General features: G+C 57.0%; 52 protein-coding genes, 2 tRNA genes and 1 pseudogene (1 of these 55 running past the window's edge). 21 read left to right on the plus strand and 34 right to left on the minus strand.

Annotated elements, in window-relative coordinates:
* The 4 genes and pseudogenes from cutC to djlA form a co-directional block, all read right to left on the minus strand.
* Positions 1–1,134: pseudogene (gene cutC, locus AB6T85_RS10875) on the minus strand (choline trimethylamine-lyase) (its annotated part extends 1,233 nt beyond the left edge of the window); the annotation flags it as partial.
* A 20-nt stretch (positions 1,135–1,154) separates the two neighbouring features.
* The gene (locus AB6T85_RS10880) at positions 1,155–1,481 is read right to left on the minus strand and encodes a DMT family transporter (protein ID WP_253455311.1); all 327 of its coding nucleotides are present in this window, start codon (positions 1,479–1,481) and stop codon (positions 1,155–1,157) included.
* A gap of 2 nt (positions 1,482–1,483) precedes the next feature.
* The gene (locus tag AB6T85_RS10885; RefSeq protein ID WP_369895553.1) at positions 1,484–1,846 is read right to left on the minus strand and encodes a DMT family transporter; all 363 of its coding nucleotides are present in this window, start codon (positions 1,844–1,846) and stop codon (positions 1,484–1,486) included.
* A 305-nt stretch (positions 1,847–2,151) separates the two neighbouring features.
* Positions 2,152–2,973, minus strand: a complete 822-nt coding sequence (gene djlA, locus AB6T85_RS10890; RefSeq protein WP_253455313.1) for a co-chaperone DjlA — start codon at positions 2,971–2,973, stop codon at positions 2,152–2,154.
* 147 nt (positions 2,974–3,120) lie between these two features.
* Here djlA and lptD point away from each other — a divergent pair, with 147 nt between their 5' ends.
* Genes lptD through apaH form a run of 6 tightly spaced genes read left to right on the plus strand, consistent with a single transcriptional unit; the run spans position 3,121 to position 9,956 of the window.
* Positions 3,121–5,517 (plus strand): LPS assembly protein LptD, encoded by a 2,397-nt coding sequence (gene lptD, locus AB6T85_RS10895; RefSeq protein ID WP_253455314.1) that lies wholly within the window; start codon positions 3,121–3,123, stop codon positions 5,515–5,517.
* A 54-nt stretch (positions 5,518–5,571) separates the two neighbouring features.
* Positions 5,572–6,867: a peptidylprolyl isomerase SurA gene (surA, locus tag AB6T85_RS10900; RefSeq protein WP_253455315.1), complete on the plus strand. Its 1,296-nt coding sequence runs from the start codon at positions 5,572–5,574 to the stop codon at positions 6,865–6,867.
* Positions 6,857–7,849: a 4-hydroxythreonine-4-phosphate dehydrogenase PdxA gene (gene pdxA, locus AB6T85_RS10905; RefSeq protein WP_253455316.1), complete on the plus strand. Its 993-nt coding sequence runs from the start codon at positions 6,857–6,859 to the stop codon at positions 7,847–7,849. The genes surA and pdxA overlap by 11 nt, the downstream gene beginning before the upstream one ends.
* The gene (gene rsmA, locus AB6T85_RS10910; RefSeq protein ID WP_369895555.1) at positions 7,842–8,669 is read left to right on the plus strand and encodes a 16S rRNA (adenine(1518)-N(6)/adenine(1519)-N(6))-dimethyltransferase RsmA; all 828 of its coding nucleotides are present in this window, start codon (positions 7,842–7,844) and stop codon (positions 8,667–8,669) included. The genes pdxA and rsmA overlap by 8 nt, the downstream gene beginning before the upstream one ends.
* A 2-nt stretch (positions 8,670–8,671) precedes the next feature.
* Positions 8,672–9,046, plus strand: coding sequence for a Co2+/Mg2+ efflux facilitator ApaG/CorD (gene apaG, locus AB6T85_RS10915; protein ID WP_369895557.1), 375 nt, complete (start codon positions 8,672–8,674; stop codon positions 9,044–9,046).
* Positions 9,047–9,095: 49 nt separating this feature from the next.
* Positions 9,096–9,956 carry a bis(5'-nucleosyl)-tetraphosphatase (symmetrical) ApaH gene (gene apaH / locus AB6T85_RS10920; RefSeq protein ID WP_369895558.1) on the plus strand — a complete coding sequence of 287 codons (861 nt, stop codon included), beginning with the start codon at positions 9,096–9,098 and terminating at the stop codon, positions 9,954–9,956.
* Between the two features lie 104 nt (positions 9,957–10,060).
* On the opposite strand, the gene AB6T85_RS10925 is transcribed toward apaH, so the two are convergent.
* The gene (locus tag AB6T85_RS10925) at positions 10,061–11,950 is read right to left on the minus strand and encodes a PhoX family protein (protein ID WP_369895560.1); all 1,890 of its coding nucleotides are present in this window, start codon (positions 11,948–11,950) and stop codon (positions 10,061–10,063) included.
* A gap of 97 nt (positions 11,951–12,047) precedes the next feature.
* Positions 12,048–12,530 carry a type 3 dihydrofolate reductase gene (gene folA, locus AB6T85_RS10930; RefSeq protein WP_253455320.1) on the minus strand — a complete coding sequence of 161 codons (483 nt, stop codon included), beginning with the start codon at positions 12,528–12,530 and terminating at the stop codon, positions 12,048–12,050.
* A gap of 185 nt (positions 12,531–12,715) precedes the next feature.
* Between folA and AB6T85_RS10935 the strand changes: the two genes are divergently transcribed.
* Positions 12,716–13,330, plus strand: a complete 615-nt coding sequence (locus tag AB6T85_RS10935) for a LysE family transporter (RefSeq protein ID WP_253455321.1) — start codon at positions 12,716–12,718, stop codon at positions 13,328–13,330.
* Positions 13,331–13,474: 144 nt separating this feature from the next.
* On the opposite strand, the gene AB6T85_RS10940 is transcribed toward AB6T85_RS10935, so the two are convergent.
* From AB6T85_RS10940 to AB6T85_RS10975, 8 genes are all read right to left on the minus strand, one after another.
* Positions 13,475–14,227 carry an acid phosphatase gene (locus AB6T85_RS10940; protein WP_369895561.1) on the minus strand — a complete coding sequence of 251 codons (753 nt, stop codon included), beginning with the start codon at positions 14,225–14,227 and terminating at the stop codon, positions 13,475–13,477.
* Positions 14,228–14,397: 170 nt separating this feature from the next.
* Positions 14,398–17,625: a carbamoyl-phosphate synthase large subunit gene (gene carB / locus AB6T85_RS10945; protein ID WP_253455323.1), complete on the minus strand. Its 3,228-nt coding sequence runs from the start codon at positions 17,623–17,625 to the stop codon at positions 14,398–14,400.
* A 14-nt stretch (positions 17,626–17,639) separates the two neighbouring features.
* Entirely contained in the window at positions 17,640–18,782 is a 1,143-nt protein-coding gene (carA, locus tag AB6T85_RS10950) for a glutamine-hydrolyzing carbamoyl-phosphate synthase small subunit (protein ID WP_301251485.1), read from the minus strand.
* A gap of 452 nt (positions 18,783–19,234) precedes the next feature.
* A complete protein-coding gene (gene dapB / locus AB6T85_RS10955) occupies positions 19,235–20,053 on the minus strand; it encodes a 4-hydroxy-tetrahydrodipicolinate reductase (RefSeq protein ID WP_369895563.1) in 819 nt (272 codons plus the stop codon).
* Positions 20,054–20,286: 233 nt separating this feature from the next.
* A complete protein-coding gene (locus AB6T85_RS10960; protein ID WP_253455326.1) occupies positions 20,287–20,511 on the minus strand; it encodes a hypothetical protein in 225 nt (74 codons plus the stop codon).
* 865 nt (positions 20,512–21,376) lie between these two features.
* On the minus strand, positions 21,377–21,919 hold the full coding sequence (locus AB6T85_RS10965; protein ID WP_253455327.1) for a 1,2-dihydroxy-3-keto-5-methylthiopentene dioxygenase: 543 nt from the start codon (positions 21,917–21,919) through the stop codon (positions 21,377–21,379).
* Positions 21,916–22,602, minus strand: a complete 687-nt coding sequence (gene mtnC, locus AB6T85_RS10970; RefSeq protein ID WP_253455328.1) for an acireductone synthase — start codon at positions 22,600–22,602, stop codon at positions 21,916–21,918. The genes AB6T85_RS10965 and mtnC overlap by 4 nt, the downstream gene beginning before the upstream one ends.
* A complete protein-coding gene (locus tag AB6T85_RS10975; protein ID WP_369895565.1) occupies positions 22,599–23,210 on the minus strand; it encodes a methylthioribulose 1-phosphate dehydratase in 612 nt (203 codons plus the stop codon). Before AB6T85_RS10975 ends, mtnC begins: the two co-directional genes overlap by 4 nt.
* 143 nt (positions 23,211–23,353) lie before the next feature.
* Here AB6T85_RS10975 and AB6T85_RS10980 point away from each other — a divergent pair, with 143 nt between their 5' ends.
* Together AB6T85_RS10980 and AB6T85_RS10985 are read left to right on the plus strand one after the other, a co-directional pair.
* A complete protein-coding gene (locus tag AB6T85_RS10980) occupies positions 23,354–24,514 on the plus strand; it encodes a pyridoxal phosphate-dependent aminotransferase (RefSeq protein WP_369895567.1) in 1,161 nt (386 codons plus the stop codon).
* Positions 24,502–25,269 carry an amidohydrolase gene (locus AB6T85_RS10985; RefSeq protein WP_369895569.1) on the plus strand — a complete coding sequence of 256 codons (768 nt, stop codon included), beginning with the start codon at positions 24,502–24,504 and terminating at the stop codon, positions 25,267–25,269. The genes AB6T85_RS10980 and AB6T85_RS10985 overlap by 13 nt, the downstream gene beginning before the upstream one ends.
* 42 nt (positions 25,270–25,311) lie before the next feature.
* On the opposite strand, the gene AB6T85_RS10990 is transcribed toward AB6T85_RS10985, so the two are convergent.
* From AB6T85_RS10990 to hpxU, 10 genes are all read right to left on the minus strand, one after another.
* On the minus strand, positions 25,312–26,634 hold the full coding sequence (locus tag AB6T85_RS10990) for a nucleobase:cation symporter-2 family protein (protein WP_369895571.1): 1,323 nt from the start codon (positions 26,632–26,634) through the stop codon (positions 25,312–25,314).
* A gap of 94 nt (positions 26,635–26,728) precedes the next feature.
* Positions 26,729–27,064, minus strand: coding sequence for a hydroxyisourate hydrolase (gene uraH, locus AB6T85_RS10995; RefSeq protein ID WP_253455333.1), 336 nt, complete (start codon positions 27,062–27,064; stop codon positions 26,729–26,731).
* Between the two features lie 28 nt (positions 27,065–27,092).
* Positions 27,093–27,587 carry a 2-oxo-4-hydroxy-4-carboxy-5-ureidoimidazoline decarboxylase gene (gene uraD, locus AB6T85_RS11000; RefSeq protein ID WP_369895572.1) on the minus strand — a complete coding sequence of 165 codons (495 nt, stop codon included), beginning with the start codon at positions 27,585–27,587 and terminating at the stop codon, positions 27,093–27,095.
* A complete protein-coding gene (gene hpxK / locus AB6T85_RS11005) occupies positions 27,577–28,860 on the minus strand; it encodes an allantoate amidohydrolase (RefSeq protein WP_369895574.1) in 1,284 nt (427 codons plus the stop codon). Before hpxK ends, uraD begins: the two co-directional genes overlap by 11 nt.
* Positions 28,860–30,098: a pyridoxal-phosphate-dependent aminotransferase family protein gene (locus AB6T85_RS11010; RefSeq protein WP_369895576.1), complete on the minus strand. Its 1,239-nt coding sequence runs from the start codon at positions 30,096–30,098 to the stop codon at positions 28,860–28,862. Before AB6T85_RS11010 ends, hpxK begins: the two co-directional genes overlap by 1 nt.
* Before the next feature lie 29 nt (positions 30,099–30,127).
* Positions 30,128–30,865, minus strand: a complete 738-nt coding sequence (locus AB6T85_RS11015; protein ID WP_369895577.1) for an amino acid ABC transporter ATP-binding protein — start codon at positions 30,863–30,865, stop codon at positions 30,128–30,130.
* Positions 30,846–31,502, minus strand: coding sequence for an amino acid ABC transporter permease (locus AB6T85_RS11020; protein WP_369895578.1), 657 nt, complete (start codon positions 31,500–31,502; stop codon positions 30,846–30,848). The genes AB6T85_RS11015 and AB6T85_RS11020 overlap by 20 nt, the downstream gene beginning before the upstream one ends.
* Positions 31,502–32,167, minus strand: a complete 666-nt coding sequence (locus AB6T85_RS11025; RefSeq protein ID WP_253455339.1) for an amino acid ABC transporter permease — start codon at positions 32,165–32,167, stop codon at positions 31,502–31,504. The genes AB6T85_RS11020 and AB6T85_RS11025 overlap by 1 nt, the downstream gene beginning before the upstream one ends.
* A 10-nt stretch (positions 32,168–32,177) precedes the next feature.
* Positions 32,178–32,957, minus strand: coding sequence for a transporter substrate-binding domain-containing protein (locus tag AB6T85_RS11030; RefSeq protein WP_253455340.1), 780 nt, complete (start codon positions 32,955–32,957; stop codon positions 32,178–32,180).
* A gap of 252 nt (positions 32,958–33,209) precedes the next feature.
* On the minus strand, positions 33,210–34,049 hold the full coding sequence (hpxU, locus tag AB6T85_RS11035; protein WP_253455341.1) for a MurR/RpiR family transcriptional regulator HpxU: 840 nt from the start codon (positions 34,047–34,049) through the stop codon (positions 33,210–33,212).
* A 182-nt stretch (positions 34,050–34,231) separates the two neighbouring features.
* On the opposite strand from hpxU, the gene AB6T85_RS11040 reads away from it, so the two are divergent.
* The 5 genes from AB6T85_RS11040 (at position 34,232) to AB6T85_RS11060 (ending at position 38,824) form a co-directional block, all read left to right on the plus strand.
* Complete coding sequence (locus AB6T85_RS11040) at positions 34,232–35,818, plus strand: gamma-glutamyltransferase family protein (RefSeq protein ID WP_369895579.1); 1,587 nt, start codon at positions 34,232–34,234, stop codon at positions 35,816–35,818.
* Between the two features lie 12 nt (positions 35,819–35,830).
* On the plus strand, positions 35,831–36,016 hold the full coding sequence (hpxX, locus tag AB6T85_RS11045; protein WP_301730743.1) for an oxalurate catabolism protein HpxX: 186 nt from the start codon (positions 35,831–35,833) through the stop codon (positions 36,014–36,016).
* Entirely contained in the window at positions 36,013–37,413 is a 1,401-nt protein-coding gene (locus AB6T85_RS11050) for an AtzE family amidohydrolase (protein WP_369895581.1), read from the plus strand. Before hpxX ends, AB6T85_RS11050 begins: the two co-directional genes overlap by 4 nt.
* Positions 37,410–37,799, plus strand: a complete 390-nt coding sequence (hpxZ, locus tag AB6T85_RS11055; RefSeq protein WP_301253361.1) for an oxalurate catabolism protein HpxZ — start codon at positions 37,410–37,412, stop codon at positions 37,797–37,799. The genes AB6T85_RS11050 and hpxZ overlap by 4 nt, the downstream gene beginning before the upstream one ends.
* 317 nt (positions 37,800–38,116) lie before the next feature.
* The gene (locus tag AB6T85_RS11060) at positions 38,117–38,824 is read left to right on the plus strand and encodes an aspartate/glutamate racemase family protein (RefSeq protein ID WP_369895582.1); all 708 of its coding nucleotides are present in this window, start codon (positions 38,117–38,119) and stop codon (positions 38,822–38,824) included.
* Positions 38,825–38,887: 63 nt separating this feature from the next.
* Here the strand turns inward: AB6T85_RS11060 and puuE are convergent, their stop codons facing one another.
* The 3 genes from puuE to AB6T85_RS11075 are packed head-to-tail and all read right to left on the minus strand — an operon-like array spanning position 38,888 to position 41,333.
* Positions 38,888–39,847 (minus strand): allantoinase PuuE, encoded by a 960-nt coding sequence (puuE, locus tag AB6T85_RS11065; RefSeq protein ID WP_301253367.1) that lies wholly within the window; start codon positions 39,845–39,847, stop codon positions 38,888–38,890.
* A gap of 30 nt (positions 39,848–39,877) precedes the next feature.
* On the minus strand, positions 39,878–40,618 hold the full coding sequence (gene hpxA / locus AB6T85_RS11070; RefSeq protein ID WP_253455348.1) for an allantoin racemase: 741 nt from the start codon (positions 40,616–40,618) through the stop codon (positions 39,878–39,880).
* Positions 40,608–41,333, minus strand: coding sequence for a GntR family transcriptional regulator (locus AB6T85_RS11075; RefSeq protein WP_253455349.1), 726 nt, complete (start codon positions 41,331–41,333; stop codon positions 40,608–40,610). Before AB6T85_RS11075 ends, hpxA begins: the two co-directional genes overlap by 11 nt.
* A gap of 145 nt (positions 41,334–41,478) precedes the next feature.
* Between AB6T85_RS11075 and AB6T85_RS11080 the strand changes: the two genes are divergently transcribed.
* Positions 41,479–42,978: an NCS1 family nucleobase:cation symporter-1 gene (locus tag AB6T85_RS11080; protein ID WP_369895585.1), complete on the plus strand. Its 1,500-nt coding sequence runs from the start codon at positions 41,479–41,481 to the stop codon at positions 42,976–42,978.
* A 210-nt stretch (positions 42,979–43,188) separates the two neighbouring features.
* Here AB6T85_RS11080 and AB6T85_RS11085 read toward each other — a convergent pair whose 3' ends face one another.
* Together AB6T85_RS11085 and AB6T85_RS11090 are read right to left on the minus strand one after the other, a co-directional pair.
* Positions 43,189–45,621, minus strand: a complete 2,433-nt coding sequence (locus AB6T85_RS11085) for a formate C-acetyltransferase/glycerol dehydratase family glycyl radical enzyme (protein ID WP_369895596.1) — start codon at positions 45,619–45,621, stop codon at positions 43,189–43,191.
* A gap of 4 nt (positions 45,622–45,625) precedes the next feature.
* A complete protein-coding gene (locus tag AB6T85_RS11090; RefSeq protein ID WP_253455352.1) occupies positions 45,626–46,525 on the minus strand; it encodes a glycyl-radical enzyme activating protein in 900 nt (299 codons plus the stop codon).
* A 135-nt stretch (positions 46,526–46,660) separates the two neighbouring features.
* Between AB6T85_RS11090 and fsa the strand changes: the two genes are divergently transcribed.
* Positions 46,661–47,350 (plus strand): fructose-6-phosphate aldolase, encoded by a 690-nt coding sequence (gene fsa / locus AB6T85_RS11095; protein ID WP_253455353.1) that lies wholly within the window; start codon positions 46,661–46,663, stop codon positions 47,348–47,350.
* A gap of 67 nt (positions 47,351–47,417) precedes the next feature.
* Here fsa and AB6T85_RS11100 read toward each other — a convergent pair.
* Both AB6T85_RS11100 and dnaQ read right to left on the minus strand, forming a co-directional pair.
* Positions 47,418–47,494: transfer RNA gene (locus AB6T85_RS11100), tRNA-Asp, on the minus strand.
* A 123-nt stretch (positions 47,495–47,617) separates the two neighbouring features.
* On the minus strand, positions 47,618–48,352 hold the full coding sequence (gene dnaQ, locus AB6T85_RS11105; RefSeq protein WP_369895586.1) for a DNA polymerase III subunit epsilon: 735 nt from the start codon (positions 48,350–48,352) through the stop codon (positions 47,618–47,620).
* Between the two features lie 52 nt (positions 48,353–48,404).
* Here dnaQ and rnhA point away from each other — a divergent pair, with 52 nt between their 5' ends.
* Entirely contained in the window at positions 48,405–48,872 is a 468-nt protein-coding gene (rnhA, locus tag AB6T85_RS11110; protein WP_253455354.1) for a ribonuclease HI, read from the plus strand.
* Here the strand turns inward: rnhA and AB6T85_RS11115 are convergent.
* The gene (locus AB6T85_RS11115; protein WP_253455355.1) at positions 48,857–49,588 is read right to left on the minus strand and encodes a class I SAM-dependent methyltransferase; all 732 of its coding nucleotides are present in this window, start codon (positions 49,586–49,588) and stop codon (positions 48,857–48,859) included. The genes rnhA and AB6T85_RS11115 overlap by 16 nt on opposite strands.
* A gap of 44 nt (positions 49,589–49,632) precedes the next feature.
* On the opposite strand from AB6T85_RS11115, the gene gloB reads away from it, so the two are divergent.
* The 3 genes from gloB (at position 49,633) to AB6T85_RS11130 (ending at position 52,623) form a co-directional block, all read left to right on the plus strand.
* On the plus strand, positions 49,633–50,388 hold the full coding sequence (gloB, locus tag AB6T85_RS11120) for a hydroxyacylglutathione hydrolase (RefSeq protein WP_369895588.1): 756 nt from the start codon (positions 49,633–49,635) through the stop codon (positions 50,386–50,388).
* Between the two features lie 70 nt (positions 50,389–50,458).
* Complete coding sequence (mltD, locus tag AB6T85_RS11125) at positions 50,459–51,817, plus strand: murein transglycosylase D (protein WP_125288908.1); 1,359 nt, start codon at positions 50,459–50,461, stop codon at positions 51,815–51,817.
* A gap of 107 nt (positions 51,818–51,924) precedes the next feature.
* Positions 51,925–52,623, plus strand: a complete 699-nt coding sequence (locus tag AB6T85_RS11130) for a cyclase family protein (protein ID WP_253455357.1) — start codon at positions 51,925–51,927, stop codon at positions 52,621–52,623.
* Here the strand turns inward: AB6T85_RS11130 and AB6T85_RS11135 are convergent.
* Positions 52,620–53,405, minus strand: coding sequence for an endonuclease/exonuclease/phosphatase family protein (locus tag AB6T85_RS11135; RefSeq protein WP_253455358.1), 786 nt, complete (start codon positions 53,403–53,405; stop codon positions 52,620–52,622). The two genes, AB6T85_RS11130 and AB6T85_RS11135, sit on opposite strands and share 4 nt — an antisense overlap.
* Before the next feature lie 390 nt (positions 53,406–53,795).
* On the opposite strand from AB6T85_RS11135, the gene yafC reads away from it, so the two are divergent.
* Entirely contained in the window at positions 53,796–54,692 is an 897-nt protein-coding gene (gene yafC, locus AB6T85_RS11140; protein WP_369895590.1) for a DNA-binding transcriptional regulator YafC, read from the plus strand.
* Positions 54,693–54,817: 125 nt separating this feature from the next.
* On the opposite strand, the gene AB6T85_RS11145 is transcribed toward yafC, so the two are convergent.
* A tRNA-Asp gene (locus AB6T85_RS11145) sits at positions 54,818–54,894 on the minus strand.
* Positions 54,895–55,005: the final 111 nt, after the last annotated feature.

Below are 55,005 nucleotides of genomic sequence, written 5' to 3' on the forward strand. Positions count from 1 at the left end.
CCGCACTGCCAGGCTTGGCTGATAAATTTTCAGCTTGCGCGAGCAGTCCATAATCAGCATGGAAAGCGGATTGGTGGCATCGCCGCCCTCGCGCTTCTGGCCGCCGACCACCAGATTGACAAAGGGCTGGTAGCCCGCGAAATACATGGCGGAGCTGGCGCTGCAAATCCACATGCACTCGGACATTTTGATCATCCAGCAGCAAAGCAGCTCTTCCGCCTGTTCCTCCGTCAGCTCGCCGCTGGCAAGATCGGCCTGCAGCAGCGGCCACAGGTACTGATCGACACGGCCAAGCGAAATGCCGGTCTGGTTTTCTTCCAGAATAAACAGCGACTGCGCAAACCAGATGGCCTGTAGCGCTTCGTAAAAGGTGGCGGGCGGCTGTTCCGGCACGCGACGGCAAATAGCGGCCAGCTTTTCCAGCTCCGCTTTGCGCTGCGCGTCCGGCGTCTGCTCAGCCAGCGCCTGGGCGTAGTCGGCGTAGCGGTTGGCGTAATCCACCACGCCCTGACAGGTTTCCACGACCGCCTCATAGAAGTAGCGCTTGTCCTGATCCTCGGGACAGGTTGGCGAAAGCTTATCCAGCGCCGCCTGTGCTTCCCGCTGCACGCCGCCCATGCCTTTTTTCAGCAGGATAATGTCGTAGCCCGGACAGGTGTCGCCGCCGCCGTTCTGCGTTTTAATACTTAAATCACAAATTCCTTCAACGGTGCTCCATTCCCACAGCCCCGCGTGGCGCAGCCGGGTTTCCGCCACCTCATCCAGCGACCGCCCCTGCCAGAAAGGGAAAATCTCTTCACGCAGCTCGCGCTTTACCTCTTCGCTGATTTCATAGGGATCCTGCGCGCGCGTGGACATGGTATCCAGCTCGTCCGCCACCCAGCGCCAGGCGATTTCCGGCGACACTTCGCCACCGCGCGCCGCGCCTGCCGGATGACTGACAATCAGTTCATCTTCTGCAATCACCAGCGGCGCCGTGCGGCAGGCATGACGAAAGGCCATCGCGCGTAATAAAATTGCCGGCATCCCCGGATAGCGACGGTAAATTTCCGTGACCGCTCTGGCTCGCGCGGCCGAAATAAATGGCTTAGCCTGTAAATAACGCTCGCGCAGACGCTCAGCACGAGGTAAAAGCCGTGTGTTTATATCCTGCATTAAAATATCCCCATGGTAATACAGCCAATGCCGATAAGACCAATTCCCAGAACGGAATACTTATCGATCTTATTTCGATAAAAAATCACGCCAACCAGACTGATAATAACCACGCCCAACCCGGCCCACAGGGCATAAGAAAGGCCAACGGAAAGCACGACAATCGCTTTTGATAATGCGTAAAAACAGGTGCCGTAAATTGCCATGACGCCCAGGGTCAGTCCCCAGCGTTTAAAATTATCGGTTTTAGGCAGCAGGCTGGTTGCCAGCACCTCCAGCAGGATGGCGATAAAAAGCCATAACAATCCCATCAGCGTACTGTGCATAATTAGTTTTCCTCCACGGTATCGTTACCGCGATCGCTTTTGGCCAGCAGATTAATCACCAGCACCCCGGCTATGATCATTAACAGGCCGACAATCGCGCCGCCGCTCAGGGAAACATGGAACAGGAAGCGGTTGATCAGCGAAGTGGCGATAATCCCCAGCCCGGCCCACAGGGCATAGGCCAGGCCCAGCGGAATTTTTTTAAGGGACAGCGATAAGAAATAATAGGAGAAACCATAAGCGGCCAGCGCCGTAAATGCCGGTAGCAGCACGGACATGCCTTTAGACAGCGCCAGCATCGTGGTAGCCGTTATTTCAGACGCGATAGCAACACAGAGAAAAAGAAAATATTTATCTTTATTCATATCTCATTAAGCCATTTTAATATTGTCAGGATTTTATTTCTCTATCATAGCGGCCCGCTGATAAACCCAGCATAAACATTTGCCGTTCGCTCAGACAGGACCTGTCTGTATATCATTCTGATTATTTATATTAGCAATATAGGGCGCAGACGGGCTGCGGCGTGATTACAGCCAGGCGAGATTAACAAGAAAGGGGAATTAAAAGACAAGGCGTTAATAAAAAATCAGCGTGGTGTTAAAAAGAATATTAATAATAAGCCCGGCATTAAAAAGGCCGACGAAAGCGCTCGTCGGCCGCTAACAAATTATTTAAACCCTTTTTCACGCTTGATCAGATCGTAAGCCGCCTGGATCTCCTGCGCTTTTTGCTTCGCCATCTCCATCATCTGCGGCGGTAGCCCTTTGGCCACCAGCTTATCGGGATGGTGTTCGCTCATCAGCTTGCGATAGGCGCGCTTGATGGTCGCCGCATCGTCGCTGCTTTTTACGCCCAGCACGCTACAGGCATCTTCCAGCGTTGGCCCGCGCTGCGCCTGCGCATAGCCTTGCGAACCGGCACCGTGCTGATAGCCCCCGCCGCCGAACTGCTGACCGCCCTGCATCATCCGTAAAAACTGATCGAATTGCGCATGCGAAATCCCCAGCTCTTCCGCGATGACATACAGCACCTGACGTTCGTTAGGATGGAGCGAGCCGTCGGCAAACGCGGCCTGGATCTGGATTTCCAGAAACATCCTAATCAGATCGAAGCGGCCGAAGCAGGCGCTGCGCAGCTCCCGCAGCTTGTCGCGCAGCGGGTAGTTGCCCTCTTTCCCCTGGCGAAAAGCCTGCTGCGCGGCCGTTCTCGCCTCGCCGTGCAGCTGCATACGATCCATCAACAATGACGCCATCTGGATGTCCGCATCGGTCACGCGGCCTTTTGACTTGGTCAGATGGCCCATAACCTGAAAGGTGGTGCTGAAAAAGAGCGCCTGACGGGTCTGCTGATTAGCAAAATAGCCCTGCCCCTGAACCGCTCGCGCTTTATCAACCAAATGCCCGAAGAGCAGGCCAATCGCCAGTCCCCAAAAGCCGGTGCCGCTTAACAAACCCAGCACAAGCCCGATTACTTTTCCCCAATAGCGCATATACTCCTCAATTCGCCATGCTGAAGGCTAAAAATTGCATTATCATACCCGTCATTTATCTCTGAGCCTAACGGCAACGCGGTCAAACAGCCTGGATAACACTAGCGCAACGCAGTTGAGTGCGTTAGTCTCTGACCGTTTGTCGGCATGATGCCAGCTATCACGGAATTTTCGATACCGCGTATGAAAAAACGACTACCTACTTTGCTGGCCACGCTTATCGGCTCAGCGCTCTACAGCCAGCAGGGTCTGGCAGATGACCTCGCCTCGCAGTGTATGCTGGGTGTACCGAGCTATAACCGGCCTCTGATTCAGGGTAAAAATACCAATGAACTGCCGGTTACTATCAACGCGGATCAAGCGAAAGGCAACTACCCTGACGACGCGGTGTTCAACGGCAACGTCGATATTCGCCAGGGCAACAGCCGTCTGCTTTCCGACGAGGTGCAGCTGCATCAGCGACAGCAGCCGGGCCAGACGACGCCGGTACGCACCGTTGACGCGCTGGGTAATGTGCAATACGACGACAATCAGGTCATCCTGAAAGGGCCGAAAGCCTGGTCGAATCTGAATACCAAAGACACCAACGTCTGGAACGGCACCTATCAAATGGTGGGCCGCCAGGGACGGGGTACCGGCGATCAGATGAAGCAGCGCGGTGAAAACCGCTATACCATCCTTGAAAACGGTACCTTCACCTCCTGTCTGCCCGGCGACAACAGCTGGAGCGTTGCAGGTACGCAGGTGATCCAGGATCGTGAAGAGCAGGTCGCGGAAATCTGGAACGCCCGCTTTAAGATCGGCGCGGTGCCGGTGCTGTACAGCCCTTATCTACAGCTACCGATTGGCGACCGCCGCCGTTCGGGCTTTTTGATCCCCAACGCGAAATTCGGCAGCTCCAACGGCTTTGAATTTATTCTGCCTTACTACTGGAACATTGCGCCGCAGGCTGATGCCACCATCACGCCGCACTATATGAGCAAGCGCGGCCTGCAGTGGCAGAACGAATTCCGCTACCTGACCAAGGCGGGCGCGGGCCTGGTTGAGTTTGATTATCTGCCGAGCGACGACCAGTACAATAAAGATGCCGCCACGCGCGGGATGACCGACGACAAAGATTCTAACCGCTGGCTCTTCTTCTGGCGGCACTCCGGCGTCTACGATCAGAACTGGCGCTTTAACGTTGATTACACCAAGGTCAGCGATCTTTACTACTTTACCGATCTGGATTCCACCTACGGCGACTCGACCGACGGCTACGTTACGCAGAAATTCAGCGTAGGCTACGCAGAGAAAAACTGGGATGCGACGCTGTCGACCAAGCAGTTCCAGATCTTCTCCACCCAGACCAATAACGACGTTTACCGCGCCGAGCCGCAGTTCGATTATAACTACTATCAGAACAACGTCGGCCCGTTCGATACGCATCTCTATGCGCAGGCGGTGAAGTTTACCAACGTTAACGATAATTACCCGGATGCAACGCGTTTGCACCTGGAACCGACTATCAACCTGCCGCTTTCCAACGGCTGGGGCAGCCTTAATACCGAAGCGAAACTGCTGGCGACGCACTATCAGCAGGATGACGTCGAGTATTACAACAACAACGTTGATACCAGCAAAGTCAACCAGCTGAAAAGCAGCGTAAACCGCGTTATGCCGCAGTTTAAGGTCGACGGCAAGATGGTATTTGACCGCGATATGGACTGGTCGGAAGGCTACACGCAGACGCTGGAACCGCGTATGCAGTACCTCTACCTTCCCTATCGCGATCAGAGCACCGTGCGCGCTTACGACTCAACGCTGCTGCAAAGCGACTATACCGGCCTGTTCCGCGACCGCACCTATAGCGGCCTGGATCGCATCGCTTCCGCTAATCAGCTGACCAGCGGCGTGACTACGCGAATATTTGATAACGATTTGGTTGAACGTTTTAACGCTTCCATTGGTCAAATCTACTCGTTTACCCCGGCCCGTACCGGACTGGAGAACGCAGACAGCGACGATCGCGGCAGCCTGGTCTGGGCTGGCGACACCTACTGGAAGATTAGCGATCGCTGGGGCGCGCGCGGCGGTGTGCAGTACGACACCCGCATCGATAACGTTTCCCAGGGCAACGCCGTTCTGGAATATCGTCGGGATGCCGATCGTCTGGTGCAGCTGAACTACCGCTACACCAGTCCCGAATATATTCAGCAGACGCTGAGCCAGATTAAGAACCCTGGCTACCAGCAGGGGATTTCGCAGGTAGGCGCCACGGCCAGCTGGCCAATCGCCGATGCCTGGTCGGTGGTCGGTGCCTGGTATTACGATACCAAGGCCAAACAGCCTGCCGATCAGCTGCTGGGCGTCCAGTACAGCTCTTGCTGCTACGCTATTCGTCTGGGTTATGAACGTAAAATCACCAATTGGGAAAACGACAGCAGCACGTACGACAACAAAATCTCGTTCAACATTGAGCTGCGCGGCCTGAGCTCATCCTATGGTCTGGGCACCGGGCAAATGCTGCGACAGGGCATCCTGCCTTATCAGCGCTCTTTCTGATGTTGTGATAATTAGTATGCCAACCCGCAGTGCGGATAGAAAAATGGAAAAAGTATGAAGAACTGGAGAATGCTGATCCTGGGGGCTGCGCTCACTGCCAGCACCGCGTTTGCAGCACCGCAAGTTGTTGATAAAGTAGCCGCCGTGGTCAATAACGGCGTTGTGTTAGAAAGCGATGTCGACGGCATGATGCGGTCGGTGAAAAGTCAGGCGCAGCAGGCTGGTCAGCAGCTGCCGGATGATAAAACGCTGCGTCACCAGATTGTCGAACGCCTGGTGATGGACAATATTCTGCTGCAAATGGCGAAACAGGCGGGGATCCAGATCCAGGACGATCAGCTCGATCAGGCGATTGCCAATATCGCCGCTCAGAACAAGATGAGCGTGGATCAGCTGCGTAGCCGTCTGGCCTATGACGGTATGAACTACGCCACCTATCGCGAGCAGATCCGTAAAGAGATGACCATTGCCGAAGTCCGCAACAACGAAGTACGTCGTCGCGTGACTATTCTGCCGCAGGAAGTGGATTCGCTGGCGACGCAGGTTTCCTCGCAGAACAACGCGTCTACCGAGCTGAACCTCAGCCACATTCTGCTGCCGCTGCCGGAAAACCCGACGCAGCAGCAGGTGGACGAGCAGGAAGATCTGGCGAAACAGCTGGTCAGCCAGGCTAAAGGCGGCGCGGACTTCGGCAAGCTGGCGATCACCTACTCCGCCGATCCGCAGGCGCTGAAAGGCGGCAATATGGGCTGGGGCCGCATCCAGGAACTGCCTTCGCTGTTCGCGCAGTCGCTGGTTACGGCGAAGAAAGGCGATATCATCGGCCCAATCCGTTCCGGCGTAGGCTTCCATATCCTGAAAGTGAACGACGTTCGCGGCGACAAACAGAGCATCTCCGTGACGGAAGTGCACGCTCGTCATATTCTGCTCAAGCCGTCGCCGGTGATGACGGACGATCAGGCGCGCCAGAAGCTGACGCAGGTTGCGGCTGAAATCAACAGCGGCAAAACCACCTTCGCGCAGGCCGCTAAACAGCTTTCTCAGGATCCCGGCTCCGCCAACCAGGGCGGCGATCTTGGCTGGAGCTCGCCAGAGGTGTACGATCCCGCCTTCCGCGACGCGCTGCTGAAACTGAAAAAAGGCCAGATGAGCGCGCCGGTGCACTCCTCTTTCGGCTGGCACCTGATCCAGCTGATGGATACGCGCCAGGTTGATAAAACCGACGCGGCGCAGAAAGAGCGTGCTTACCGCCTGCTGTTTAACCGTAAATTTGCGGAAGAAGCGCAAACCTGGATGCAGGAGCAGCGCGCCTCTGCCTATGTGAAAATTCTGGATGCCAATGCTCAGTAATATGCGCGTGGCGATCACTCCCGGCGAACCCGCCGGGATTGGTCCCGATGTCACACTACAACTGGCCCAGCGCGACTGGCCAGTTGAACTGGTCGTCGTCGCCGATCCAGCTTTGCTGCGCGAGCGCGCGGCAAAGCTGGGCCTCCCTCTGACGCTGCGTGACTATCAGCCGGGCGTTGCTGCCCGGCCGCAGGCTGCCGGCACCCTGACCGTGCTGCCCGTTAGCGCGCCGCAGCCGGTAAAAGCTGGCGAGCTTTGCGTCGCCAACGGCCACTACGTGCTGGATACGCTGGCTCGCGCCTGCGACGGCTGCCTTAACGGCGAATTTGCGGCGCTGGTTACCGGGCCGGTACACAAGGGCGTGATCAACGACGCCGGTATCCCGTTCAGCGGCCATACCGAGTTTTTCGCCGAGCGCGCAGGCTGTGCCCGCGTGGTGATGATGCTGGCGACGGAAGCGCTGCGGGTTGCGCTGGCGACCACGCATCTGCCGTTAAAAGACGTCTCCGCCGCCATTACCCGCGACAGCCTGCATGAAGTGATCAACATCCTGCATGCCGATCTGCAAAGCAAGTTCGGTCTGGCTCAGCCGCATATTTTTGTCTGCGGCCTGAATCCGCACGCGGGCGAAGGCGGCCATATGGGACGTGAAGAAATTGACGTTATCATTCCGGCGCTCGACGAGCTGCGGCGCAGCGGCATCCAGCTGACCGGCCCGCTGCCGGCGGACACGCTGTTTCAGCCTAAATATCTTCAACATGCCGACGCGGTTCTGGCGATGTATCATGACCAGGGCCTGCCGGTACTGAAATACCAGGGCTTCGGGCGAGCGGTGAATATCACGCTCGGCCTGCCCTTTATCCGCACCTCCGTTGACCACGGCACCGCTTTAGAGCTGGCCGGCCAGGGCAACGCGGATGCGGGCAGCTTTATTACGGCGCTTAACCTCGCCATTACCATGATTAAGAGCAGTAATGAATAATCGCGTCCATCAGGGCCACTTCGCCCGCAAACGTTTTGGCCAGAACTTCCTTAACGATCAGTATATTATTGACAGCATCGTTTCCGCCATCCACCCTCAGCCCGGCGAGGCGGTAGTCGAAATCGGCCCCGGTCTGGGCGCGTTAACCGAACCGGTTGGCGACAGGCTGGAAGCGATGACGGTGATCGAACTCGACCGCGATCTGGCGGCTCGTTTGCAGACCCATCCGTTTTTAGGGCCAAAGCTGACGATTTTCCAGCAGGATGCCATGACCTTTGATTTCGCGGCCTACGCCCGTGAAAAAGGCCAGTCTCTGCGCGTCTTCGGCAACCTGCCCTATAACATCTCTACCCCGTTGATGTTCCACCTTTTCAGCTATACTGATGCGATCCGCGACATGCACTTTATGTTGCAGAAAGAGGTGGTCAACCGACTGGTTGCCGGGCCGGGCAGCAAGGCCTATGGTCGTCTGACGGTAATGGCGCAATATTACTGCCAGGTGATCCCGGTGCTGGAAGTGCCGCCGGAATCCTTTACGCCTGCGCCGAAAGTGGATTCCGCCGTGGTTCGTCTGGTTCCACACGCCACGATTTTGAATCCGGTGCAGGATCTTAAAGTCCTCAGCAGGATCACCACCGAAGCGTTCGGCAAACGCCGTAAAACGTTGCGCAACAGCCTTGGCCATCTGTTTACGCTGGAAGCGCTGCAGGAGATGAATATCGATCCGACGCTGCGCGCGGAAAACATCTCCGTAGCCCAGTACTGCCAGCTGGCGAACTGGCTGTCTGCGCATCCTCAACAGACGCCACAGGAGAGTTAAACATGGATACGCCCCGAGTTTGTGTGCATGTACAAAGCGCTTATATTGCGTCGCAGTCCGCGCCGGAAGAGAACCGCTACGTTTTTGCCTACACCATTACCATTCGTAATTTGGGGCGTCACGCCGTTCAACTGCTGGGCCGCTACTGGCTGATTACCAACGGCAACGGCCGCGAAACGGAAGTTCAGGGCGAAGGCGTTATCGGCGAACAGCCGCACATCGCACCCGCTGACGAATTTCAGTACACCAGCGGCGCGGTACTGGAAACCCCTATGGGCACCATGCAGGGACACTATGAAATGATCGACAGCGAAGGCGAAGCTTTCCGCGTGGCGATCCCGGTGTTCCGGCTGGCCATCCCCAGCCACATACACTAATTCTGATTGCGATCCGGGCGCTGGTCCGGCGCTGAGGTTCGGATTGTTGATGAGCACTTACCTGATTGGCGATATTCACGGCTGCTACGATGAGCTTCGGTCACTGCTGGACCAGGTGGCTTTCGATCCTGCCCGGGACAGCCTGTGGCTGACGGGCGATCTGGTCGCGCGCGGCCCCGCTTCGCTGGAAGTCCTGCGCTACGTTCGTTCATTGGGCGATGCGATAAAAGTGGTGCTGGGCAATCACGATCTGCATTTACTGGCCGTGTTTGCAGGTATCAGCCGCAACAAGCCAAAGGACAGGCTGACGCCGCTGCTGGAAGCGGAAGACGCCGACGATCTGATTAACTGGCTGCGCCGCCAGCCGCTGATCCAGGTCGATGAAGAGAAGAAGCTGGTGATGGCGCACGCGGGCATCACGCCGCAGTGGGATTTGGCTACGGCGCAAAGCTGCGCCCGCGAGGTCGAGGCGGTGCTCTCCAGCGATACCTATCCGCTGTTTCTGGATGCGATGTATGGCGATATGCCCAACAACTGGACGCCGGAGCTGACCGGGCTGGCTCGTCTGCGCTTCAGCACCAATGCGCTAACCCGGATGCGCTTCTGCTTTCCTAACGGCCAACTGGATATGATCTGCAAAGATACGCCTGATTCGGCGCCCGCGCCGTTAAAGCCGTGGTTTGCTATTCCGGGGCCGGTGTCGCGCGACTACACCATTGCGTTTGGTCACTGGGCTTCGCTGGAAGGAAAAGGCACGCCGGAAAATATCCTGGCGCTGGATACCGGCTGCTGCTGGGGCGGCACGCTGACGATGCTGCGCTGGGAAGATAAAACCTGGTTTACTCAGCCGTCAAAACGGTTGTCAAACGAACATGAGAACGCTATAGCGGCGCCGTCTGCTGACTCATAAGCGTCAATTGCTTTCGCGACAGGCTTTTTGCTATCCGATAAAGAGTGAGCGCCACGCCCTTAAAGGCGTGGCTTTACTCAGCCGATAAACGTATCCGTCCGCTTTCAGGCACCCAATACGCCGCCATCCTTGCGCGTAATCATTATCACGGAAGAGCGGGGACGCGGGCTATTGTCAGGAAAGTGCGAGTCTTTCTCTTCTCCCGGATGTTGCACATTCACAAACATCGTTTTGTAGTCCGGTGTAAAAGTGATCCCGGTCAGCTCACAGGATTTGGGCCCCACCATAAAGCGACGAATTTCTCCGTTCTGCGGATCGCCCACCAGCATCTGATTGTTCCCCTGCCCTTCATAGTCGCCTTTATTACTGTATTTACCATCCGTCAGGATCCACAGGCGTCCGGCTTCATCAAAGCCCAGACCATCAGGGCTGTTAAAGGTGTTCTGCTCGGTGATGTTCGGCGTACCACGATATATGCCCTGCGGATGCGCAATTGGATTACCGCACAGCACAAAAATATCCCAGTCAAACGCCTGGGCCGTAGCGTCCCCTTTCTCATCCCAGCGAATAATCTGCCCATAAATGTTATCCGGCCGAGGATTAGCCGCGTTGATCGGCATTCCCTCATCGCCTCGCTTGCTGTTATTGGTCAGGGTGCAGTAGGCGCGGCCATCATGAGGATTAACGGCAATCCACTCAGGGCGATCCATACGTGTGGCTTTCACCACATCCGCCGCGCCGCGCGTGTTAATCAAAATATCTGCCTGGGTGCGGAAACCGTTGTCGGCGGTCAGGCCGTGCTGCCCCTGAACCAGCGCTACCCAGTGTCCGGTTCCCTTCAGCGGCGTACCGTTTCTGTCGCCGTCAAAGATGGCAACATAGAGCGTTCCCTCATCCAACAGTCTGGCATTTGCCGCCGGATTAGCGCGATCGACCTTGCCTTTGGAAACATATTTGTAGATATACTCGCCGCGCTCATCGTCCCCCATATACACCACCAGCTCGCCGCTTTTCGCTACCGTAACGGCCGCGTTTTCATGCTTAAAGCGGCCCAGCGCGGTGCGCTTGACCGGCACGGAATCGGGGGCGAAAGGATCGATCTCGACAATCCAGCCGTGACGATTAAATTCGTTAGGGTTTTTCGCCACATCAAAACGCGGATCGAAATCGGACCAGTTGCGCTCGGGATCGGCGGGGCTCAGCGTGTAGCGCTTTTGCGCCGCCGTCAGGCTGAAATCCGCCTTTTTAGTGCCGAAATAGGTATCGAAATTTTCTTCACAGGTGAGATAAGTACCCCAGGGCGTTTTGCCGTTAGCGCAGTTGCCAAAGGTGCCGAGCACGTTCATTCCTTGCGGATCGGCTGCGGTACGCAGCGCCGCATCGCCAGCGGCAGGGCCGGAAAAACGCATTGGCGTATTGGCAGTGATGCGGCGGTTATAGCGTGAAGGACGGACAACTTCCCAGCGGTTTCCCTGGCCACGACGGACTTCCATCACCGATACGCCGTGCCCCGCCTGCGATTTTTTTACATCTTCAGCATCGTGCGCCTTGCTGTCGCCGTGAGCATAGAGATATTGCTCATTAACATATTCATTGTTAACCGCAATTAAGCCGCGATCCCGGCTTCCCTCCATGGCAAAAAAGCTCATGCCATCATTGTTATCGCCAAACTGTTTTTCCTGATCGGCTGCGCTGTTTTTTCCTTCCGCGTCAAACGCCGGGGCGCCATCGACCAGCGGATCGCCCCATGAAATCAGCACATCAGCCTGATAGCCGTCGGCAATGGCAATTTCATCCGCTGTGGAAGCCGGAATACCGTCAAAGCCCAGCAATTGACTGCCGCCCGACACGGGCTTCGCCAGCGCCAGAGAGGGAACAGAGAGACCGCCGCCAATAAAGCCTGCCAGACTCAATGCCCCGGTTCCTGCAAGGAATTTACGACGGCCAGGATTGGGCGTGACAGCTTCGTTCGGTAACGGCGATTGATTATTCATAGCGCATTGCTTCCTTTACGGTTTGTAAAATGAAGCAATGCTAGAGATATTTTGTTACACTTAGGTTACAAAATGTTCGAAAGGAATGTAAAGTTACTTACTGTCGACGGTCCAGAATTTCAAAGCAGTAGCTGTGCGTGTTTTTCTCGTCAGCGTCGTGAAATTCGCTAAAGGTCGACTGCCACTCGTCCGGCTCGTAGTCCGGGAAAATCGTGTCGCCTTCGACTTCCGCATCAATATGCGTCAGATACAGGCGATCCGCGCGCGGCAGCAGCTGTTCATAGACGCGCCCGCCGCCAATCACCATGATCTCTGCCACGTCGCCCGCCGCTTTCAGCGCTTCCTCAATGGAAGTGACCCAGCGCACGCCTTCCGCATCGCCCTGCTGGCTGCTGATCACAATATTCAGCCTGTCCGGCAGCGGACGGCCGATCGACTCAAAGGTGCGGCGTCCCATAATGACCGGTTTGTTCAGGGTGTGCTTTTTAAACCAGGCCAAATCGGCTGGCAGATGCCACGGCATGGCATTTTCCATCCCGATAACGCGGTCGGTCGCCATGGCTGCAATCAGGCTTATCATCTGAGAATACTCACAAGGTGTAAAATTGGCGCCATCATACGGAAAGGCGAAAGTTTCGTCGATAGCAAAACCTGGCGAATTAAGTAAAGGTTTAGCGGCGCCGTGTTATTTATTAGCGCTTCAGGCTAAAATAGCCACGGCAAACCCTTTGGGGTTTCTCTCTTCTGCTGAATTCTGAGAACACCATGTTAGAAACCAGTTTACTTATCGTCACTATTGCGACGCTGGGCATGCTTTCGCCCGGCCCCGATTTTTTTCTGATTATCAAAAATGCCGCGCGCTATCCACGCCGCGCCGCGCTGATGACGGCGCTTGGCGTTAACTGCGCCGTGGCAACGCATATGACCTATTGCGTCGCCGGGCTGGCGGTGGTGATCACCACCACGCCGTGGCTGTTTATGCTGCTGAAGTATGCCGGGGCGGCTTATCTGATCTACGTCGGCATCCAGGCGCTGCTTTCACGCGGCGGCAGCAAGATGGACCTCAGCAACGTCGCGGCGGAAAGCACCTCGTTAAAGAAAGCCTTTATGCAGGGCTACCTTTGCAATCTGCTGAATCCTAAGGCCACGCTGTTTTTCCTGTCGATGTTTACGCAGGTGCTGAACGTGCATTCCAGCCTGGGCGAGAAGATTTGGTATGCAGGCATTATTATCACGCTCTCTTCCATCTGGTGGCCGACGCTGGTGGTGCTGATCCAAAGCCCGCCCGTACGCCGTGGCCTGGCCCGCGCGCAGAAGCTGATCGACAGGCTGCTGGGCACCGTGCTGATCGCTTTCGGTATCAAAGTCGCGCTCTCCTGATTAGCGGGGGATAAGCGAAGGCCCGGTTGGCATTGTTGCCAACCGGGCCTTTTTGTTTGGCGGCTTTAGTGACAGTACGGCAGCAAAAATACGCACTTCCCGCGCGCCGGACGGGCCAGGACCACAGGGTTATTCCGCGGTGGGTTATCTGTCGAGGTTTCCGGCCAGCGTCGTCTGACGTTTAAACTCGTCCTTCGCTTTTTGTAACTGTCGCATAAAGCTTTCATCGGCATGCAGACGGGCCACGACAGCCCCGCCGACGATGCGGGCGGCGTTAACATCGCTCTGCCAGTGATAGCCGCAAATTACCCGGCTCTGGCCCATTTCATAGCCGCGCTTGAGGATTTCATTCTGTCTGGCGGGGTTTATTTCGGTCAGCACCAGCGCCGTAGCCCAGCCAATTGTTGTATGCCCGGAAGGATAAGCGCCGTTGGTAGACAGCTCCTGCTGCTGATCGGTGCGGCAGGTCGGTTCCTGATAAAAAGCAAAAGGACGAATGCGCATATAGCGAATTTTGGCGCTGCGGGTGGCCAAATCGCCGGCATCCTCACGCATTTTCATCACCAGCCGATAAAGCTCCGGCGTTTTACTCTTGCTGATTTCTCGTCCAAACGCGCCGGAAAAAGCCGCGGCCACGCCATCGCCTGCGACATGCGCATCTTGCCACGCCTGCTTGCCCCGGGGCGTATCGCGCAGGCTTTTGCCCAGCTCGTACTGCGCTTTGTCGTTAAGAAATTCGATGCTGTCCGTCGCGGGCGGCGGCGGCAACAGCGTCAGGCTGTCGGGGGATTGCGCCTCCTGCAGGAAATAAAAGTCAGGTTGCGTGGTAACGTCTTTCGCCGCAAAGGCCTGCGAAAAAAAGGCCATGCAGGCCAGAGCTATTAAGCGTTTTTTCATTGTTTCATCCCTGATGTTGAGTAAAAGCGCCGACGGTTCGGCAACGGGACAAGCCTATAGCATTTTTTGGCGCATCAATTTTAAAGGCGTCACAAAACGGGTTATTGGGGCGGGAACGCGGCGGAGATAAAAAAATCCCCGCCGTAGCGGGGATGGGCAGAGAAAACGCTTTAAGCCTGTTTGATCTGCGCGTGCATTTCCTGCACGGAGATCACCTGCTCAGTCGGATCGGCATTCAGCGACATAGCCGTCGCGAAACCGCCGTTCAGCGTGGTGTCGTAGTGCACCTTGTACTGCAACGCGCTGCGGCGGATCAGTTTGGAATCCTCAATCGCCTGGCGTCCGGCCGTGGTGTTAACAATGTAGGCATATTCCCCGTTCTTCAGGCGATCCTGAATATGCGGGCGGCCTTCGTGCACCTTGTTAACCAGACGCGGATTGATGCCCGCTTCGCCCAGCACTACCGCCGTGCCGTGGGTGGCGTCCAGCTCAAAGCCCAGCTTTTGCAGCTTAGCGGCCAGATCCACAATACGCTTTTTGTCGCCTTCGCGAACGGAGAGCAGCGCGCGGCCGCTTTTCTTCATATTGCTTTGCGCGCCCAGCATCGCTTTAGAGAAAGCTTCGGCAAAGGTGCGGCCAACGCCCATGACTTCGCCGGTGGAGCGCATTTCCGGGCCAAGGATAGGATCGACACCCTGGAATTTATTAAACGGCAGTACCACTTCCTTCACCGAATAATAAGGCGGGATCACCTCTTCCGTTACGCCCTGCTCTGCCAGCGTTTTGCCCGCCATCACGCGCGCGGCGACTTTCGCCAGCGGCACGCCGGTCGCTTTAGAGACAAACGGCACGGTACGCGCGGCGCGAGGGTTAACCTCAATCAGATAGACTTCGTTATCTTTTACCGCGAACTGCACGTTCATCAGCCCGCGCACGCAAAGCTCAAAGGCCAGTTTTTCGACCTGCTGACGCATTACGTTCTGGATCTCTTTGCTCAGCGTATAGGCCGGCAGTGAACAGGCCGAGTCGCCGGAGTGCACGCCAGCCTGCTCGATATGTTCCATGATGCCGCCTATCAGCACGCGCTCGCCGTCGCAGATGGCGTCAACGTCCACTTCAACCGCGTCGTCCAGGAAGCGATCCAGCAGCACCGGTGCATCGTTGGAAACGGAAACCGCCGTCTGGAAATAGCGCTTCAGGTCAATTTCGTCATAGACGATTTCCATTGCCCGGCCGCCCAGCACGTAAGAAGGACGCACCACCAGCGGATAGCCGATAGCCACCGCTTTTTCCACCGCCTGCTCCAGCGCCGTGACCGTTGCGTTGGCCGGCTGCTTCAGGCCCAGGCGGTCCACCGCCTGTTGAAAACGCTCGCGGTCTTCGGCACGGTCAATCGCATCCGGGCTGGTGCCGATAACCGGCACGCCTGCGGCTTCCAGCGCGCGCGCCAGCTTCAGCGGCGTCTGGCCGCCGTACTGCACGATCACGCCTTTTGGCTTCTCGATGCGCACAATTTCCAGCACGTCTTCCAGCGTGACCGGCTCAAAGTAGAGGCGGTCAGAGGTATCGTAATCGGTAGAGACGGTTTCCGGGTTGCAGTTAACCATAATGGTTTCATAGCCGTCTTCGCGCAGCGCCAGCGCGGCGTGCACGCAGCAGTAGTCAAACTCAATGCCCTGACCGATACGGTTTGGCCCGCCGCCCAGCACCATGATCTTGTCGCGATCCTGGTTGGGATTGGCTTCGCACTCTTCTTCATAGGTAGAGTACATATAGGCGGTATCGGTAGAGAACTCCGCCGCACAGGTATCCACGCGCTTGTAAACCGGGTGCAGGTTGTACTGCTGACGCAGCTTGCGCACTTCTGATTCCGCCACGCCAGCCAGCACGGCCAGGCGCGCGTCGGCAAAGCCTTTACGCTTCAGGGTACGCAGGAAATCGGCGGTCAGGCCGTTGATGCCTTCGCGGGCAACCTGCTCTTCCAGGCGCACCAGCTCTTCGATCTGCACCAGGAACCAGCGGTCGATATTGGTCAGATTGAAGACGCCGTCCACGGACATGCCCGCGCGGAACGCGTCGGCCACGTACCAGATACGGTCACAGCCGGCATCTTTCAGCTCGCGGCGAATGGTGGTCAGCGCTTCCGCATCGTTCAGGTCAACTTTCGGGTCGAAACCGTGCGCGCCTACTTCCAGGCCGCGCAGCGCTTTCTGCATTGATTCCTGCAAGGTGCGGCCAATCGCCATCACTTCGCCCACGGACTTCATCTGCGTGGTCAGACGATCGTTGGTGCCCGCAAACTTTTCAAAGTTGAAGCGAGGGATTTTGGTGACGACATAGTCGATGGAAGGCTCAAACGAGGCCGGCGTGCGGCCGCCGGTGATATCGTTCATCAGCTCGTCCAGCGTATAGCCGACGGCCAGCTTGGCGGCGATTTTCGCAATCGGGAAGCCGGTCGCTTTGGAAGCCAGCGCCGAAGAGCGGGAAACGCGCGGGTTCATTTCGATAATGATCAGACGACCGTTTTCCGGGTTCACCGAGAACTGCACGTTGGAGCCGCCGGTTTCCACGCCGATTTCACGCAGTACCGCCATCGAGGCGTTACGCATGATCTGGTACTCTTTGTCGGTCAGCGTCTGCGCAGGCGCTACGGTGATGGAGTCACCGGTATGGATGCCCATCGCGTCAAAGTTTTCAATGGAGCAGACAATGATGCAGTTGTCGTTTTTGTCACGCACCACTTCCATTTCATACTCTTTCCAGCCGATCAGCGATTCATCAATCAGCAGCTCGTTGGTTGGCGACAGATCCAGCCCGCGCTCGCAAATCTCTTCAAATTCTTCGCGGTTGTAAGCGATACCGCCGCCGCTGCCGCCCATAGTAAAGGAGGGACGGATAATGCATGGGAAGCCGACGTCTTCAGCAACTTTCAGCGCTTCTTCCATATTATGGGCGATACCGGAACGTGCGGTTTCAAGGCCGATTTTCTTCATCGCCTTATCGAAACGCTGGCGGTCTTCCGCTTTATCAATTGCATCCGCCGTCGCGCCAATCATGGTGACGTTGAACTCTTCCAGCACGCCCTGACGCTCCAGCTCCAGCGCGCAGTTCAGCGCGGTCTGGCCGCCCATGGTCGGCAGCACGGCATCCGGACGCTCTTTCTCAATAATTTTGCGCACCACTTCCCAGTGAATCGGTTCGATGTAGGTGGCATCGGCCATTTCCGGGTCGGTCATGATGGTCGCCGGGTTGGAGTTCACCAGGATAACGCGGTAGCCCTCTTCGCGCAGCGCTTTACAGGCCTGCGCGCCAGAGTAGTCAAATTCACAGGCCTGGCCGATAACGATCGGACCCGCGCCCAGGATCAGGATACTTTTTATGTCGGTACGTTTTGGCATTCTTTCGCTCCTGATTATTTATTTGAACGGTAGGCTTCGATCAGTTCGATAAAGTGATCGAACAGCGGTGCGGCGTCGTGTGGGCCAGGGCTGGCTTCGGGATGGCCCTGGAAACTGAACGCCGGCTTATCCGTGCGGTGAATGCCCTGCACCGTGTGGTCAAACAGCGAGGTATGGGTAATACGCAGGTTCGCTGGCAGGTTGTTGTTGTCTACGGCAAAACCGTGGTTTTGCGCGGTGATCATCACGGTATTGTTGTCGTGATCTTTCACCGGATGGTTGCCGCCGTGGTGGCCCAGCTTCATCTTCACCGTTTTCACATCGCTGGCCAGCGCCAGCAGCTGATGGCCCAGGCAGATGCCGAATACCGGGATCTCCGTTTCCAGGAAAGTCTTAATCGCGGCGATAGCGTAGTCGCAGGGTTCCGGATCGCCAGGGCCGTTAGAGAGGAAGATCCCGTCCGGGTTCATCTTCATTACCTCTTCCGCAGGCGTTTGCGCCGGGACAACCGTCAGGCGACAGCCGCGATCCACCAGCATCCGCAGGATATTTCGCTTCACGCCGTAATCGTAGGCCACCACGTGGAAAGGCAGCTCCTCTTCTTTCTTCGGTGCAGGCAGGCCATCCAGCGTCCAGCTGCCCTGTAGCCACTTGTAGGTTTCTTGCGTAGTGACTTCCTTCGCCAGATCCATGCCCTTCAGGCCTGGAAAAGCTTTTGCTTTTTGCAGCGCCAGCTCGGCATCCGGCGCGTCGCCCGCGATGATGCAGCCGTTCTGCGCGCCTTTTTCACGCAGCAGACGGGTCAGCTTACGCGTGTCGATATCGGCAATGGCGACAATATTCAGACGCTTCAGGTAAGCGGAAAGCCCCTCTTCATTACGGAAGTTGCTGGCGATCAACGGCAGGTCGCGGATAACCAGGCCTTCAGCATGAACCTGGGCGGATTCTTCATCGGCGATATTGGTGCCGACATTGCCGATATGAGGATAAGTGAGAGTAACAATCTGGCGGGAATAGGAAGGATCAGTGAGGATTTCTTGATAACCGGTCATTGAAGTGTTGAAAACAACTTCACCCACTGCCGTTCCTGTTGCCCCGATGGCCCGACCGTGGAATTGGGTTCCGTCTTCCAGAACCAATAGCGCTGACTTAATCAAAACATCCTCCAGAGAATAAACAGTCACATTATTTGCATATTAATTCAGGATACACCTTTAAATCAATGCAAAACCTGCCTGCCTGCTCGATTTTTGGCAAATTGCGCGCATTCTAATGATCGCCCCGGCTGATGTCTACCCTGAAGCGGAGTTTTTCATTGTTTTTTGTGCCACTGGCGTAAAAAGATGATGATAGCCACCAAAAACAGCAACTATCGTGGTGATAAAAACGGTTGCCTGACGAAATGAATGGGAAAAATCCAGATAGCCCGAAAAATAGTGGACCAAATGGTCAAAATTAACAAATCAACCCTGTAAAAATGCAGAAAAACACCTAAAAACCACTTCTTATTAAAAATACCATCTAAATATTATTTATATGCATAAATAAAAAAAGGGCAGCAAAACCACCCATTTAAAACAGCAACTTAAAAAAACATCCAGATTTGCACTTAACAATTCTTATCAATATTAAGCACATTTCTCATATCAAAAAGACCTACTTTACTCGCAAAAACCCAGGATGCAGCACGAACAGCGCCTTTTGCAAATGTCATACGGCTTGAAGCCTTGTGCGTTATCTCTATACGCTCGCCAATATCCGCAAACATCGCGGTATGCTCGCCGACGATATCGCCTGCCCGCACGGTAGCAAAACCAATGGTTTGTGGCTTACGTTCGCCGGTGTGCCCTTCCCGACTATAGACCGCATGCTCTTTAAGATCCCAGTCCATGGCGTCCGCTATCGCTTCGCCCATCGCCAGCGCGGTGCCGGAAGGCGCATCAACCTTATGGCGATGGTGCGCTTCGATAATTTCGATGTCCGCATAATCGCCCATCACCTGCGCGGCCTGCTCCAGCAGCTTCAGCACCAGATTGACGCCCACGCTGAAGTTGGCGGCAAAAACGATGGCTATCTCTTGCGCAGCCGCGCCGATCGCCGCCTTACCGGCCTCGTCAAAGCCGGTGGTGCCGATAACCATCGCTTTTTTGTGCTGACGACAAAACGCCAGATATTCCAGCGTGCCTTCGGGACGGGTAAAGTCGATCAGAACATCAAACTCATCGGCAACCAGCCGATCGCTGACCTTCACGCCCAGCGTACCGGTTCCGGCCAGCTCGCCCGCGTCAATGCCGACCAAAGAAGAGCCGTTACGCACCAGCGCGGCCCCCACGCAAACGCCTTCCGCTTCGTGAGCGGCCTGAATTAACTGACGCCCCATGCGTCCCGCTGCGCCAACAATAGCCAGACGGACCTGTGCCTCATTCATAATGTTTCCCTTAAGTCTGTGCATACAAAACGAAGACAGGTTAACGACACCTTAAGCGCCGCGCCACTAAAAAACACAGGACAGCGCGCGCCTGGCAAAGCTTTCAGGCGGACGGAGAACAGGAAGTGCCGTGTAACAAACTGACGGAAGGTAAACTGGCCCGGACGCCGCGTTATAGCAGCGCCCGCAGGTTAAAATAACGGCATCATTTTATGGGCCATGAAAGATCGTGACTACAGGGGGGGTTCTGGTGTTGTTGTTGGTGCTGGTGTTGTTGGTGCTGGTGTTGGTGGTGTTTGTGCCCCTGAACACAGACAGTTCATCAATACCAGCCCGCCCAGCAAAAAGAAACCTACTTTGAACAGGTTGGCGGTTAACGCAAGGTTGGCCTGACTGAGATCGCATAAAAAGCTTCCGCCGCTGACGCGGGTGGCTTCTGTTCGGGTTATTTCTCTCATTTTAATTTCCTTTTAAAATTGAGCGGTGCCACACAGAAATAGCAGCGTGAGGCACGACTTATCACCTGAAAATAGTATATCCCCTTCTGACAGAGCAAAATCATACTACGTCTGATAAAACATTCCCGTCAAAATAAATATGCACCCTGCAGTAAAAAAAATAAAAAAAGGCAAGATTCATTAATAATCAGAAAATAACCAATCAAAAGAGGCTTAAACATGGTAATTTCACGTCCCTACATGAAAAATCGAGAAAGGAAGTGTTTAAAGCGCCCCATCAGAACGAATACAACTTTCAGCCCCGCTTAACCGCAAACCCTGACCGCAAACCCTGACCGCAAACCCTAACTGCAAACCCTGACCGCGAACCCTAACCGCAAGCCCTTAACCGCAAACCCTGACCGCAAACCCTGACTGCAAACCCTGACTGCAAACCCTGACTGCAAACCCTGACTGCAAACCCTGACCGCAAACCCTGACCGCAAACCCTGACCGCAAACCCTGACATTAAGCATTAAATTTTAAATATTAAAAATCAATATTTTAAGATGAAAACCAAAAATCTTTATTATCGATTTATCTACCATCCTTTCCCGGCTATTAATTAGCATTATAATATTTCAGTTATATATTTAAATATTTAAAAGACCTTCCAAAACCACTGCATTAATTATTTCCAGCAGAAGCACATAAGAAACGAAAAGAACTACTTTTAAAGCACCATTGAAAACAGGTGGCCCAGTTGCTAATGAGTAACTGTCTTATTTTATTGGCGCTCCGGTTACCTGATTGAGATAAACCCGGGCGGCCAGTCTGTCCGCCCGTTTTGTAAAACGGCCATTTTCATCATGGCTCAGAGATTTGCTTACGGCAATCGCGGATAGGCATCGGCAATCCTGTCGCCAGTGAAGTTCGCAATCCAGCCTTCCTGATTGTCGAAAATACGGATAGCGGTAAAGTGCGGTGACGATCCCATATCAAACCAGTGCGGCGTTCCCGCAGGCACGGAGATCAGATCGTTCTTTTCACACAGGATTTGATAAATATGTCCGTCCAGATGCAGGCAGAACAGCCCCGCCCCCTCCACGAAGAACCGCACTTCGTCCTCGCCATGCGTATGTTCGGAAAGAAACTTTTCCCGCAGCGTCTCTTTCTGCGGATTGTCCGCGCGCATACTGATTACGTCCCAGCTCTGGTAGCCTTTTTCCGCGACCAGCCGATCGATAGCGTGCTGATAAGCGTTTATAACCGTTTCCGGCTGCGGATCCACGCCTAAATCGCGATCCGCCTGCCAGCGCTCAAAACGCACGTTTTTGCCACTCAGTTTCTGACGGATCGCTTCTTCATCGGTACTTTGCCAGATCGGCGTTTTCGCTTCGCTGTCGGTAAAAATGGTCAGTGCGCTCATACAAACGACTCCAGAGTAAGGTGATCGAACCGGTTGACCTGAGGATGACGGCTGACGTCATCCGCTTCATCGCGAACTAGCTGCACGGTATGCCAGCCCGCTTCCCGGGCGGCGTCCAGCTCCTGACGAATATCGGATAAAAACAGCAGCTCGCCCGGTGCCAGCCCGATATCTGCAGCAATATTGCGGTAAGAGTCCGTTTCGCGCTTGGCCCCGACGTGCGTATCGAAATAGCCGCTGAACAACGAGGTAATATCACCCTCGTCGCTGTAGCCAAATAACAATTTCTGCGCAGCTACCGAGCCGGATGAATAAACATACAGCCCAATGCCAGCCTGGTGCCAGGCTTTCAGCGCGGGCAGCACGTCCGGATAGAGATGGCCGGTAAAGCTGCCGTTAAGATAGCCGTCGCGCCAGATCATGCCCTGCAACGCTTTCAGCGCGGTGGATTTGCGGTCTTCATCCATAAAGCCGAACAGCACGGTAATTAAATCCTCTACCGTGGCCTGCGGCTGCGCGATTTCATCACGCAGATCGCTCAGCGCCTGCGCCACCTCTTCCCGATGCTGAAAAGCGGCAATAAAGGCCGCCAGATTTTCGCGCGCATACGGGAAGAGCACGTTGTGTACAAAGCGAATATCGCTGGTGGTGCCTTCAATATCGGTAACAATGGCGCGGATCATTGGGCCTCCAGAAGCCGACGTTGTAATTCACACTGGAAAAGGAACTCCAGCCCTTCAAGATGGCGACGCGCTTCGTTCACGTCTCTGCCCCAGCAGGTCAGGCCGTGGCCGCGCAGCAGGAAACCGTAGCGCAGCGGATGACCTTCCGCGTACTGCTCAATACGTTTCGCCAGCGCCTCAATATCCTGATCGTTATCGAACAGCGCAATAGCCACCTCTTCCAGATGCGAGCTTTGTCCGGCCAGAGTTTTCTGCATTTCATAGCCTTGCAATACTAATGCGGCGCGTTTCTCAACTCTTGAGAGTACGGTCGCGTTCACCGTATGCACGTGCAGTACGGCACCCGCTTCGGGAAACAGACGATAGATCAGCGTATGCAGGCCCGTTTCTGCGGAAGGCCTGCGGCCGGAAGGCGCATGGTTAGTGGCGATGGCGACCTGAATAAAGTCCTCGCGGGTTAGCGAACCTTTGTCTTTGCCGGATTCGCTCAGCAGGCAAAACTCGTTGTCCTGCCGCACCGACATATTGCCGCCGGTGGCGGGCGCCCAGCCTTTGGCACCGATCCAGTGGCAGGCCGCCACCAGCCGATCTAATTGCGATGTTGTCATAACCTTCCTTTTCAACCGCTAAGCACGGCATATTCTTATCTTTTAGACGTCTAAGCGTCTTGATTGCCAAATATTAGCACTGACGTTATAGTGGCAGCAACGGGCTAAAACATATCCATAGCGTTCCGCAAGGGTGACTAATCATGAGCCAGACGTCGATTACGCCTGAGAGCAAACTCCCCGCTCTGGGCACCACTATTTTTTCGCAAATGAGCGCGCTGGCGCAGCAGCATAACGCCATTAACCTTTCTCAGGGCTTCCCGGATTTCGACGGCCCGGACTATCTGAAAGCGCGCCTGGCGCATCACGTCAGCGCTGGCGCCAACCAGTATGCGCCGATGACCGGCGTGCAGCCGCTGCGGCAGGCGATTGCGGCTAAAACGGCGGAGCTTTACGGGCATAAACCCGACGTCGACAGCGAAATCACGGTGACGGCAGGCGCGACCGAAGCGCTGTATGCCACCATTACCGCGCTGGTGCGGCCGGGCGATGAGGTGATCTGTTTCGATCCCAGCTATGACAGCTATGCGCCAGCGGTGACGCTGGCTGGCGGCGTGATGAAGCGCATCGCTTTGCAGCCACCGGCTTTTCGCGTCGACTGGCAGGAATTTACCGCGCTGCTGTCGCCTCGTACCCGTCTGGTTGTCCTCAATACACCGCACAATCCTTCCGCTACCGTCTGGCAAAAAAGCGATTTTGCCTCGCTGTGGCAAGCGGTGAAAGCACAGGAAATCTATGTGCTGAGCGACGAGGTTTATGAGCATATCTGCTTTGCCAAAGAGGGCCACGCCAGCGTGCTCGCCCATCCGCAGCTGCGTGAGCGCGCGATCGCCGTTTCCTCGTTTGGCAAAACCTTTCATATGACCGGCTGGAAGGTCGGTTACTGCGTGGCGCCGCCAGCGTTAACGGCGGAAGTGCGCAAGGTGCATCAGTATCTGACCTTTGCCGTCAACACGCCCGCGCAGCTGGCATTGGCCGATATGCTGAACGCCGAACCAGAGCACTACCGCGAGCTGCCGGCGTTTTATCGTGCCCGCCGTGACCGTTTTGTACAGGCGCTGGCGAAAAGTCGCCTGGAAATCCTGCCGTGTGAAGGCACCTACTTTCTGCTGGCCGACTACAGCGCCGTTTCCGATTTGGATGACGTCGCCTTTTGCCAGTGGTTGACCAAAGAAGCGGGCGTGGCGGCGATCCCGCTGTCGGTTTTCTGCGCCGGGCCTTTCCCTCATAAACTCATCCGTCTGTGTTTTGCCAAACAGGAAGCCACGCTGGATTCGGCAGCGGAGCGGCTATGTCAGCTTTAAACCTGAGCGTGCTACAGCAGCCGCTGGTCTGGATGGACGGCGAGGCCAACCTGCGTTTCTTTGACGCGCTGTTAGCCGGATTAACGGGCCGCGATCTGATTGTACTGCCGGAAATGTTTACCACCGGCTTTGCGATGGAGGCGGCGAAAAGCTCGCTGCCGGAAGCGCGCGTGGTGAGCTGGCTACAGGAGAAAGCCCGTGCGGCTGATGCCATGATCGGCGGCAGCGTCGCCGTTCAGACGCCATCGGGCGCGGTAAATCGCTTCCTGCTGGTGGAGCCGGACGGTACGGTGCATCGCTATGACAAGCGTCATTTGTTCCGCATGGCTGGCGAACACCAGCATTACCTGGCGGGCGAAAAGCGGGAAATCATAGCGTTTCGCGGCTGGCGCATTCTGCCGCAGATTTGCTATGACCTGCGCTTTCCGGTGTTTTCCCGCAGCCGCAACGATTACGATCTGGCGCTGTATGTCGCCAACTGGCCGGCAGCGCGTGCGGCGCACTGGCAGGCGCTGCTGCTGGCGCGGGCGATTGAAAATCAGGCTTACGTAGCCGGTTGCAATCGCACCGGCCATGATGCCAACGGCCATAGCTACAGCGGCGACAGCCGGATTATCAGCCCGCAGGGCGAAATCCTGGCGGCTGGCGAACCGCATCAGCCAGCGGTACTGAGCGCCGAGCTGTCGCTGGATTCGCTGCGCGAATATCGGGAGCGTTTTCCGGCCTGGCGCGATGCGGATGAGTTTAGTTTATAAGCCGTTGCTGCCCGGCATTGCATAGCCTGCTGGCTGAATGCTTCAGCCCGATCGGCTTTCCTGCACGCTTACCTTTGCTGTAACGCTGTTAAACACAATATTCAGCAGCACGGCTACGACACAGGCGGCGCTGATGCCGGAATGGAAAATCGTTCTGACCCAGTCAGGGAAGCGGTCGTAAAAGGTCGGCATCACGATGGGGATCATGCCAAACGCAATGGCCGTCGCCACCACCACCAGGTTCATATTCTCTTTGTAATCGACCTTTGCCAGCGTGCGGATACCGGATGCCGCGACGGTGCCGAACAATACCACGCCCGCGCCGCCCAGCACCGGAGCGGGAACGGCCGCGACTATCCGGCCCAGCACGGGCAGACAGCCAAGCAGCACCAGGATCGCGCCGCCCGCCGCCACTACATAGCGGCTTTTGATGCCGGTAATAGCGACCAGACCAATGTTCTGGGCGAAGGCGCTCTGCGGAAAGGAGTTAAACAGCGGCGCGAGCGCGCTGGTCAGCATATCGGCCCGCAGCCCGCTGGCGATGCGTTTACCGTCAACCTCCGTACCGACAATGTCGCCGATAGCGATCAGCCCGGCAGTGGTTTCGGTAAGCAGCACCAGCACGATCAGCGTCATCGACAGGATGGCCGCCACGTCGAAAACCGGCAGCCCAAAGCTGAGGATGCCGGGCAGCGCCACCACGTCGCCATGCAGCACGCCCGAAAACTGCGTTTTACCGCCTGCCACAGCAAACAGCGTGCCCAACACCATAGCCGCCAGCACGGCCAGCCTTTTTATCGCGGCGTTGCCTACGCGATGAAACAGCAGCACCATCCCCAGCGTCAGCGCGGCCAGCCCGATATTGCCCGGCGAGCCCCATTCCGGCGCGTGTGGATTGCCGCCCATCGCCCAGCGCGCGGCGACCGGCATCAGCGACAGGCCGATCACCGTAATCACGGTGCCGGTCACCACCGGAGGAAAAAAGCGGATGATATGGGCAAACAAAGGAGCAATAAGCAGACCAATCAGCGAAGAGGCGATCACCGCGCCGAACACCACCGGCAGGCCGCCGCCGCTGGTCACTAACGTCACCATGGTCGCCACGCCCGCGAAAGAGACGCCCTGCACCAGCGGCAGACGTGAGCCGAAACCGGGCACGCCCAGCGCCTGGAGCAGCGTGGCGCAGCCGCTGACAAACAGCGCCGCCGTCACCAGCATCCCGAGTTCGGCGGCGTGCAGCCCGGCGGCCGAGCCGATAATCAACGGCGGCGCGATAATGCCGCCGTACATCGTCAAGACATGCTGCAATCCCCAGGCAAAAGATTTGCCTGCCGGGTAACGCGTATCTTCTGGCCTGGCGCTCATGTTTACCCCTCACTGCTGCACTCGCCGCAAAGGCGGTGCTGGTTATTAATCTCTCCCCAACATCATTCAGGCTGCGGCCCGAAGGATAAAAGGATCAGCTGCCGCGATAGGTAGACCACGACCACGGCGAAATCAGGAAAGGCAGGTGATAGTGGCTGCCCGCCTCCGGCAGCACGAAATCGATTTGGGCGCTGACGTAGAGCGCGTCGCGGCCGTCGGCGGCAAAATAGTCGCCGATCTCAGCAATTAAGCGGTAATGGCCCGGCGCCAGCGGCTCGGGCGTTAAGTCTGTGATGCGGCCATCCGCATCGGTATCGCCCTGCGCCACCGGCAGCCAGCCCTGACTGCTGTTCTGCTCCAGCGAAACGGCGACGCCAATCGCCGGTTTGCCCAGCGCGGTATCCAGGATATGCGTGGTGATAGTGCTCATTGAACTCTCCTGTGCAAATGTAGCTGGGTTAGCGAAACGTCTCTTTTAAGCGCAGCAGAGTGATTTCCCGCAGCTGATCCAGCGCTTCCTGCTGCTCCTGTTGCGGGTCGTTGGCGAGGCGTCGATGCAGTTCGGCCAACATCTCTCCGGCGCTTCGCCCTTTGGCGCGGATTAAAAACACCCGGCCAAAGCGCTGTTCGTAAGCGGCGTTTCCTGCGCGTAGCGCCTCTTTCAGCGCGGCATCCGCCTCCTTAACGCTGCCCTGCTCGCCGCTGGAAAGCGCGGCCTCTTTGTCGCTGCCCTGCGCCTTTTCACCGATGCGTGGATGCGCGGAAAGCGCCTTGTCCAGCGCCTGACCGTCCCAGCCGCTCGCCAGCTGCTCGCCGGTTTGCAGCAGCTCGTCCAACGAGGCGAAAGGGCGTGCGGCCACTAATTCTTCCACCCAGCTTGCCAGCGCGACGCAGTGGGCGATGTGCTTTCTGGCCTCGGCGACCGGGGCCTGATTAAACTGTTCAGGCGACACGCTGACCTCCTGTGCTGTCTGCTGACAGCGCTATCTCGCTCACCGCTTTCGTCCAGGCGCGAACCGCCAGCGCCACGTCTTCCACCCTGACCGATTCCGCCGGATGGTGGCTGATGCCGCGATCGCAGCGGACAAACAACATGCCGACCGGCCAGCGCTCCGCCATGGCAATGGCGTCGTGACCCGCGCCGCTGGGCAGCGAAAGCGAGCGGCCCTGCACCGCCGTTACCGCCTGGCTCAGCGCCGCCTGAAGCTTTTCGTCACAGCGCGTCGCCGGGATCTGGTAATACTCTTCGGCGCTGAAGCTTAAGCCGCGCCGCAGCGCTATCGCTTCCGCCTGGGTCAGCAGCGCCGACAGCAGTTCAGCCAGCGCCCGATCTTCCGGCCCCCGCACGTCCAGGCTCAGCGCCACCTCGCCGGGGATCACGTTGACCGCGCCGGGCTGGCACTGCAGCGTCCCCACCGTTGCCACCAGCTGCGGGCCGTGCTTTGCCGCAGCCTGTTCGATAAACACCATCCATTCCGCTGCCGCCGCCAGCGCGTCTTTACGATGCGTCATCGGCACCGTGCCCGCATGGCCTGCCTCACCGACAAACCGGCAGTTCAGGCGGCGTGCGCCGTTGATCGCCGTGACCACGCCCAGCGCCAGGTCTTCCTGCTCCAGGCACGGCCCCTGCTCTATGTGCAGCTCCAGATAGGCGACGATATCTTTTACCTCACGCGCCGCCTCGCCAATCGCCTGCGCATCCAGCCCGACGTCGGCCATCGCCTGCGCCACGGTGATGCTGTTGCCGTCGGGATGGCTGACCCAGCTTTCCGGCCAGCTTCCGGTCAGGCCGCGACTGCCCAGCAGCGTGATGCCGAAGCGCGTTCCCTCTTCGTCGCCAAAGCCGACGATTTCCACCGCCAGCGGCAGCCGCAGATTTTGCCGGTGCAGCGCCTGCACGGCTTCAATCGCGGTTAGCACGCCGAGCATCCCGTCGTAGCGGCCCGCGTTGCGCACGGTATCCAGATGCGATCCCAGCAGCAGCGCAGGGGCATCGGGCTGCTGCCCTTCATAGCGTCCGCAGATATTGCCGACGCTGTCCTGCCAGACGCGCATTCCCGCCGCCGCCATCCATTCCCCTACCAGCCGGTTGGCCTGGAGGTGTTCAGGCGACAGATAGACACGGGTAAGCGCGTCCGCCGTTTCGCTGATTTCCGCCAGGCGATCGCAGCGCGCCATCACCCTGGCCGCCGCCTGCTGCGCCTCTGCAAGATTGAGTGGCTCCATCAGCGGCTCCCGGCGGCATAACGATCCCAGGCCGCCTGCATCGCCGCGCCCTGAGGCGTTTTATAACCCAGCCAGGTCAGCACCGATTCCAGCGCGCTCAGCGTCTGCATCACGCAGTCTTTACGGGCGTTATAGCCCATGGTGCCGATGCGCCAGACCTTGCCGTGCAGCGGGCCGAACGAGGTGCCGATTTCAATGCCGAAGTCCTCAAGCATCAGCTTGCGCACCTGGTCACCGTTAATGCCCTGCGGGATCACCACGCCCAGCACGTTGTTCATTTTGTGTTGCAGGTCGCCGAAGGTTTCCAGCCCCATGCCCTGAATGCCTTTCAGCAGCGCGTCGCCGTGCAGCTCGTGGCGGGCGATGCCGTTATCCAGGCCCTCCTGCATAATCAGCCGCGCGCATTCACGCGCGCCGAACAGCGCCGACGTCGCTTCGGTGTGGTGGTTCAGCCGCTCCGGCCCCCAGTAATCCATGATCATCCCCAGATCGAAATAGTTGGAGTAGATCATCTCGTCGTCGCCATCCTGATGCGCCGCCGTGCGGATCCCTTCCTCTACGCATTTGCGTTTGCGGATCTCGGCTTCCATTTCCGGACTTAGCGTGATCGGCGAGGTGCCGGACGGGCCGCCGAGGCATTTCTGCATTCCGGCGGAGACCGCGTCCAGACCCCAGGCGTCGGTTTCCAGCGCGTTGCCGGCCAGCGAGGCCGTGGCGTCGGTATAGAACAGCACGCCATATTTTTTACAGATGCCGCCCAGATCGGCCAGCGGTTGCAGCATGGTGGTGGAGGTATCGCCCTGCACGGTCAGCAGCAGACGAGGGCGCACGGTTTTGATCGCGTCTTCGATGCGATCCGGCGTGAAGACTTCACCCCACGGCGCTTCGATGGTGTGCACTTCCGCGCGGCAGCGGCGGGCGATCTCGCACAGCAGATGGCCAAAGCGGCCAAAAACGGGCACCAGCACCTTATCGCCGGGGCGGATCGCCGACAGCAGAATAGCCTCGATGCCCGCGCGGGAGGTGCCGTCAACCAACAGCGTCCAGCGGTTCTGCGTGCGAAACACGCCGCGATACAGTTCCATCACCTCGTTCATATAGTGCGTCATGGCCGGATCGTATTGCCCAAGCAGCTGGCTGGACATGGCGCGCAATACGCGAGGATCGGCGTTAATAGGCCCAGGCCCCATCAACAGGCGCTGCGGCGGATTAATTTGCGGATAGCGGGTTACATCCATTTCGTTTCCTTCTCTTGCAGATCCGGTGCTCAGCTCAGGCCGCGCACCGATGAGATAAACTGTTTCAGCTCCGCCGTCTGCGGGCTGGCGAACACGCTTTTGCTGTCGCCCTGCTCCCAGACGCGGCCCTGATGCATAAACACCACGCGGTCGCCCACTTCCCGGGCAAAATTCATTTCGTGCGTGACTAAAATCAGCGTCATGCCTTCACGGGCCAGCTGCTCAAGCACCTTCAGCACTTCACCCACCAGCTCCGGATCGAGCGCCGAGGTGATTTCATCGCACAGTAAGACTTTGGGCGTCATCGCCAGCGCCCGCGCAATCGCCACGCGCTGCTGCTGGCCGCCGGAAAGGCTGGACGGGTAGTAATCCATGCGCTCACCGAGGCCGACCTTCTCCAGCATTTGCGCCGCCAGCGCCCGGCATTCCGCCTCTTTCTTTTTCAGCACGCGCCTGGGCGCCAGCATGACGTTTTCCAGCGCCGTCATATGCGGAAACAGGTTGAAGTTCTGAAACACCATGCCAACGGAGCGGCTGATTTCCCGCGCCTGCGAATCGCGATCGGTAATGGTCATGCCGCCCAGCTTGATGCTGCCTTCCTGATAGCCTTCCAGCCCGTTGATACAGCGCAGCAGCGTGCTTTTCCCCGAACCGCTGCGGCCGATAATCGAGATGACTTCGCCCATAGCAATGTCCAGATCCACGCCTTTCAGCACGTGGTTGGCGCCGTAATATTTCTGTACCTGATTAATGGTGATGAGCGGCATTGAATTTTTTCTCCAGGTACTGGCTGTAGCGCGACAGCGGATAGCAGATCAGGAAGTAACCCAGCGCCACCAGCCCGAAAACTTTAAAGGGTTGATAGGTCACGTTATTCAGGATGGTGCCCGCCTTGGTCAGCTCGACAAAGCCGATAATCGACGCCAGCGCGGTGCCTTTAACCACCTGTACGGCAAAGCCCACGGTCGGCGCAATGCCGATACGCAGCGCCTGCGGCAGCACCACGCGATACAGCGTCTGGCCTTTGGCAAGCCCCAGGCAGCGCGACGCTTCCCACTGCCCTTTCGGCAATGCGTTGATGCTGCCCACCCAGATATCGATCAGAAAGGCGCTGGTATAGAGCGTCAGCGCCAGCGAGGCGGCCGTCCACGGCGAGACGTCGATGCCAAACAGCGCCACGCCGAAAAACGCCAGGAACAGCTGCATCAGCAGCGGCGTGCCCTGAAAAAGCTCGATATAGGTGCTGATTGCCCGGTTGGGCCAGCGGCGACGCGTCAGGCGCACCATCACCAGCGGCATCGCCACCAGCGTGCCGCCGAAGAACGCGGTCAGCGACAGCAGCAGCGTCCAGCGCGCGGCCAGCAGCAGATTGCGCAGAATGTCCCAGTCGGTAAATGTCGTCATCAGGCCGTTCCTCCCAGCCATTTACGTCCGGCCGCCAGCAGCAGCTGACGCATGGCGATCGACAGCGCCAGATAAATCAGTGTGGTGACCAGATAGACCTCAAAACTTAAAAAGGTGCGTGACTGGATCAGGTTGGCGGCAAAGGTCAGCTCTTCATACGAAACCTGCGAGACCACGGACGATCCCAGCATCACGATGATGCACTGGCTGACCAGCGCCGGATAAATGCGCTTTAAAGAAGGTGGCAGAACCACGCGCAGGAAAGTCTGCGACCGCGTCAGGCCCAGCACCCGGCCCGCTTCCCACTGGCCTTTCGGCGTGACCTGGATCCCGGCGCGGATAATTTCCGTGCTGTAGGCGCCCAGGTTGATCAGCATCGCCAGCAGCGCCGCTTCGCCAGCGGTCAGCTTCAGCCCCAGGTTCGGCAGGCCAAACACGATAAAGAACAGCTGCACCACAAACGGCGTGTTGCGGATCAGCTCAACGTAGCAGCCCCACAGGCGGCTGAGCGCCGAAGGCCGTCCGCTACGCAGCGCCGCGCCCAGAATACCGAGCGCCACGCCGCCCGCCGTCGCCATCACGGTCAGCTGAATAGTGATCCAGAGTCCGGCCAGCAGCTGCGGCCAGTAAGGCAGCAGCGCCGGAAAGTCGAGTTGCTCCGTCATTGGCCGGCCCTTACGCGCTGAAGTCGGCCGGCAACGGCGCTTTCAGCCACTGCTGCGACAGCCCGTTCAGCGTTTTATCTTTGATCGCCTGTTCGATAAGGCCATCCACCTTCGCCTTCAGCGCCGGTTCGCCTTTGCGCATCCCGATAAAACAGGGCGAATCTTTCAGCATAAACTTAGCCACCGGCGCTTTGTCTGCGTTCTGGCGCGCAATCGCCGCCACCACCAGGTTGCCGGTCGCCACATACTGTACCTGGCCCGACAGGTAGGCCGACAGCGTGGTGTTGTTATCCTCATAGCGTTTCAGCTGCGCGTCTTTGGGCGCAATATCGCTTAATGCCATATCCTCTACCGCGCCGCGAGTTACGCCAATCGACTTGCCGCTCAGCCCGGCTGCCGCTTTCAGTTCGGCCTCTTTCGGCCCGAAAACGCCCAGGAAGAAAGGCGCATAGGCGCGGCTGAAGGCGATAACTTTTTCCCGCTCGGGATTTTTACCCAGGCTGGAGATCACCAGATCCACTTTATCCGTCTGTAAATAGGGGACACGGTTGGCGCTGGTGACCGGCACCAGCTGTAACTTAAGTTTCATCTGGCTGGCCAGGTAGCGCGCCATATCGATATCGTAACCCTGCGGCTGTAGCTCGGTGCCGACCGAGCCAAACGGCGGAAAGTCCTGCGGCACGGCGACGCGAAGCACGCCGCGTTTCTCTATATCCTGCAACTGATCCGCTTGTGCGGCCTGGGTGAACAGCAATACTGCGCCCGCGATCGCCAGTAACGTTTTTTTCATTTTCTCTTCCCCGGTTAAGCCAACATGAAACGAAAGATTCCTGAAATAATCATTTGCAACTAATGTGCCAGCCACGGAAAAAGGGATCGCCAGCCGTGGAACAGCACGCAAAGAAAGGAAAAAGCGGTTTCAAACCAGCCAGAAATCAGGAGATAAGGCAGAAAAAGAAGCATGTCAGCAAGCTCAGAAAACAGTTTCCCGATGCCTGCGGCGCTGCCCTGAAATAAAGCAAAGCACCAAAATGGTGCCCTGTCAGCGTTGTTCCAGCTCGTCCAGCTGGCCGTACAGATTAGCGATATGATGGATGCGCTGACGACCTTTACTTAACAGCTCATGCAGCAGCGCATTGGTCAGCAGGTTGATGAGGCTGTTGGCGCAGGCATAGCTGTCGAAAGCGGACACGCTGTCCAACGGCGCGCAAAGCTGCCATGTCGCCAGCGCCAGGATCGCCTGCGCCTGCGGCTCACAAATCACCAGCGTGGGCACGCCAGCCTGCTGAAGCTGTTGCAGCAGGGGCTTAATGATGCGCGGACGACGGCGAAAGGCAATCACCACCACTACATCGTCCGGCGTCATATCCGGCAGCTCTTCCGCCAGCGTCTGCCCCGGCTGCGGCACGACGGAGACCTCGCCGCGCGCCTGCAACAGCTGCTGCCGAAGGTGCAGCGCCACCGGCCAGGAGTTGCGCATACCGACAATAAAGATGCGCCTGCTGGCGGCCAGTCTTTGCACCACCTCGCCGAACTGCGCGGCGTCCAGCTGGCTTACCCACTGCGTCAGGTTTGCCATCTCTTGCTTGTAGTGGCGCGCCAGCAGCGTGTTGCCCTGCACCGCGTCGCGATTGTCGGTCAGCGGCATGCCGCTTTGGCGCAGCGTACGCAACTCGTCGCGCATATCGCGATATTTCTCATAGCCAAGACGTTTGAATAAGCGACTGACGGTCGCTTTAGAAACGCCGCTGAGCCGCGCCAGCTCTGCGCTGTTATAGCTAATCAAATCGTCAAAATGATCGAAGATGAAATCCGCCGCGCGCTGCTCCTGCGGAGAAAGCTGGGGATAGTGATTTCTCAGGCGCTCATCAAGCTGCTTCATGATATGAACCTTGTAACTTTTGTTTCAGAGAAGATAACGTATACAAATAACGTGCCGGGCGGAAAAGTTCACCTTCATCTTGCAAGCCGGACGCGTTTTTTCACTGCCCTGCCGTTCCGGCTGCAACAAACTGGAACAGCTCTTGCTTCCCTTTCTGCTCCGTCCCTGAAAATGAGAACGTGATGATACAAAGTAATCTCGCTCCGCTTGGCATGGCCGTAACGCCTCATCATCTCGCCAGTGAAAGCGCGCTGGCCATTCTGCGCGAAGGCGGCAACGCTATTGAGGCGATGGTCGCGGCGGCGGCCACGATCGCCGTGGTTTATCCCCATATGAACGGGCTGGGCGGCGACGGCTTCTGGCTGATTATGCCGCCGCAGGGCGATCCTGTCGCCATCGACGCCAGCGGCGCGGCCGGATCGCTGGCCGATTTCGCTTTTTATGGCGGCGCGGCGGCTATCCCCCATCGCGGACCAAAATCGGCGCTGACGGTAGCCGGAACGGTCAGCGGCTGGTCAGAAGCGCTGACGATAGCCAACGAGCTTAGCGGTGCCGTGATGCCCGTTTCACGCCTGCTGGCCGATGCGATCCGCTATGCGGCGGACGGCATTCCCGTCACCCAGTCGCAGTCGACCGCAACCGCCGGCAAATATCACGAGCTGGCGGCGCAGCCGGGCTTCGCGGCCGCTTTCCTGCCGGATGGCGAGGTGCCGCGCGCCGGCAGCCGCTTTACCCAACCGGCGCTGGCAAACACGCTGGGCATCCTGACGGAACAGGGGCTGGACAGCTTTTATCGCGGCTCGCTGGCTAATCGCCTGGCGGCAGAAATGTCGGCGCTTGGCATGCCGATTACGCTGGAAGATCTTAATAAGCATCGGGCGAAGCGCCGTAAGCCATTAAGCATCCGCCACGAGTACGGCGAGGTCTTTAATATGACGCCGCCGACCCAAGGCCTGGTGTCGCTGGCGATTTTGGGCATCACCAATCATCTGAATATGGCGGAAGCAGACGAGGTGCAGACCGTGCACCGCATCGTGGAGGCGACCAAGCTGGCTTTCGGCCTGCGCGACCGCTATATCACCGATCCGCTGCATATGCGCGAAGAGATACAGGCGCTGCTTGATTCCGACCAGCTCGAAACGCTGGCGGGGCAAATCAGCGACAGCCGCGCGGCCGGCTGGGGAACCGGCAAAGGGCCGGGCGATACCGTGTGGATGGGCGTGATGGACAGCAGCGGCCTTGCCGTCTCTTTTATTCAGAGCATCTATCACGAATTCGGCAGCGGCGTGGTGCTGCCCGGCACCGGCATCACCTGGCAAAATCGCGGCGCGGCGTTTAGCCTGGATCCCGAACACCTGCTGGCTTTAGCACCGGGCAAACAGCCTTTTCATACGCTTAATCCCGCCGCCGCACGGCTGAACGATGGCCGCACCATGGTCTACGGCTCGATGGGCGGCGACGGCCAGCCGCAGACTCAGGCCGCCATTTTTACCCGTCACGTGGTGCAGGGAATGCCGCTACAGCAGTGCGTCAGCGCGCCGCGCTGGCTGCTCGGCCGCACCTGGGGCCAGGCTTCCGATTCGCTGAAGCTGGAGGGCCGTTTTTCCGCCGCCACCTTTACCCGCCTGCGCGAGCTGGGGCATGAAGTCGAAGCGCTGGAGGATTTCAGCGAGGCGGTCGGCCACGCAGGCGCGATTGTCCGCCATACCAACGGCATGCTGGAAGGCGCCAGCGATCCCCGCAGCAACGGCAGCGCGGCCGGTTTTTAACAGGAGAACATTATGAACACCGAAATTGACTGGACGGCTTATCTGGCCCACATGGAGCAGGTGCTGGGCGTACCGATGGACGATCGTCGTCGCGCCGAGCTGCTGGTGCAGTTTTCACGTATTGCCGAGATGGCCGGGCCGCTGATGGCGTTCCCGCTGGATGAACGTCAGGAAATCGCAGGAGTATATAAAGCATGACGCTCAGCTCCCTTTCCATTGCCGAACTAAAAAGCGCGCTGCTTAAAGGCGAGCTGAGCGCCAGAGAAATCGCGCAGCAAACGCTGGACGGGATCGAGCGGCTGGATCCGACGATCAATGCCTGGACGAGCGTAACGCGGGATCGCATGTTGAGCGAGGCCGATCGCCTCGATCGTCAGCGCAAAGAGGATCGTCCGTTACCCGCGCTGGCGGCCATTCCCTGCGCGGTAAAAAATCTTTTTGACGTTGCAGGCCATACCACGCTGGCGGGTGCCAGCCTGCTCAGCGATCGCCCGGCGGCCAAAAAAGACAGCTGGGCAGTGAGCAAGCTCAGCGAGGCGGGCGCGCTGCTGTCCGGCATGGTGAATATGGACGCCTATGCCTACGGTTTTACCACGGAAAACAGCCATTACGGCGCCACGCGTAACCCTCACGATAGCCAACGTATCGCCGGGGGATCCTCTGGCGGCTCGGCGGCGGCCGTCGCCGCTGGCCTGGTGCATTTTTCACTGGGCTCGGATACCAACGGCTCGATCCGCGTACCGGCTTCGCTGTGCGGCATTTTTGGCCTGAAGCCGACGTTTGGCCGCCTGTCGCGCAGCGGCAGCCAGCCCTTTGTCGCCAGCCTCGATCATATCGGGCCTTTCGCCCGCAGCACCGAAGATCTGGCGTTGGTTTACGATGCGTTACAGGGCCGCGATCCGCAGGATAGCTTTCAGGCGGAAAAAGCGATCCAGCCTGTTCATCGCCTGTTGGAGCAAGGCGCACAGGGCCTGCGGTGCGCCGTGCTGGGCGGCTATTTTCAAACCTGGTGTGATGACGATGCCCGCGCAGCCGTCGCGCAGGCCGCAAAAGCGCTTGATGCGCAGGAAGAGGTGCTGATGCCGGAGGCCGCGCTGGCCCGTACCGCCGCGTTTATCCTGACCGCTGCCGAAGGCGGCAACGCCTGGCTGCCCGCGTTGCGCGCGCAGCCGGAGCGTTTTGAGCCGCTGTCGCGCGAGCGCCTGCTGGCCGGTGCGATGACGCCTTCCGCCTGGTACGTGCAGGCGCAGCGCTTCCGCCACTATTTTCGTGAGCGGGTGCTGCCCCTGTTCGGGCAGTTTGACGTGCTGATTGCGCCCGCCACGCCCACCAGCGCCACGCTGATTGGACAGGAAACGATGCATATCAACGGCAGCGATTTGCCCATCCGCGCCAGCATGGGCATGTTGACGCAGCCCATCTCCTTTCTGGGGCTGCCCGTGACGACCGTGCCGCTGCAAACGCCGGGCGGCATGCCGATCGGCCTACAGCTTATCGCCGCGCCGTTTAAAGAAGAAGCCTGCCTGCGCGTGGCATGGACGCTGGAGAAAATGGGCATAGCTAAAGCACCTGTAGCAGGAGGATTGACAGCATGACGGATAAAATTAATCGCCCCTCGGTGCTGGCAGAGGTTACCGAAGCTTTTTATCGCTACGAGCAGGCGCTGACCGGCAACGATATCGACGTGCTCGACGAGCTGTTCTGGCATGACGAGCGCACCGTGCGGCTGGGCGCAGGAGAAAATTTATACGGGATTGAGGCGATCCGCGCTTTCCGCGCCGCGCGTCCTGCACAGGGCCTGGCTCGTCAGCTGCGTAATACGGTAATCACCACGTTTGGCGATGATTACGCGGTATGCAGCACAGAGTTTACCCGTGAGGGAACGGATAAGATTGGTCGTCAGCAGCAGACATGGGTGAAGCTGCCGCAAGGCTGGCGGATTGTCGCCGCGCAGGTCAGCCTGATAACGTGCGGCGAATAATGCCGTTTCACCAGGAGTGAATCCGCAGACCCGGCAGAAGCCCGACCGGCTATTTTTTAGCCTGAAAATGCTTTTACCAGTGCCAGGCTCTTTTCTGTCACCTGTTTGCGGGAGAGAGCCAGGCCTTAAGGTCGTTTAATCCGTAACCAGATACGCATTAAAAAATGGACCGCATCAGTTTATTTAAGCGCTTAATTATCAGCCAGTGTCTATCGGTTTACCGCCGTCCTTATCTCTGTTGAGCTGTTAATAATTTCTTTTTTACTGCTGGCGCTATGTATGATGAATTTTGTCCGTTATCAAAGGGAGAGAGCGTAATGCCTTACAGTCTAGGGGTGCTGGCCGGTATGGGGCCGCGCTCCACCGCGCCTTTTATCGATATGTTGGTGGATGAGTGCCAAAAGCAATACGGGGCCAGGTTCGATATCGACTATCCCAAAATGCATATTATTTCCTTGCCGACGCCTTTTTTCCCTGACCGGGCGGTTGAAGATGCCGCAATGTCAGCGGCACTGCGCGATGGCATTAGCGATCTGGTAAAAGTCGGGGTCAATTTGATCGTGGTGCCCTGCAATGTAGCCCATTGCTACTTTGCTGAAATGCAGGAGGCCAGCGCTGGCATTCCTGTCCTGCATATTGCCGACTGCGCGCTTGAACGCCTTGCCGCAGCGGAGAACATCGCCGTGATTGCTACTGAGGCTACGCTTGATGCGGGTTTTTATCAGCAGCGTCTGCATCTGACAGGAAAGCGCTGTGTCTCTTCTGAGCCATTACGTGCGAGCACAACGCGTTTGATAGCGCTGATTAAGCAAAACGGATTTACCGATCCTGAAGTGATAACGCAGTGGCGGGCGCTGATTTCTCTGGCGCAGGAAGCTGGCGCCCAGGCGCTGCTTATTGCCTGTACGGACATCAGCCCCTTACTTAAAAGCCATCCTCAGCAGTTGCTGCCGATTGTTGATACGGCAGCAAGCCTGGCTGAAGCTGCTATTCGTGGTTTTGCCAGCTCCAGGTCGATCCGCTAGCTAATTTTTCCTCTGCTGGCGATCCTGTCAGGATGGCACATCATGCCTTCCTGACAGGTTTACTTACGCCTCCGGCGCCGGGTGCGTCTTTATCCAGTGGTCGGCAATCTGCTGACGCGTGCAGATCCAGACCTTATCATGCTGCTGTACATGATCCAGAAAGCGCTGCAATGCGCGGAAGCGGCCAGGCCTGCCCAGCAAACGGCAGTGCATGCCGATGGAAAGCATTTTCGGCGCGGTTTCACCCTCTTCATACAGCACGTCAAAGCTGTCTTTCAGATAGGTGTAAAACTGCTCCGCCGTGTTAAAGCCCTGCGGCGTGGCAAAACGCATGTCGTTGGTTTCCAGCGTATAAGGTACGATCAGGTGCGACTTGACCGTCCCGTCCTGACAGGTCACCTTTGTCCAGAATGGCAGATCGTCGCCGTAATAGTCGCTGTCGTAGGTAAAGCCGCCCTGCTCCACCACCAGCCTGCGCGTATTCGGGCTGTCGCGTCCCGTATACCAGCCGGTTGGCGCTTTGCCGAAAAGATCGGTCAGCGTATCCACCGCCTGCTGCATATGCTGCCGCTCGGTTTTTGCATCCATTCCCTGATAGTGGATCCAGCGCCAGCCGTGGCTGACCACGTCGTAATCGGCGTTTTTAATCGCCTCGACGATTTCCGGATGACGTGCCAGCGCCATCGCCACGCCAAAAACGCTTAGCGGCAGGCCGCGCTTCTGGAACTCGTTGTGGATGCGCCAGAAACCGGCGCGCGAGCCGTATTCATACAGCGATTCCATCGACATATGGCGCTCGGGATAGCTGGCCGCACCGATAATATCCGATAAAAACTGCTCGGAGCCGGTATCGCCATGCAGCACGCTGTTTTCCGCGCCCTCTTCATAGTTCAGAACAAACTGCACGGCGATACGTGCATTGTCCGGCCAGGCCGCATGGGGCGGCTTTCCGGCGTAGCCGATCAGATCGCGGGGATAGTTTTTATTGAAGCTGTACTCTTTCTTTTCATCAGCATCGGTCATGATCGTAGTCCTGTTCCAGAGCAAGATAACTTAGTTTAGGCGCTTAAACTGACCCGACAGGTTTTTTCGCAGCGGATAGTCCAGATCGCCATGCTTACTGGTCGACAGCCCCAGCGCCACCAGCGATTCCACCATTTTTACCGCCGCGCCCACGCCGTCAATAACCGGCATATTCAGCTCCTGCGTCAGTTCCCGCGCCAGCCGGGCCATGCCGCCGCAGCCCAGTACAATGGCGCCGCTGCCGTCCTCTTTTTTTGCGCGGATACAGCGCTCACGCACTTTTTCCTGCGCCAGCCCTGTGCCATCCTCCAGCGCCAGTACCGGCAGATCGATAGCATGCAGCGCGGCGCAATGCGGTTCAAAACCATACTGCTGTAAAAGATGACGCGCGATAATAACGGTGCGCGGCAGCGTGGTGACGATGGAAAAGCGCGTGGCAACCATCGTAGCCATATGCATAGCGGCTTCCGCAATGCCGATAACCGGCCCCGAAGCCAGTTCGCGCGCCGCCAGCAGCCCCGGATCGCCAAAGCAGGCGATAACGTGACCGCAGACGCCCTGCTCGCGTCCGGCTTTTATTTGCTCCAGCACGCCGATAGCGGCGACGGCCTCGTCAAAATGCCCTTCGATTGAGGGAACCCCTTCCGAGGGACAAACCGCCAGGATTTCCGTCGTCGGCGATGCTACGGCGCGCGCCGCTTCGCCAATGGTTTCGGTCATCGCCAGGCTGGTATTGGGATTGATAACCTGAATAAGCTGTTTAACGGTCATTCGCGCCTCCAAAACCGGTGAACAGGCTGGCGAAATCCGGCAGCGTTTCGCCACCGCGCTCGAAATGCAGGCTCGCTACTATATGCGCAAAATGTTGCCGCATTGCTTCAGTAAGCGGCACCAGCGCTTTTTGTCTGAGCAGGCCGATCAGCCTGTCGTGGTCGTCACAGCGGCAGCCCTGCTGCCACGGCGCGCCCCAGGCCGCAATCACCAGCGACGAACGCTGGGTCAGTCGGGTCACCATCTCGGTCAGCACCTGGTTACCGGAGATCGCCTGAAGCTGAATATGGAACGCGGCGGAAAGCCGGATCGCCGCCGGGCCGTCACGCTCGTCATGCGCCTGCTGTTCCTGCTGGATTAGGTTTTCCAGCGCGACCAGATGGGTAGACTGACAGTGCGCCAGCACGGTGGGAAGATTGGCGCATTCGATAAGTTCACGCGTACGGAAGATGTCCTGCGCTTCTTCTGTCGAAGGCGTGGCAACTTGTGCACCACGCTTGGGCGTTAACACCACCATCTGCACCGCAGCGAGGCGAGTCAGCACTTTACGGATGCCGGTTCGACTAACGCCGAAGACGTCGGCAAGCGCTTCTTCCGGCAGTTTGCTGCCCGGCGGCAGCTGACGCTCCACCATCGCCTTCATCAGCGCCTGAAAGATAGCTTCGTCTTTGTCATTCAGGTCGGTAGCCCTTTTCAGGCCGCTTTCACTTTTCATTTCCTGGTCCGCTCAGGTTTATCTTGCCTAAAATCGTACACACGATTGGCTTATTTTGTATACATGAATTCAACTTCTGGCCTGGATCCTGCAATACCTCTCTCAACCGTTTGCTATTTCGTTGAATTGTTGAGGAGCAGGTTTCATGCCAAAGAGTCTACATGTTACTCCGGCGTCCGCAGAGGAAGCGCACGCCAGCTACAGCCCGCGGCTGTGCAACGAGGATCTGGCCCCGACGCGCGAGCAGAACTGGAGCTGGTACAACATCTTTTCTTTCTGGATGTCGGACGTGCACAGCATGGGCGGTTATGTGGTGGCGGCCAGCTTTTTCACGCTGGGTCTGGCGAGCTGGCAGGTACTGATTTGTCTGCTGGCGGGCATTTGCATCGTGCAGCTGTGCGCTAATCTGATCGCTAAGCCCAGCCAGATGACCGGCGTGCCTTATGCGGTCGTCTGCCGCCAGGCCTTTGGCGTATTCGGCGCCAATATTCCGGCGGTGATCCGGGGTCTGATTGCGTTCGCCTGGTACGGTATCCAGACCTGGCTGGCCGCTAACGCGCTGATGCTGGTAACGCTGAAGTTTTGGCCTTCACTGGCGCCGATGACGCAGGTTTCCTGGCTGGGCCTGTCGCAGCTTGGCTGGCTCTGCTTTGGTTTTATGTGGCTTGCTCAGGCGCTGGTGTTCTGGCACGGCATGAAGGCGATTAAGCGTTTTATCGATGTGGCCGGCCCGGCGGTCTATGTGGTGATGGTGCTGCTGGCGGTCTGGATTGTATACAGAACGGGTTTTGAAGGTATTTCCTTTACGCTCTCCACGAAACAGCTCAGCGGCAGCCAGCAGCTCTGGCAGATGGTGACCGCGACGGCGCTGGTCGTCTCTTATTTCTCCGGGCCGCTGCTTAATTTTGGCGACTTCGCGCGCTATGGCAAAAGCATGAAGGCGATCCGCCGCGGCAATCGCTGGGGGCTGCCGTTTAACTTTTTGCTTTTTTCCGTAGTGACGGTGGTGATTGTTTCCGGCACGCAGTCGCTGTTCGGCCATATGATTACCGACCCCATTGAAACGGTCAGCCGCGTGGGCAGCGATTTGGCGGTGGCCGTTGGCCTGCTGACGATGATCACCGCGACGATCGGCATCAACATCGTCGCCAACTTCGTTTCGCCCGCGTTCGATTTTTCTAACTGCTCGCCGCAGAAGATTAGCTTCCGCACCGGCGGCATGATTGCTGCCGTAGGATCGGTGCTGCTGACGCCGTGGAACCTGTTTCAGTCGCCCGAGCTTATCCACTATACGCTGGACGTGCTGGGCGCCTTTATCGGCCCGCTGTTTGGCATCCTGCTGTGCGATTTTTACCTGGTCAAACGCGGACAGATTTCAACGGACGATCTTTTTAACGCTACGCCGCAGGGAAAATACTGGTATCGCGGCGGCTTCAATCCTAAGGCGATTGCCGCGCTGCTGCCCTCGGTACTGATTGGGCTGGCGATTAGCTTTTCGCCTTCGCTGCACGAGGTGGCTAACTTCAGCTGGTTTATCGGCGTTGCTTTGGCGGCAGGCTGCTATCGCTGGATGGCACGCGAAGAGTGCGTAAGCTCTGTGCCGCGTTACGCGAGCCGCGTAGCGGTGGAGAAAAGACGCGCTTAAATGATAAGGGCAGAAAGCCTGCTACCGGCAGGCTTCCGCTTAAAAAAACGTTCAGCTCTGCGCGCCTTCCTCTGATTTGATAGCTTCAATTTTTAGCGCTGCTTCAAGCCCGTAAGCGTAGCGGTTCGCCATTTTTGAAGTTAGTTTGTGCTGATAAAAGAGTACAGGTCGGCTCACAATCAAGCCTGGCCTGTACTCTGCGATGCCCCGTCAAAGGCTATGTTCGGTGCGGGCAATAATATCGTCCTGCGCGTCGGGAGAAAGCGCGGTAAAGAAGGCGGAATATCCCGCTACGCGCACCACCAGATCGCGATAATTATCGGGCTGCGCCTTTGCGGCCAGCAGCGTTTCCCGCGAGACGATGTTGTACTGAATATGCCAGCCTTTATGCGCTTCAAAGAAAGTGCGCAGCAGCAGCATCAGCTTTTGCCTGTCGCCCGGATTATCCAGCGCGGCGGGATTCAGCTTCTGGTTCAGCAAAACGCCGCCCAGAATCGATCCGGTAGGCAGCTTGCTGACTGAACCCATCACCGCCGTCGGCCCCAGGCGATCGGTGCCTGACGCCGGGCTGGCCCCTTCCGCCAGCGGCGTTCGCGCTTTACGCCCGTCCGGCGTTGCCATCGTCTGCGCGCCAAAAGGCACGTTGGCAGAGATAGACGAGGTGCCCGCATAGTAACCGCCACCGATCGGGCCACGGCCATGGCGTGGATTAACGTAGCTTTTCAGCTCCTCAATATAGGTTTGATAAGCGCGCGTCAGCAGCTCATCGACATAATCATCGTCGTTGCCGTATTTTGGCGCGCCGTTAACCAGACGCTGGCGCAGCTGCTCGCCATTCAGACCGTCAAAATCGGTGGCCAGCGCTTCGCTTAATGCCTGCTGCGCCACCACTCCTTGTTCAAACACCAGTTTTTTCACCGCCGCCAGGCTGTTGCCCAGATTGGCGATGCCCACCTGCAATCCCGATACCCAGTCATATTTTGCGCCGCCCTGCTTGATGCTTTTTGCCCGCTCAATACAGTCATCCACCAGCGCCGAACAGAGAATATCGTGCGCGTTCTCTTCCAGCACCGTATCCACCACGTACTCTATTTCTATCGATTTGCGGGTGTAATAGCGGATCTGCTCATCCCAGGCGCTCATAACCCGATCGAAACTGTCGAAATTGCCTGCGGAAAGCGCTTTGTCCTGCGGCAGAAACGTTTTGCCGCTGGTGGCGTCGCGTCCGCCTTCCAGCGACGCCAGCATCACGCGGGCGAAATTAATAAAGCTCATCCCGGTGCAGCGATAGCCCCACTTGCCGCCCACGGCCGTTTCGATGCAGCCGATAGCCGCATACTGATAAGCGTCGGCCGCTGAGACGCCCAGCCGGATAAATTGCGGAATGACGATTTCATCGTTGTTAAAGGCCGGCATCCCAAAGCCGCAGCGGATAACCTCCACGCAGGCATTCAGGAAATCGTCGCTCATTCCGGCATGGTAGCGCACGCTCAGGTTTGGCTGCGTCGAACGCAAACGACCGCAGGATTCCAGAATCGCGTAAGAGAGCGGGTTGACGGCATCCACCGCCTTGTCCGCCAGCAGATTCTGTCCGCCGATAGTGACGTTTTGATAGAGCGGACTGCCGGCCGAAGCTTTGGAGTGCGAGCCGGATCGGATCTTATTGACCTCCAGCAGCTTCAGCCAGCAGCTTTGCAGCAGCTCGATCGCCTGCTCGCGATCCGTATGCTGTTCCAGCTCCACGTCGCGGCGATACCAGGGATAAAGGTATTGATCCATGCGGCCAAAAGAGACCGAATGACCGTTAGACTCAATTTGCAGGATCAGCTGAATAAAATAGCAAAGCTGGAGCGCCTGCCAGAAGGTCTGCGGCGGCCGATGGGCGATCACGTCACAATTTTCCGCGATGGTCAGCAGTTCCCCACGGCGCGCGGCGCTCTTCTCTGCCTGCGCCATTTCGCGGGCCAGAGTGGCGTAGCGCTTGATATGCTCAGTTACGGCCTGAAGAACGATATCGATGGCTTTCAAAAACTGCTCGCCATGCAGATCGTTCAGATGCGTCAGATCGATGCGGCTGCGGCGTTCCGCCACTTTCTCACGCAGGCCATCCAGCCCTTTCTCCAGCAGCAGCGGAAAGTTGACGGCCAGATGGGCGTCGCCGGAGGTCATATTCCCTTCCGCTTTGATGATGCCGGTTGCCAGCAGCGCCTTCTGCTCCCCGGTAAACATGCCGTAGCAGCGATCCTGCACCGTCTGGCCGCGCCACCACGGGCAGATTTCATGCAGTACCCGCTTGTCCTCTTCAGAAACAGAAAAGCCCGCGCCGGGACGATCCGCCAGATCGTCGATCTCTTTTTCGATCCATGTCACGGTATATTCCGGGAAAATGGGCGCGGCGCGCACCTTGCTGGCCTGGTTGCCTACAATCAGCTCATCATGCTTAATCCAGATAGTCCGTTCCGCCAGATGGTGTGCCAGCGCCAGCGCGCGGCGAACCGGTACGGGTTTATCCTGATGCTGCTGATAGATTTCGCTATAGTGCCGCGCGCGCTCGGTACAAATCGGGGGCTTGCTGATAGCGATCAGGGCTTCTTTATGCGTTTTGATACGGCTGCTTAAAACATCAAGGTTAAGTCTGGTCATCATTTTATCCTCTTAGCGTGGTTATCAGGCCTTTTTGCCGCGCGTACGACTGCGCAAAGGCAAGGATTTCCGGATTATCGAGCGGCCTGGCTGGCGCAAGGTAAGGCTGATTAAGCAAGGCATATTTGCTTTTACCCAGCGTGTGATAGGGAAGGAAATGGATCTCTTTGGCCCGTAATCGATCGGCGGTGAAATCCACTATGCTGCGGATCGACTGCCGATCGGCATTAAAACCCGGAACGAGCGGTACACGGATGACGATCTCCTTGCCCGTTTCCGCCAGCTTGCACAAATTAGCCAGCACCCGCTTCGCCGAACCGTTCGTCCATGCCTGAAAACGCGCTTCGTCGGTGTGTTTAAGGTCGGCCAGGAACAGGTCGATCCAGGGCAGCGAAGGCTGGATATAACGCCACGGCACATGCAGGCAGGTTTCCACGGCCGTATGGATCCCTTCCTGATGGCTGAGCCGTAAGAGCGTTTCGGTGAGGTTTGGCGTCATAAAAGGCTCGCCGCCGGAAAGCGTCACGCCGCCCGCGCTGCGCTGATAAAAAGGCTTATCCCGCCTGACTACGGCCATAATTTCCGCTGCGCTTTTCTCTTCGCCGCAGATCGTCAGCGCCTGGGTGGGGCAACAGTTTTCCAACGCGGAGAAATGGTTGGGACGCATCTTCTCCCGGAAAATGACGAGTTGTTGTTGTTGACGAACGATGGCGTCCGGCACGGCCAGCTGGCATAACTCGCAGCCCGACAGGCAGGCTCTTTTATCAAACAGGATTTCCCGCTCGTGCGAGCAGCTTTCCGGATTCTGGCACCAGCGACATTTCAACGAACAGCCTTTTAAAAACACCACGGTGCGGATACCAGGCCCGTCGTGTGTGGAATAGCGCTGAATATTGAAAATCATGAACCGCCTCCGTCATATTACGTACGAAGATTTAAGTACTTTCAAATGAAAGTAACTTTGATCCCGGGCAATAAACAAGTTCACGCAGCGGGTAATATTTCGGAATTGCGATCGTCAACAGGCTTAAGGAGCTATATGGAACTCTATCTTGATACTGCGGATGTAGCGGCGGTAAAACGTTTAGCGAGGATACTGCCGCTGGCGGGCGTGACCACCAATCCGGCTATTGTCGCCGGCGGGAAAACGCCGTTATCCATTCTGTTACCTGAGTTGCAGGCGGCGCTGGGCGGCCAGGGCAAAATTTTTGCTCAGGTTATTGCCGCCCGGGCGGAAGAGATGGTGGAGGAAGCGTTACAGCTGCGCGCGATCCTTCCTGATGTGGTCGTAAAAATTCCGGCTACGACAGAAGGCCTGGCGGCAATCAGGCAGCTGAAAAAAGAGGCTATTCCAACGTTGGGCACCGCCGTTTATGGCGCAGCGCAGGGATTGTTCTCGGCGCTGGCTGGCGCGGAGTATGTCGCGCCTTACGTTAACCGTATTGACGCCCAGGGCGGAAATGGCATTCAGACAGTAGAAGCACTTCAACAGCTGCTTGCTCTGCATGCGCCGGGGGCTAAAGTGCTGGCGGCCAGCTTCAAAACGCCTCGCCAGGCGCTGGAGTGTATGCTGGCTGGCTGCGAAGCAATAACGTTGCCGCTGGATGTGGCCGAACAGATCCTCTCTGCGCCAGCGGTTACCGCCGCGGTCAATCAGTTTGAACAGCAGTGGATAAAGGCTTTTGGAACCGCGAGGCTGATTCAGGAAGAGAAAAGCGGAAAGGAATAAAAATCACGGGCTGTATGCCGAAATGACGAAAGCCCGATGCATTGCTGCATCGGGCTTTCCGGATACTTGGCGGAACGGACGGGGCTCGAACCCGCGACCCCCTGCGTGACAGGCAGGTATTCTAACCAACTGAACTACCGCTCCGCGCTTTGTTCCCCGTCGGGAACGGGGCGAATATTACGGTGCGGCCTGCATCCCGTCAATGCTTTTTCTTAAGCTTGCTGATCGACTGCCTGTTTTTTCGACTCTTACGACATTTCAACATCTTCAGACACGCCAGAGGCAGCTTCCGCCCTTCTTCATCACCAGATCGAGGCGGGATTCGTGTTCGGCAATCTCTTCGTCCGTCGCCGCTATCACGCACAGGCCAGAAGCCGGACGCGTGATGCGATAGATGGTTTCGTCGTTGCTCTGCTCCTGCCTGTCGCCCTCCATCGAAAACTTCAGCGACGTCTGCCCACCGGTCATGGTCAGGAAGACCTCGGCCAGAATTTCGGAGTCAAGCAGAGCGCCGTGCAGCGTTCGCTTACTGTTATCTATTTCATAACGCGAGCAGAGCGCATCCAGGCTGTTGCGCTTGCCGGGAAACAGCCTGCGCGCCATCGCCAGGCTATCGGTTATCTGGCAGAAGGTTTCGGTTTTGGGGATATTGCGGCCAAGCTTGCCGAATTCGTAGTCCATAAAGCCGATATCAAACGAGGCGTTATGGATCACCAGCTCGGCACCTTCTATATAGGCCAGGAAATCGTCGGCAATGTCGGCGAAGGTCGGCTTATCCGCCAGAAATTCGTCGGCAATACCGTGTACGCCGAACGCTTCCGGATCGACCAGGCGATCGGGCTTGAGATAAACATGGAAGTTGTTGCCGGTGAGACGACGGTTTACCACCTCAACGGCGCCGATTTCAATAATGCGGTGCCCTTCATAGTGCACCCCGATCATATTCATACCGGTGGTTTCAGTATCGAGGACGATCTGACGCGTTGTATTTACTGTGCTCATAGGACCCGTTTTATGTCAGACTTGGCGTTTTTACACAGGGAGTCTACCAGAGATGCCTAAACAGGTAGAAATTTTCACCGATGGTTCTTGTCTTGGCAATCCTGGCCCGGGCGGATACGGCGCAATTTTACGTTACGGCCAGCACGAGAAAACGTTCAGCGCCGGCTATCAGCTGACCACCAATAATCGAATGGAGCTGATGGCGGCTATCGTCGCGCTGGAAGCGCTGACTAAACCCTGCGACGTCGTGCTGAGTACCGACAGCCAATACGTGCGTCAGGGCATTACCAGCTGGATCCATAACTGGAAAAAGCGCGGCTGGAAAACGGCGGACAAAAAGCCGGTTAAAAACGTCGATCTCTGGAAACGGCTGGATACGGCGCTGGGCCAGCATCAAATTACCTGGGAATGGGTAAAAGGCCATGCCGGCCATCCTGAAAACGAACGCTGCGACGAACTGGCGCGCGCGGCCGCCGGCAATCCATCCTTTGAAGACATCGGCTATCAGTCAGCATCCTGATGGCGTCGACGCATCCGGCTGGTTGCGCCAACGGCGGGTGCAAGCCTTCTTTGGGCCGCTGCCTTTTTGGCCGGATTCATCGTTAACGGGAAAGTCCGCTTGCGCGCGACGATAATGCTCAGGCAGCCCAGCGCCGGAAGATGCGTGCTGATGACCTTACCGCCCTGACGATTCCACGGCAGCACCTGAAAGCGCGAGCGCTGCACCACCTCGTAGTTTAACAGGCTGAGCCAGTCCATCAGCCTGGTCTGGGTAAACATCCGACTGTTCCACGGCACGCGTTGGCGCAGGCCGGGCACCAGTTTGCCCGTCCCCAGCACGCTGAACAGATTGAAGCCGCTGATAATCATCCAGCCGTCATCGATCAAAACGCGATCTACCTCGCGCAGAATACGGTGCGGATCGCTGCTCCAGGCCAGGCTGTGCGCCAGTAAACAGGCATCAACCGATTTTGATTCAAAAGGCAGGCTGCCGGCATCGGCCAGAACCTGCAAATTGTCGCCCTGTAAGCCAACGTTGACCTGATGCGAAATGGCGCAGCTTGCCGTGTCGATTTCCGCGCTCAGCGAGCCGATTTTCAGCAAATGAAAACCGTATAGCCTGTCCAGACAGGGTTGCAGATGCCGGGTCAGCGCGTCACGATAGTAGTCTCCCCAGGGGATGTCCGCCCAGGAATACGGCACGTGACGAATATGGCGTGTTTTAGCGGGCTTCATGCTTTACCATCTTCTTTCCATTGCGGCCAGTCAACGAGGCGATAATGAATCTTACCAGCATTCCGGCTTTTCAGGATAATTACATCTGGACATTAAATAACGATCGGGGCGACTGCCTGATTGTCGATCCGGGCGAAGCGGCACCGGTACTGACGGCCATGGAAAAAAACCAGTGGCGGCCAGCAGCGATCCTGCTGACGCATCATCATCACGATCACGTTGGCGGCGTGAAAGAACTGCTGCAACATTTTCCCGATCTGGTGGTGTACGGCCCGCAAGAGACACAAGATAAGGGAAGCAATCGGCTTGTCGCTGAGGGTGATAAGGTCGCTATTTTGGGCCTCGAATTTAGTGTGATTGCTACGCCGGGGCATACTTTAGGACATATCTCATACTATAGCGCACCTTACCTTTTCTGTGGTGATACGCTGTTTTCCGGCGGCTGTGGACGTCTGTTTGAAGGTACCCCTCAACAGATGTTCAATTCTTTTCAAAAGCTTAATCAGCTTCCGGGAGAAACGCTGGTGTGCTGCGCGCACGAATATACGTTATCGAATATGAAGTTTGCCTGCTCGCTGCTGCCACAGGATACGAAAATAGCGGGCTATTATCGCGAAATTAAGGAGTTACGTGCAAAAAACGCGGTTTCCTTGCCCGTAATGCTCGCTTTTGAGCGGCAAATAAATGTTTTTCTGCGTACGCAAGATGCTGATTTACAGAAAGTTATTGGCTTCGAAACACCTCCGCAACAAGAATGGCAAGTTTTTGCAACTCTACGCGAGAAGAAAGACCATTTTTGATTTTTCGGGTTGTGTTGAGCAGCCCGAGCACGTATAGTTGCTCGTCTTTTAAGCGAACAATGACACACACATGAAGGCTAAAGCGATATTACTACTCGCCTCGGTCCTGCTGGTGGGGTGCCAGGCGCCTAAGCACGACGCCCCCGAACAGCATGCACAGAGTTTGTCTTCAGCACAGAGCAGTCAGAACGCAGATCGGTTGTTATCGCCACGCTGGCAGGACGATGGGACCAGCCTGACGAAAGATCAGGATCTGTGGAATTTCATTAGCGATGAGCTGAAGATGAAGGTTCCGGAAAACCCCCGGATACGCGAACAAAAACAAAAGTATTTAAGAAACAAGAGCTATCTCCACGATGTAACGTTACGGGCTGAGCCGTATATGTACTGGATTGTCGAGCAGATTAAGCAACGTAAGATGCCGATGGAACTGGTACTATTACCCATAGTGGAGAGCGCTTTTGATCCTCATGCGACCTCTTCTGCCAATGCCGCAGGCATCTGGCAGATCGTGCCGCAGACGGGGCGTAATTATGGTCTTAAGCAGAACCAGTGGTATGACGGTCGTCGCGATATTGTCGCCTCTACCAAAGTCGCACTGGATATGATGCAGCGGCTGAACGGGATGTTCGGCGGTGACTGGCTGCTGACCGTGGCCGCGTACAACAGCGGCGAAGGCCGCGTGCTGAAAGCGATAAAAAGCAACAAGGCTCGCGGTAAGGCAACGGATTTCTGGTCGCTGTCGCTTCCGCATGAAACCACGGTTTATGTGCCGAAGATGCTGGCGTTAAGCGAGCTGTTGAAAAACAACAAGCGTTACGGCATCCGTCTTCCGGAACCTAACGAAACCCGTGCGCTGGCGCGTGTTGAAGTGGGTCAGCAGATTGAGCTGACGCAGGCGGCGGAAATGGCCGGCATGTCGCTGAACAAGCTGAAGAGCTTTAATACAGGCTACAAGCGCGGGATGACGGCGCCTAACGGCCCGCACTATATCATGGTGCCGAAGTCGCACGTGGCGCAGCTGCGCAACTCCCTGGCAACAGGCGATATCGCGGCGGTGCAGCCAACGGCGCTGGCCAGTACCAGCACCTCTTACAAGGTGCGTAATGGTGATACCCTGTCAGGCATTGCAAAACGCCTGAACGTGTCGGTGAAGACGCTACAGCAGGCTAATAACCTGCGCGGCGTGAACATCAAACCGGGGCAGACGCTCAGCCTGGGCGGCGGCGAAAGCGCAGCCAGACTGGCCGATAATGGCAACAGCATCACCTATAAGGTTCGTAAGGGTGATTCTCTGGCCAGCATCGCAAAACGTCACGGCGTGAACACGAAAGATCTGCTGCGCTGGAACAGCGGCGGTTCGGCGAATATTCAGCCCGGCGACAGGCTGACGCTATTTGTCACCAACAACGCCACGCCTGACAGCTAAAGCTCAGTTTAAAAACCAGTCTTCGGACTGGTTTTTTTATGCCCGACATTTCCCGCTCCCCTCTCCTGTGCTTTACTGCCCCTCTGTCCAACGATCCTGAGGCCGCCATGACGAATGATCTGGTTGCGCTGCTGAACCAGCATCGCCTGATTGAACTGAGCCACGTTTATGAAGAAGGCATGCCGGTCTGGCCCGGTGACGGGCGCTTTTTCATGAGCAGCGCAGAGACATTCGCCGCAGGCGACGGTAACTATAACTGTCAGCTGAGCTTCGGCGATCATTGCGGCACGCATATAGACGCGCCGGCACATTTTATACCGGGCGGAAAATGCATTGATAAGGTTGATATTTGCCAGCTGACCGGGCGTGGTCGCTGTCTGGATATGACCCATTTGCCGCAGAACAGCGCGATTACTCGTGCGACGATCGCGGACTGGGAAGGCAGATACGGCGAAATAGCGGCAAAGGATATCGTCCTGTTTCATACGGGCTACGATAAAAAGTGGCGTTGCCGTCCCGATCATACCGCGTTTATGAACGGCTGGCCGGGGCTGTCAGCCAGAGGCGCAGATTACCTGTTGGGAAAAGGCGTTACGGTTTTCGGTACCGATGCGATGTCGCTGGATGATGCAGGCAGCAAAGATTATCCGGCTCATCAGGCGATACTAAGTGCCGGAGGCCTGATCGTTGAAAGCCTGGCAAACCTTTACAGCCTGCCGACGGCTTTTACCTTTATCGCTCTGCCTTTGCGCATCAAAGGCGGCTCCGCCTCGCCCGTTCGCGCTGTGGCTCTGGTACAGGATTAAGGCTTAAACTCAACCAGTAAAGGGTTATGGTCGGAAGCACGCGTCACCAGCACGGAGGCCTCCGCTACGCCCATATCGCGGTAGAAAACGAAGTCCAGCGGCCTGCCAAAGGCTTTACGGCGATGGTCGTCGGTAAAGTTGACCTCGTGCAGCCCCATATTATGGGCAAAGGTATAAAGCGCATTGATCCGCTGGCGGCTCCAGGCATTAAAATCCCCGGCCATAATCACCGGCCCTTTATGGTGAATAATCTGTTCGCCTATAGGGCCAAGCTGCTTGCTGTATACGTCGATCCCCAGGCTAAAGTTGACCGCATGGATATTCACCACCATCAGCATCTTGCCGTCCGGTAGCGGATAGGCGGTGACAAGGGCTGATTTAGCCAGCCGCAGCAGCGGTTCACGTTCGCGCAGCGGATAACAGTAGACGGGATGCGCAGCGGCCAGCGTCATCACGCCGGAAGGATGCTGCGGCAGGACGAATGCCGGTACCTGATCCGCCGCCAGATAGTTACTGGTGGCAAAACGGATCAGCTCTGGGGTCGTCTGCGCTTCCTGTAGCAATACCAGCTGAGCGTCTTTACCGAAGTTTTGTAATACCGAAAGCCATTCGGCGCGCTGCTGTTTAAATATGTTCCATACCAGCACCCGTAGCGTAGCGTGCTCTGTCAGCGGCGCACCGGGCGGTAACGCTTTGCCCATATGCAGCATAGCGCCCGGCGGAAAAATACGTTCCGCTGGCTGCCCTGCTACATATCTCATGGCATAAGTTTTTTTCCGCACGTTAGCGTCTGACCTCTGCGTGTTGATCAATGATCCTGCATTCAGTTATAGGGACTTTATGGCCGGGTTTCAATCGGAGGCGCCTAATAAGTGCCAGCTGAAGGTAAGCAAATACAAACTTTTGGTTGTCCGCCGCCTTTAACTGTAGCCGATTTAACGCGCCGGCTCCGGTTATGTATCTGATAGCGTTCATAACAGGACAGAGATCCGACTGTTTACAGGCCAGACGAGCACCGGGCATTTTCAGACAACGCCACAGGGATGCTTTATTGCTGTCAACGCACTGACAGAGGCCTGGCAGCCTCACCCGTTGTCTGGCTTCCCCTGCTTCCTCATGCTTTAATTACCGCCTGCAGGCTCCAAAAAAAGCATTACGTTCAGGAAGCAGTCATGAAGGCAAACTCAGAGGAACTGGCGATTTTTGTCGCCGTGGTGGAAAGCGGCAGTTTCAGCAAGGCCGCCGAGCGGCTGAAAATGGCAAATTCTGCTGTTAGCCGTGCGGTAAAAAAGCTGGAAAACAAGCTCGAGGTAGAGCTACTGACACGCACCACCCGACAGATTAAATTAACCCAGGAAGGCGAAGCCTACTTCAAGCGCGTTCAGGCGATTCTTCAGGAGATGTCCGCAGCGGAAAACGAGCTGGCAGAACGAAAAAGGCTGCCAAAAGGGTCACTGCGTATTGATGCTGCTACGCCGGTGGTTCTGCATCTGTTAATGCCGATGATTAAACCTTTTCGGGAGCGCTTTCCTGAAGTCACCCTCTCTCTGGTTTCATCCGAAACCTTTATCAATCTGATTGAACGTAAGGTAGATATCGCTATCCGTGCCGGTAATCTTACTGATTCCAGCCTTCGCGCGCGCCTGCTGTTTAATAGTCGACGTAAAATAGTCGCCAGCCCTGGCTGGCTGCAACAGTTCGGCACGCCGCAAACCGTAGAGGATTTGGCACAGCACGACTGTCTGGGCTTTGTTGAACCCCTGAGCCTGAACCGTTGGCCCATTGCTAATGCAGACGGGCAGCTTTATGACATTACGCCCGCCAGTGCCTCAAACAGCGGCGAGACGCTCAGGCAGCTGTGCCTGGCCGGTAACGGCATTGCCTGCCTGTCGGACTTTATGATCAATAAAGATTTAAACGATGGTTCGCTGATAGAGGTTATGGCCGACAGGCTTGTGCCGGTAGATATGCCATTTAACGCGGTTTACTATGGGGATCGCTCGGCTAACTCACGCGTTCGCTCTTTTATTGATTTTGTCAGCGAATGGCTCAGGCAACATCCGCTTTAAAGAAAAAAGATAGTCGAAGGCTGGCCTGTCCAGGAAGGGATAATGGCAGAACACAGGCAGGCCGGCTGACCAAAACTTATACGCAAAAAAAAGCCCTGAGCGTTAGCTCAGGGCCTTATATAAAGTGGCGGAACGGACGGGGCTCGAACCCGCGACCCCCTGCGTGACAGGCAGGTATTCTAACCAACTGAACTACCGCTCCACCGATTCTGTACTGAACTCAGAATGTTGCTTCCGATCTCAGGTGTTTCGCCCTTTCCACGTCACTGGAAGGTCTGAGCGCAAACGGTTTACTCACGTTTACTGCTCTTAA

The sequence above is a fragment of the Erwinia aeris genome, from assembly GCF_041224955.1.
Lineage (GTDB): Bacteria > Pseudomonadota > Gammaproteobacteria > Enterobacterales > Enterobacteriaceae > Erwinia > Erwinia aeris.

Bases quoted from the DNA above. Each gene is read 5' to 3' on its own strand.
- AB6T85_RS10880 (WP_253455311.1), bottom strand. From the start codon at position 1,481: ATGCACAGTACGCTGATGGGATTGTTATGGCTTTTTATCGCCATCCTG.
- AB6T85_RS10885 (WP_369895553.1), bottom strand. From the start codon at position 1,846: ATGAATAAAGATAAATATTTTCTTTTTCTCTGTGTTGCTATCGCGTCT.
- djlA (WP_253455313.1), bottom strand. From the start codon at position 2,973: ATGCGCTATTGGGGAAAAGTAATCGGGCTTGTGCTGGGTTTGTTAAGC.
- lptD (WP_253455314.1), top strand. From the start codon at position 3,121: ATGATGCCAGCTATCACGGAATTTTCGATACCGCGTATGAAAAAACGA.
- surA (WP_253455315.1), top strand. From the start codon at position 5,572: ATGAAGAACTGGAGAATGCTGATCCTGGGGGCTGCGCTCACTGCCAGC.
- pdxA (WP_253455316.1), top strand. From the start codon at position 6,857: ATGCTCAGTAATATGCGCGTGGCGATCACTCCCGGCGAACCCGCCGGG.
- rsmA (WP_369895555.1), top strand. From the start codon at position 7,842: ATGAATAATCGCGTCCATCAGGGCCACTTCGCCCGCAAACGTTTTGGC.
- apaG (WP_369895557.1), top strand. From the start codon at position 8,672: ATGGATACGCCCCGAGTTTGTGTGCATGTACAAAGCGCTTATATTGCG.
- apaH (WP_369895558.1), top strand. From the start codon at position 9,096: ATGAGCACTTACCTGATTGGCGATATTCACGGCTGCTACGATGAGCTT.
- AB6T85_RS10925 (WP_369895560.1), bottom strand. From the start codon at position 11,950: ATGAATAATCAATCGCCGTTACCGAACGAAGCTGTCACGCCCAATCCT.
- folA (WP_253455320.1), bottom strand. From the start codon at position 12,530: ATGATAAGCCTGATTGCAGCCATGGCGACCGACCGCGTTATCGGGATG.
- AB6T85_RS10935 (WP_253455321.1), top strand. From the start codon at position 12,716: ATGTTAGAAACCAGTTTACTTATCGTCACTATTGCGACGCTGGGCATG.
- AB6T85_RS10940 (WP_369895561.1), bottom strand. From the start codon at position 14,227: ATGAAAAAACGCTTAATAGCTCTGGCCTGCATGGCCTTTTTTTCGCAG.
- carB (WP_253455323.1), bottom strand. From the start codon at position 17,625: ATGCCAAAACGTACCGACATAAAAAGTATCCTGATCCTGGGCGCGGGT.
- dapB (WP_369895563.1), bottom strand. From the start codon at position 20,053: ATGAATGAGGCACAGGTCCGTCTGGCTATTGTTGGCGCAGCGGGACGC.
- AB6T85_RS10960 (WP_253455326.1), bottom strand. From the start codon at position 20,511: ATGAGAGAAATAACCCGAACAGAAGCCACCCGCGTCAGCGGCGGAAGC.
- AB6T85_RS10965 (WP_253455327.1), bottom strand. From the start codon at position 21,919: ATGAGCGCACTGACCATTTTTACCGACAGCGAAGCGAAAACGCCGATC.
- mtnC (WP_253455328.1), bottom strand. From the start codon at position 22,602: ATGATCCGCGCCATTGTTACCGATATTGAAGGCACCACCAGCGATATT.
- AB6T85_RS10975 (WP_369895565.1), bottom strand. From the start codon at position 23,210: ATGACAACATCGCAATTAGATCGGCTGGTGGCGGCCTGCCACTGGATC.
- AB6T85_RS10980 (WP_369895567.1), top strand. From the start codon at position 23,354: ATGAGCCAGACGTCGATTACGCCTGAGAGCAAACTCCCCGCTCTGGGC.
- AB6T85_RS10985 (WP_369895569.1), top strand. From the start codon at position 24,502: ATGTCAGCTTTAAACCTGAGCGTGCTACAGCAGCCGCTGGTCTGGATG.
- AB6T85_RS10990 (WP_369895571.1), bottom strand. From the start codon at position 26,634: ATGAGCGCCAGGCCAGAAGATACGCGTTACCCGGCAGGCAAATCTTTT.
- uraH (WP_253455333.1), bottom strand. From the start codon at position 27,064: ATGAGCACTATCACCACGCATATCCTGGATACCGCGCTGGGCAAACCG.
- hpxK (WP_369895574.1), bottom strand. From the start codon at position 28,860: ATGGAGCCACTCAATCTTGCAGAGGCGCAGCAGGCGGCGGCCAGGGTG.
- AB6T85_RS11010 (WP_369895576.1), bottom strand. From the start codon at position 30,098: ATGGATGTAACCCGCTATCCGCAAATTAATCCGCCGCAGCGCCTGTTG.
- AB6T85_RS11015 (WP_369895577.1), bottom strand. From the start codon at position 30,865: ATGCCGCTCATCACCATTAATCAGGTACAGAAATATTACGGCGCCAAC.
- AB6T85_RS11020 (WP_369895578.1), bottom strand. From the start codon at position 31,502: ATGACGACATTTACCGACTGGGACATTCTGCGCAATCTGCTGCTGGCC.
- AB6T85_RS11025 (WP_253455339.1), bottom strand. From the start codon at position 32,167: ATGACGGAGCAACTCGACTTTCCGGCGCTGCTGCCTTACTGGCCGCAG.
- AB6T85_RS11030 (WP_253455340.1), bottom strand. From the start codon at position 32,957: ATGAAAAAAACGTTACTGGCGATCGCGGGCGCAGTATTGCTGTTCACC.
- hpxU (WP_253455341.1), bottom strand. From the start codon at position 34,049: ATGAAGCAGCTTGATGAGCGCCTGAGAAATCACTATCCCCAGCTTTCT.
- AB6T85_RS11040 (WP_369895579.1), top strand. From the start codon at position 34,232: ATGATACAAAGTAATCTCGCTCCGCTTGGCATGGCCGTAACGCCTCAT.
- hpxX (WP_301730743.1), top strand. From the start codon at position 35,831: ATGAACACCGAAATTGACTGGACGGCTTATCTGGCCCACATGGAGCAG.
- AB6T85_RS11050 (WP_369895581.1), top strand. From the start codon at position 36,013: ATGACGCTCAGCTCCCTTTCCATTGCCGAACTAAAAAGCGCGCTGCTT.
- hpxZ (WP_301253361.1), top strand. From the start codon at position 37,410: ATGACGGATAAAATTAATCGCCCCTCGGTGCTGGCAGAGGTTACCGAA.
- AB6T85_RS11060 (WP_369895582.1), top strand. From the start codon at position 38,117: ATGCCTTACAGTCTAGGGGTGCTGGCCGGTATGGGGCCGCGCTCCACC.
- puuE (WP_301253367.1), bottom strand. From the start codon at position 39,847: ATGACCGATGCTGATGAAAAGAAAGAGTACAGCTTCAATAAAAACTAT.
- hpxA (WP_253455348.1), bottom strand. From the start codon at position 40,618: ATGACCGTTAAACAGCTTATTCAGGTTATCAATCCCAATACCAGCCTG.
- AB6T85_RS11075 (WP_253455349.1), bottom strand. From the start codon at position 41,333: ATGAAAAGTGAAAGCGGCCTGAAAAGGGCTACCGACCTGAATGACAAA.
- AB6T85_RS11080 (WP_369895585.1), top strand. From the start codon at position 41,479: ATGCCAAAGAGTCTACATGTTACTCCGGCGTCCGCAGAGGAAGCGCAC.
- AB6T85_RS11085 (WP_369895596.1), bottom strand. From the start codon at position 45,621: ATGACCAGACTTAACCTTGATGTTTTAAGCAGCCGTATCAAAACGCAT.
- AB6T85_RS11090 (WP_253455352.1), bottom strand. From the start codon at position 46,525: ATGATTTTCAATATTCAGCGCTATTCCACACACGACGGGCCTGGTATC.
- fsa (WP_253455353.1), top strand. From the start codon at position 46,661: ATGGAACTCTATCTTGATACTGCGGATGTAGCGGCGGTAAAACGTTTA.
- dnaQ (WP_369895586.1), bottom strand. From the start codon at position 48,352: ATGAGCACAGTAAATACAACGCGTCAGATCGTCCTCGATACTGAAACC.
- rnhA (WP_253455354.1), top strand. From the start codon at position 48,405: ATGCCTAAACAGGTAGAAATTTTCACCGATGGTTCTTGTCTTGGCAAT.
- AB6T85_RS11115 (WP_253455355.1), bottom strand. From the start codon at position 49,588: ATGAAGCCCGCTAAAACACGCCATATTCGTCACGTGCCGTATTCCTGG.
- gloB (WP_369895588.1), top strand. From the start codon at position 49,633: ATGAATCTTACCAGCATTCCGGCTTTTCAGGATAATTACATCTGGACA.
- mltD (WP_125288908.1), top strand. From the start codon at position 50,459: ATGAAGGCTAAAGCGATATTACTACTCGCCTCGGTCCTGCTGGTGGGG.
- AB6T85_RS11130 (WP_253455357.1), top strand. From the start codon at position 51,925: ATGACGAATGATCTGGTTGCGCTGCTGAACCAGCATCGCCTGATTGAA.
- yafC (WP_369895590.1), top strand. From the start codon at position 53,796: ATGAAGGCAAACTCAGAGGAACTGGCGATTTTTGTCGCCGTGGTGGAA.